At 39.7% G+C, this 57,671-nt stretch carries 58 protein-coding genes and 1 pseudogene; 41 read left to right on the top strand and 18 right to left on the bottom strand.

Annotated features, from left to right (window positions below; translation table 11 throughout):
• Positions 1–31 precede the first annotated feature (31 nt).
• The 6 genes from Q0A08_RS05535 to Q0A08_RS05510 all read right to left on the bottom strand — a co-directional run bounded on the left by Q0A08_RS05535 (position 32) and on the right by Q0A08_RS05510 (position 7,359).
• Positions 32–976: a hydroxymethylglutaryl-CoA lyase gene (locus Q0A08_RS05535; protein WP_438465483.1), complete on the bottom strand. Its 945-nt coding sequence runs from the start codon at positions 974–976 to the stop codon at positions 32–34.
• Positions 973–2,976 carry an acetyl/propionyl/methylcrotonyl-CoA carboxylase subunit alpha gene (locus tag Q0A08_RS05530; RefSeq protein ID WP_438465482.1) on the bottom strand — a complete coding sequence of 668 codons (2,004 nt, stop codon included), beginning with the start codon at positions 2,974–2,976 and terminating at the stop codon, positions 973–975. Before Q0A08_RS05530 ends, Q0A08_RS05535 begins: the two co-directional genes overlap by 4 nt.
• Positions 2,969–3,865 (bottom strand): enoyl-CoA hydratase-related protein, encoded by an 897-nt coding sequence (locus Q0A08_RS05525; RefSeq protein WP_438465481.1) that lies wholly within the window; start codon positions 3,863–3,865, stop codon positions 2,969–2,971. Before Q0A08_RS05525 ends, Q0A08_RS05530 begins: the two co-directional genes overlap by 8 nt.
• A gap of 101 nt (positions 3,866–3,966) precedes the next feature.
• Positions 3,967–5,574 (bottom strand): carboxyl transferase domain-containing protein, encoded by a 1,608-nt coding sequence (locus Q0A08_RS05520; RefSeq protein WP_438465480.1) that lies wholly within the window; start codon positions 5,572–5,574, stop codon positions 3,967–3,969.
• Positions 5,575–5,686: 112 nt separating this feature from the next.
• Positions 5,687–6,853 (bottom strand): isovaleryl-CoA dehydrogenase, encoded by a 1,167-nt coding sequence (locus tag Q0A08_RS05515; protein ID WP_009835189.1) that lies wholly within the window; start codon positions 6,851–6,853, stop codon positions 5,687–5,689.
• A gap of 47 nt (positions 6,854–6,900) precedes the next feature.
• On the bottom strand, positions 6,901–7,359 hold the full coding sequence (locus Q0A08_RS05510; RefSeq protein WP_438465479.1) for a MerR family transcriptional regulator: 459 nt from the start codon (positions 7,357–7,359) through the stop codon (positions 6,901–6,903).
• Between the two features lie 272 nt (positions 7,360–7,631).
• On the opposite strand from Q0A08_RS05510, the gene Q0A08_RS05505 reads away from it, so the two are divergent.
• Positions 7,632–8,810 carry an acetyl-CoA C-acyltransferase gene (locus Q0A08_RS05505; protein ID WP_438465478.1) on the top strand — a complete coding sequence of 393 codons (1,179 nt, stop codon included), beginning with the start codon at positions 7,632–7,634 and terminating at the stop codon, positions 8,808–8,810.
• A gap of 164 nt (positions 8,811–8,974) precedes the next feature.
• A complete protein-coding gene (locus tag Q0A08_RS05500; protein WP_438465477.1) occupies positions 8,975–9,343 on the top strand; it encodes a hypothetical protein in 369 nt (122 codons plus the stop codon).
• Positions 9,344–9,376: 33 nt separating this feature from the next.
• On the opposite strand, the gene Q0A08_RS05495 is transcribed toward Q0A08_RS05500, so the two are convergent.
• Positions 9,377–11,080 carry a diguanylate cyclase domain-containing protein gene (locus tag Q0A08_RS05495; protein ID WP_438465476.1) on the bottom strand — a complete coding sequence of 568 codons (1,704 nt, stop codon included), beginning with the start codon at positions 11,078–11,080 and terminating at the stop codon, positions 9,377–9,379.
• Positions 11,081–11,426: 346 nt separating this feature from the next.
• On the opposite strand from Q0A08_RS05495, the gene Q0A08_RS05490 reads away from it, so the two are divergent.
• From Q0A08_RS05490 to rluF, 4 genes are all read left to right on the top strand, one after another.
• Positions 11,427–13,034 carry a methyl-accepting chemotaxis protein gene (locus tag Q0A08_RS05490; RefSeq protein ID WP_438465475.1) on the top strand — a complete coding sequence of 536 codons (1,608 nt, stop codon included), beginning with the start codon at positions 11,427–11,429 and terminating at the stop codon, positions 13,032–13,034.
• Positions 13,035–13,149: 115 nt separating this feature from the next.
• Positions 13,150–14,850 (top strand): sensor domain-containing diguanylate cyclase, encoded by a 1,701-nt coding sequence (locus Q0A08_RS05485; protein ID WP_438465474.1) that lies wholly within the window; start codon positions 13,150–13,152, stop codon positions 14,848–14,850.
• Between the two features lie 279 nt (positions 14,851–15,129).
• Complete coding sequence (locus Q0A08_RS05480; RefSeq protein WP_438465473.1) at positions 15,130–15,921, top strand: substrate-binding periplasmic protein; 792 nt, start codon at positions 15,130–15,132, stop codon at positions 15,919–15,921.
• Between the two features lie 158 nt (positions 15,922–16,079).
• Positions 16,080–17,195, top strand: a complete 1,116-nt coding sequence (gene rluF, locus Q0A08_RS05475; RefSeq protein ID WP_438465472.1) for a 23S rRNA pseudouridine(2604) synthase RluF — start codon at positions 16,080–16,082, stop codon at positions 17,193–17,195.
• Positions 17,196–17,241: 46 nt separating this feature from the next.
• Here rluF and Q0A08_RS05470 read toward each other — a convergent pair whose 3' ends face one another.
• Positions 17,242–19,005 carry a SulP family inorganic anion transporter gene (locus Q0A08_RS05470; protein WP_438465471.1) on the bottom strand — a complete coding sequence of 588 codons (1,764 nt, stop codon included), beginning with the start codon at positions 19,003–19,005 and terminating at the stop codon, positions 17,242–17,244.
• 123 nt (positions 19,006–19,128) lie between these two features.
• On the opposite strand from Q0A08_RS05470, the gene Q0A08_RS05465 reads away from it, so the two are divergent.
• From Q0A08_RS05465 to Q0A08_RS05420, 10 genes and pseudogenes are all read left to right on the top strand, one after another.
• The gene (locus Q0A08_RS05465; protein WP_438465470.1) at positions 19,129–19,977 is read left to right on the top strand and encodes a LysR family transcriptional regulator; all 849 of its coding nucleotides are present in this window, start codon (positions 19,129–19,131) and stop codon (positions 19,975–19,977) included.
• A 310-nt stretch (positions 19,978–20,287) separates the two neighbouring features.
• Positions 20,288–21,292 carry a DUF3800 domain-containing protein gene (locus Q0A08_RS05460; protein ID WP_438465469.1) on the top strand — a complete coding sequence of 335 codons (1,005 nt, stop codon included), beginning with the start codon at positions 20,288–20,290 and terminating at the stop codon, positions 21,290–21,292.
• 58 nt (positions 21,293–21,350) lie between these two features.
• Positions 21,351–21,665, top strand: a complete 315-nt coding sequence (locus Q0A08_RS05455) for a hypothetical protein (protein ID WP_438465468.1) — start codon at positions 21,351–21,353, stop codon at positions 21,663–21,665.
• Between the two features lie 53 nt (positions 21,666–21,718).
• The gene (locus tag Q0A08_RS05450) at positions 21,719–22,162 is read left to right on the top strand and encodes a hypothetical protein (RefSeq protein WP_438465467.1); all 444 of its coding nucleotides are present in this window, start codon (positions 21,719–21,721) and stop codon (positions 22,160–22,162) included.
• Between the two features lie 42 nt (positions 22,163–22,204).
• A complete protein-coding gene (locus Q0A08_RS05445) occupies positions 22,205–22,543 on the top strand; it encodes a hypothetical protein (protein ID WP_438465466.1) in 339 nt (112 codons plus the stop codon).
• Positions 22,544–22,621: 78 nt separating this feature from the next.
• Positions 22,622–23,630: pseudogene (locus Q0A08_RS05440) on the top strand (transposase).
• A 263-nt stretch (positions 23,631–23,893) separates the two neighbouring features.
• On the top strand, positions 23,894–24,382 hold the full coding sequence (locus Q0A08_RS05435; RefSeq protein WP_438465465.1) for a GNAT family N-acetyltransferase: 489 nt from the start codon (positions 23,894–23,896) through the stop codon (positions 24,380–24,382).
• Between the two features lie 370 nt (positions 24,383–24,752).
• The gene (locus tag Q0A08_RS05430) at positions 24,753–25,349 is read left to right on the top strand and encodes a DUF7000 family protein (RefSeq protein ID WP_438465464.1); all 597 of its coding nucleotides are present in this window, start codon (positions 24,753–24,755) and stop codon (positions 25,347–25,349) included.
• Positions 25,350–25,509: 160 nt separating this feature from the next.
• A complete protein-coding gene (locus Q0A08_RS05425) occupies positions 25,510–26,325 on the top strand; it encodes an AraC family transcriptional regulator (RefSeq protein ID WP_438465463.1) in 816 nt (271 codons plus the stop codon).
• 86 nt (positions 26,326–26,411) lie between these two features.
• Entirely contained in the window at positions 26,412–26,912 is a 501-nt protein-coding gene (locus Q0A08_RS05420; protein ID WP_438465462.1) for a VOC family protein, read from the top strand.
• 225 nt (positions 26,913–27,137) lie between these two features.
• Here the strand turns inward: Q0A08_RS05420 and rarD are convergent, their stop codons facing one another.
• Entirely contained in the window at positions 27,138–28,043 is a 906-nt protein-coding gene (gene rarD, locus Q0A08_RS05415; protein ID WP_438465461.1) for an EamA family transporter RarD, read from the bottom strand.
• Between the two features lie 301 nt (positions 28,044–28,344).
• On the opposite strand from rarD, the gene Q0A08_RS05410 reads away from it, so the two are divergent.
• From Q0A08_RS05410 to Q0A08_RS05400, 3 genes are all read left to right on the top strand, one after another.
• Positions 28,345–28,758 (top strand): GFA family protein, encoded by a 414-nt coding sequence (locus Q0A08_RS05410; RefSeq protein ID WP_438465460.1) that lies wholly within the window; start codon positions 28,345–28,347, stop codon positions 28,756–28,758.
• Positions 28,759–28,802: 44 nt separating this feature from the next.
• The gene (locus Q0A08_RS05405; protein ID WP_438465459.1) at positions 28,803–29,198 is read left to right on the top strand and encodes a helix-turn-helix transcriptional regulator; all 396 of its coding nucleotides are present in this window, start codon (positions 28,803–28,805) and stop codon (positions 29,196–29,198) included.
• A 62-nt stretch (positions 29,199–29,260) separates the two neighbouring features.
• Positions 29,261–29,650 carry a VOC family protein gene (locus tag Q0A08_RS05400; protein ID WP_438465458.1) on the top strand — a complete coding sequence of 130 codons (390 nt, stop codon included), beginning with the start codon at positions 29,261–29,263 and terminating at the stop codon, positions 29,648–29,650.
• 61 nt (positions 29,651–29,711) lie between these two features.
• Here the strand turns inward: Q0A08_RS05400 and Q0A08_RS05395 are convergent, their stop codons facing one another.
• On the bottom strand, positions 29,712–30,890 hold the full coding sequence (locus Q0A08_RS05395) for an alpha/beta hydrolase (protein WP_438465457.1): 1,179 nt from the start codon (positions 30,888–30,890) through the stop codon (positions 29,712–29,714).
• A gap of 211 nt (positions 30,891–31,101) precedes the next feature.
• Entirely contained in the window at positions 31,102–31,590 is a 489-nt protein-coding gene (locus Q0A08_RS05390) for a nucleoside deaminase (protein WP_438465456.1), read from the bottom strand.
• A 222-nt stretch (positions 31,591–31,812) separates the two neighbouring features.
• Between Q0A08_RS05390 and Q0A08_RS05385 the strand changes: the two genes are divergently transcribed.
• From Q0A08_RS05385 to Q0A08_RS05350, 8 genes are all read left to right on the top strand, one after another.
• A complete protein-coding gene (locus tag Q0A08_RS05385; RefSeq protein ID WP_438465455.1) occupies positions 31,813–32,703 on the top strand; it encodes a LysR family transcriptional regulator in 891 nt (296 codons plus the stop codon).
• Positions 32,704–32,842: 139 nt separating this feature from the next.
• Positions 32,843–34,099, top strand: coding sequence for a MalY/PatB family protein (locus Q0A08_RS05380; protein WP_438465454.1), 1,257 nt, complete (start codon positions 32,843–32,845; stop codon positions 34,097–34,099).
• 158 nt (positions 34,100–34,257) lie between these two features.
• Positions 34,258–34,689, top strand: coding sequence for an arsenic resistance N-acetyltransferase ArsN2 (arsN2, locus tag Q0A08_RS05375; protein WP_438465453.1), 432 nt, complete (start codon positions 34,258–34,260; stop codon positions 34,687–34,689).
• A gap of 46 nt (positions 34,690–34,735) precedes the next feature.
• Positions 34,736–35,089: a hypothetical protein gene (locus Q0A08_RS05370; RefSeq protein WP_438465452.1), complete on the top strand. Its 354-nt coding sequence runs from the start codon at positions 34,736–34,738 to the stop codon at positions 35,087–35,089.
• A gap of 144 nt (positions 35,090–35,233) precedes the next feature.
• On the top strand, positions 35,234–36,022 hold the full coding sequence (locus tag Q0A08_RS05365; RefSeq protein WP_438465451.1) for a GNAT family N-acetyltransferase: 789 nt from the start codon (positions 35,234–35,236) through the stop codon (positions 36,020–36,022).
• A 275-nt stretch (positions 36,023–36,297) separates the two neighbouring features.
• A complete protein-coding gene (locus Q0A08_RS05360; RefSeq protein ID WP_438465450.1) occupies positions 36,298–36,507 on the top strand; it encodes a hypothetical protein in 210 nt (69 codons plus the stop codon).
• A gap of 13 nt (positions 36,508–36,520) precedes the next feature.
• On the top strand, positions 36,521–36,997 hold the full coding sequence (locus Q0A08_RS05355) for a hypothetical protein (RefSeq protein ID WP_438465449.1): 477 nt from the start codon (positions 36,521–36,523) through the stop codon (positions 36,995–36,997).
• A 78-nt stretch (positions 36,998–37,075) separates the two neighbouring features.
• Positions 37,076–37,615 (top strand): GNAT family N-acetyltransferase, encoded by a 540-nt coding sequence (locus tag Q0A08_RS05350; protein ID WP_438465448.1) that lies wholly within the window; start codon positions 37,076–37,078, stop codon positions 37,613–37,615.
• A 14-nt stretch (positions 37,616–37,629) separates the two neighbouring features.
• On the opposite strand, the gene Q0A08_RS05345 is transcribed toward Q0A08_RS05350, so the two are convergent.
• Positions 37,630–38,430, bottom strand: a complete 801-nt coding sequence (locus tag Q0A08_RS05345; protein WP_438465447.1) for a substrate-binding periplasmic protein — start codon at positions 38,428–38,430, stop codon at positions 37,630–37,632.
• Positions 38,431–38,729: 299 nt separating this feature from the next.
• Here Q0A08_RS05345 and Q0A08_RS05340 point away from each other — a divergent pair, with 299 nt between their 5' ends.
• Positions 38,730–39,809 (top strand): SPASM domain-containing protein, encoded by a 1,080-nt coding sequence (locus Q0A08_RS05340; protein WP_438465446.1) that lies wholly within the window; start codon positions 38,730–38,732, stop codon positions 39,807–39,809.
• A 72-nt stretch (positions 39,810–39,881) separates the two neighbouring features.
• On the opposite strand, the gene Q0A08_RS05335 is transcribed toward Q0A08_RS05340, so the two are convergent.
• Positions 39,882–40,556 (bottom strand): pirin family protein, encoded by a 675-nt coding sequence (locus Q0A08_RS05335; protein ID WP_438465445.1) that lies wholly within the window; start codon positions 40,554–40,556, stop codon positions 39,882–39,884.
• Between the two features lie 153 nt (positions 40,557–40,709).
• On the opposite strand from Q0A08_RS05335, the gene Q0A08_RS05330 reads away from it, so the two are divergent.
• A complete protein-coding gene (locus Q0A08_RS05330) occupies positions 40,710–41,084 on the top strand; it encodes a tautomerase family protein (RefSeq protein ID WP_438465444.1) in 375 nt (124 codons plus the stop codon).
• A 601-nt stretch (positions 41,085–41,685) separates the two neighbouring features.
• The gene (locus Q0A08_RS05325; protein ID WP_438465443.1) at positions 41,686–42,015 is read left to right on the top strand and encodes a gamma-glutamylcyclotransferase family protein; all 330 of its coding nucleotides are present in this window, start codon (positions 41,686–41,688) and stop codon (positions 42,013–42,015) included.
• A gap of 62 nt (positions 42,016–42,077) precedes the next feature.
• Here the strand turns inward: Q0A08_RS05325 and Q0A08_RS05320 are convergent, their stop codons facing one another.
• The gene (locus Q0A08_RS05320; protein WP_438465442.1) at positions 42,078–42,713 is read right to left on the bottom strand and encodes a helix-turn-helix transcriptional regulator; all 636 of its coding nucleotides are present in this window, start codon (positions 42,711–42,713) and stop codon (positions 42,078–42,080) included.
• Between the two features lie 277 nt (positions 42,714–42,990).
• Between Q0A08_RS05320 and Q0A08_RS05315 the strand changes: the two genes are divergently transcribed.
• From Q0A08_RS05315 to Q0A08_RS05275, 9 genes are all read left to right on the top strand, one after another.
• On the top strand, positions 42,991–43,983 hold the full coding sequence (locus Q0A08_RS05315; protein ID WP_438465441.1) for an ornithine cyclodeaminase family protein: 993 nt from the start codon (positions 42,991–42,993) through the stop codon (positions 43,981–43,983).
• 60 nt (positions 43,984–44,043) lie between these two features.
• Positions 44,044–45,162, top strand: a complete 1,119-nt coding sequence (locus Q0A08_RS05310; RefSeq protein ID WP_438465440.1) for an aminotransferase — start codon at positions 44,044–44,046, stop codon at positions 45,160–45,162.
• A 135-nt stretch (positions 45,163–45,297) separates the two neighbouring features.
• Positions 45,298–46,056 carry a transporter substrate-binding domain-containing protein gene (locus Q0A08_RS05305; protein ID WP_438465439.1) on the top strand — a complete coding sequence of 253 codons (759 nt, stop codon included), beginning with the start codon at positions 45,298–45,300 and terminating at the stop codon, positions 46,054–46,056.
• Positions 46,057–46,123: 67 nt separating this feature from the next.
• Positions 46,124–46,636: a hypothetical protein gene (locus Q0A08_RS05300; RefSeq protein WP_438465438.1), complete on the top strand. Its 513-nt coding sequence runs from the start codon at positions 46,124–46,126 to the stop codon at positions 46,634–46,636.
• A 104-nt stretch (positions 46,637–46,740) separates the two neighbouring features.
• On the top strand, positions 46,741–47,193 hold the full coding sequence (locus Q0A08_RS05295; RefSeq protein WP_438465436.1) for a hypothetical protein: 453 nt from the start codon (positions 46,741–46,743) through the stop codon (positions 47,191–47,193).
• Between the two features lie 51 nt (positions 47,194–47,244).
• Positions 47,245–48,054, top strand: coding sequence for a PhzF family phenazine biosynthesis protein (locus tag Q0A08_RS05290; protein ID WP_438465434.1), 810 nt, complete (start codon positions 47,245–47,247; stop codon positions 48,052–48,054).
• A gap of 239 nt (positions 48,055–48,293) precedes the next feature.
• Positions 48,294–48,716 carry a hypothetical protein gene (locus Q0A08_RS05285; RefSeq protein WP_438465432.1) on the top strand — a complete coding sequence of 141 codons (423 nt, stop codon included), beginning with the start codon at positions 48,294–48,296 and terminating at the stop codon, positions 48,714–48,716.
• Positions 48,717–48,919: 203 nt separating this feature from the next.
• Positions 48,920–49,537, top strand: a complete 618-nt coding sequence (locus tag Q0A08_RS05280; RefSeq protein WP_438465430.1) for an RraA family protein — start codon at positions 48,920–48,922, stop codon at positions 49,535–49,537.
• A 95-nt stretch (positions 49,538–49,632) separates the two neighbouring features.
• Entirely contained in the window at positions 49,633–51,030 is a 1,398-nt protein-coding gene (locus Q0A08_RS05275; protein WP_438465428.1) for a YdgA family protein, read from the top strand.
• A gap of 105 nt (positions 51,031–51,135) precedes the next feature.
• On the opposite strand, the gene Q0A08_RS05270 is transcribed toward Q0A08_RS05275, so the two are convergent.
• Positions 51,136–51,330: a hypothetical protein gene (locus tag Q0A08_RS05270; protein ID WP_438465427.1), complete on the bottom strand. Its 195-nt coding sequence runs from the start codon at positions 51,328–51,330 to the stop codon at positions 51,136–51,138.
• Positions 51,331–51,429: 99 nt separating this feature from the next.
• Positions 51,430–51,867, bottom strand: coding sequence for a Spy/CpxP family protein refolding chaperone (locus Q0A08_RS05265; RefSeq protein WP_438465425.1), 438 nt, complete (start codon positions 51,865–51,867; stop codon positions 51,430–51,432).
• Positions 51,868–52,033: 166 nt separating this feature from the next.
• Here Q0A08_RS05265 and Q0A08_RS05260 point away from each other — a divergent pair, with 166 nt between their 5' ends.
• Positions 52,034–52,765: a response regulator transcription factor gene (locus tag Q0A08_RS05260; RefSeq protein WP_438465424.1), complete on the top strand. Its 732-nt coding sequence runs from the start codon at positions 52,034–52,036 to the stop codon at positions 52,763–52,765.
• Positions 52,762–54,093 (top strand): sensor histidine kinase, encoded by a 1,332-nt coding sequence (locus Q0A08_RS05255; protein ID WP_438465422.1) that lies wholly within the window; start codon positions 52,762–52,764, stop codon positions 54,091–54,093. The genes Q0A08_RS05260 and Q0A08_RS05255 overlap by 4 nt, the downstream gene beginning before the upstream one ends.
• Before the next feature lie 54 nt (positions 54,094–54,147).
• Here the strand turns inward: Q0A08_RS05255 and Q0A08_RS05250 are convergent, their stop codons facing one another.
• Together Q0A08_RS05250 and Q0A08_RS05245 are read right to left on the bottom strand one after the other, a co-directional pair.
• Positions 54,148–55,848 (bottom strand): diguanylate cyclase domain-containing protein, encoded by a 1,701-nt coding sequence (locus Q0A08_RS05250; RefSeq protein ID WP_438465421.1) that lies wholly within the window; start codon positions 55,846–55,848, stop codon positions 54,148–54,150.
• Complete coding sequence (locus Q0A08_RS05245) at positions 55,841–57,367, bottom strand: extracellular solute-binding protein (protein ID WP_438465420.1); 1,527 nt, start codon at positions 57,365–57,367, stop codon at positions 55,841–55,843. The genes Q0A08_RS05250 and Q0A08_RS05245 overlap by 8 nt, the downstream gene beginning before the upstream one ends.
• Positions 57,368–57,671 lie beyond the last annotated feature (304 nt).

The raw sequence follows: 57,671 nt of genomic DNA, 5'->3' as shown, positions 1-57,671 counted from the left end.
AGATTTTAGTGGGATACATGAGAAGTCAGGATTAGTCCTGGCTTCTTCCCTTTGCTAGCGCCACTTTAGAGCCATTATTGCGATTGATCTGTTCACAAATCCAGAAGCCAGTATCAACCATGGCTTGAAGGTTTATACCGGTTTCGATGCCAAGTCCTTCGAGCAAATAAAGCACATCTTCTGTAGCTACATTGCCAGAGGCACCTTTTGCATAAGGGCAACCGCCAAGGCCTGCCACCGAACTATCGATAATAGCGAGACCTTCTTCTAGCACGGCATTCAAATTACCGACAGCTTGTCCATAGGTGTCGTGAAAGTGCGCTGCCAGAAGGTGCATAGGAATGTCTTTGTTTACCGCTTCTAACATGCGTTTGGCTTTTAGTGGTGTGCCTGTACCGATAGTGTCACCTAAGGAGATTTCATAGCAGCCCATGTCATAAAGGGCTTTTGCCACTTTAGCGACTTTATTTGGTGCTATTTCGCCTTCATAAGGACAGCCCATCACAGTAGACACATAACCTCGAACAGGGATACCTTGGGATTTAGCGGCTTCAATTACTGGGATAAAACGTTCAAGGCTTTCTTCGATCGAGCAATTAATGTTCTTTTGAGTAAAGCTTTCTGAGGCTGCACTAAATACCGATACTTCTTGAGCATTGGCCGCAAGCGCACCTTCAAAACCTCGCATGTTAGGAGTGAGCACACTATAGGTAATGCCGTCTTTACGCTTAATGCCTGCCATAACTTCACTGGCATCTTTCATTTGCGGCACCCATTTAGGGGACACAAAACTGGCTGCTTCAATATGAATCAGACCAGTATCGCTTAAACGGTTAATCAGCTCTATCTTGGTTTGAGTCGAGACAAAACCGCCGGTTTCATTTTGCAATCCATCCCTTGGACTCATTTCTACCATACGTACTTTTTTAGGGTAAGAATGGGGGGACTGGATAAAAGTACGTTTATCTAGGGTCATGAGACACTTTCCTGCGGTGCTTCAATGGCACTCATAGCGAGGAGCTCGGCGCCATCGCTGACAAGTTCGCCTTCGTCAAAATAAATAGCGTCAATAATGCCGTCATGAGGTGCTTTAATAGCGTGTTCCATCTTCATGGCTTCCATAATTACTAGGGTTTGGCCTTCGCTAACCTTATCCCCTTGAGAAACCATAACGCTTACCATAGAGCCATTCATTGGCGCGGTTAAACTGTTATCAGAACCATGATCACCTTGTTCAAATTCAGCAGTGTACTGATGGCAGTTAAACTTCTCGCCTTGATAGAACAGATCTAACACACCTTCTTTTAATGCACCGTGAACGCTTAGGCAATGGCCATCAATAATGGCATCCAGCTTGTCATGACTAAGGTGTGATTGCAGTTGATAAGAGCGGCCGTCTACTCGTACTTCATCATATTCATCGAAATGTTGAATTTCTAACGTGTGTTTTGCGTCGTCTACCACGAGAACAAGCGGCTTTTGGTACTGCTTATTCATTCTCCAATTTTTAAATTGGCTAAATGGAGAGTGCTTATCTTGATTGCTCTTCTTGACCACTTTGGCTTGTTGTAGATAAAAACCAGCAGCAAGGACAAGGGCTTTATCTAGTTCAAGACCACTAGTATTAAATAAAAGGTTTTCGTGTTTTTCGATAAAGCCTGTATCAAGCTCTGCATCTCTAAAAGGTTTTGCATCGACTAGGGCATGCAAAAAGCGAATGTTACTAGTGACGCCGCTAATGCGGTATTGCTCTAGTGCTTGCACCATACGGTTGATGGCTTTGCTTCTGTCCTGATCCCAAACAATAAGTTTGGCTATCATAGGGTCGTAATGAATGCTGACTTCATCACCTTCGAGCACACCAGTATCCACTCTGACATGTGAGTTGGTGGCTGGTGTTTTTAGGTAATGCAGCTTGCCTGTTGCAGGTAAAAAGTCATTATCAGGATCCTCTGCATAAATACGGGCTTCAAGTGCATGACCTGTGATTTGGATTTGATCTTGGCTTAAAGGTAAGACTTCGCCATTGGCGATGCGTAATTGCCATTCGACTAAATCTTGTCCTGTGATCATTTCTGTCACTGGGTGCTCAACTTGCAAGCGGGTGTTCATCTCCATGAAGAAGAAGGAACCGTCCACATCGTAAAGAAACTCAACCGTACCTGCGCCCACATAATCAATAGCCTGAGCCGCTTTTACCGCCGCTTCACCCATAGCTTTGCGTGTGGCATCTGAAAGACCGGGAGCAGGGGCTTCTTCAATCACTTTTTGGTGACGTCTTTGTACCGAGCAGTCTCGCTCAGCTAAATAAACACCATTGCCATGAGAGTCACAAAAAACTTGGATTTCCACGTGACGAGGTTGCGTTAAGTAGCGTTCTATTAGCATGTCTGGGTTGCCAAACGCATTGCTAGACTCACGTTGTGCAGCGGCGAGAGCTTCATCAAACTCAGCCAGTTCGTTTACCACTCGCATGCCTTTACCGCCGCCACCTGCGATTGCTTTAAGCAAAACAGGGAAGCCGCAACGTATCGCTTCTTCTTTTAATAGTTCAGGGTTTTGATCGTCACCGTGATAGCCAGGTACTAGTGGCACCTGTGCTTTTTCCATAATGGCTTTAGCGGCAGATTTAGATCCCATAGCCGCAATGGCGCTGGCTGGTGGCCCAATAAAGACAAGGCCATTTTCTGCACAAGCTTCAGCAAACTCTGTGTTTTCAGATAAGAAGCCATAGCCTGGGTGAATAGCTTGAGCACCACTTGCTAAGGCGATCTCTATAATTTTTTCGTGACGTAAATAGCTTTGGTTACTTGGTGCTGGCCCTAGTAAAAAGGCTTCATCTGCCATAGCAACATGACGAGCATTCACATCTGCTTCTGAATAAACAGCAACGCAGCGAACGCCCATTTTGTGGGCAGTTTCGATAACACGACAGGCAATTTCACCACGGTTAGCTATTAGGATTTTATTAAACATCGTTTTGCTCCTTGTCTTTGCCTGCTGTAGGTTGAATCCAACTAGCTTGACGCTTATTTAAAAAGGCATTGAGACCTTCTTGGCCTTCCTCACTGACACGTATGTCTGAAATGCACTGGCTGGTATAGCTAATTACCTCTGTGTCGATCGGCTTGTGACTTACTGCGAAAATAAGCTTTTTCGCTACCGTCATAGCTTGAGGGCTGTTTTGACTTAACTGCAGGATGAATTGTTCAGCCGCTTGATCTAGCTGGTTCTGATCATCAACTAAGTCGTGAACCAAGCCAAAACTTTGTGCTTGTTCTGCACTGATAATTTCTGCACTTAAAAAGTAGCGTCTTGCTTGGCGTTCACCAATTGCACGAATCACATAAGGGCTAATGACAGCGGGCACTAAACCTATTTTGACTTCGCTTAAACAGAATCTTGCTGTACGAGTGGCAACGACTATGTCACAACAAGCGGCAAGACCAACGGCACCACCATAAGCTGCGCCTTGAACAAGCGCGAGAGTCGGCTTGCTAAAATCGTTTAGACATTGCATTAATTTAGCGAGCTGGTTGGCATCATCTAAGTTTTCTTGATGGCTGTTGTTTGTCATACGCTTCATCCAATTTAAATCTGCACCGGATGAGAAGTGTTTACCTGTAGAGCGCAAGATAAGGAGTTTTAAATCTGCCTGCGCTTCTGCTTGCGCTAATTTCTCTATCATTAAAGAGATGATGTGATCATCAAATGCATTGTATTTATCTGCATTATTTAAGATTAACTCAGCAATACCAGGGTTAGGGTAATGCAAAATTACTTTGGCATTAAAATCACTGTTGGCAGAAGATGGATTCTCTTCAGTGTTATCAAAAAGCGTGCTTTGCGTGGGTATATTGTTCATGACATTGCTCTCTCATGATCACTTAATAGGGATGGCTTTACCCAAATATGTGGGTAAAGCCTAGATTGGGCCAAAGGGGTTAAATTTGGTTGCCCAAATCCTTACATTCTAAAGACACCGAATTTGGTCTCTTCTTTTGGTCGATTCAAGGTTGCTGATAAGCTTAGGGCAATCACATCACGTGTTTGCGCCGGATCTATCACGCCATCATCCCAGAGACGAGCACTAGCATAGTAGGGGTGTCCTTGATGCTCGTAAGTGTCAATAATTGGCTGTTTGAATTCTGCTTCTTCTTCCTCGCTCCAGTTCATGCCAGAACGAGCAAGCTTATCTTTCGTTACCGTTGCCATCACACCTGCCGCTTGTTCGCCGCCCATGACAGAAATTCTGGCGTTAGGCCACATCCATAAAAAATCTGGGTTATAAGCACGTCCGCACATGCCATAGTTACCCGCACCAAAACTACCACCGATTAATATGGTGATTTTAGGGACATTGGCACAAGCAACAGCCATTACCATTTTTGCGCCATGTTTAGCGATACCCTCGGCTTCGTATTTCTGGCCCACCATGAAACCTGTGATATTTTGCAAAAACACCAAAGGAATATTGCGCTGACAGCAAAGCTCAATGAAGTGAGCGCCTTTTTGAGCAGAGTCTGAAAAGAGAATGCCATTGTTTGCGATTATGCCGACAGGATAACCATGAATATGAGCAAAACCTGTTACTAACGTTGTGCCATAAAGCTGTTTAAACTCATCGAATTCAGAGTTATCGACAGTACGCGCTATCACATCTCTCACATCAAATGGCTTACGCAGATCAGTACCAACAATGCCGTAGATTTCTTTGGTATCGTATTTAGGCGCTTGTGGTTCGCGCACATCTAAGTGAGGTTGTTTTTTATGATTAAGGTGAGAGATACAACGACGTGCAATCTGCAGAGCATGCTCGTCATTTTCGGCATAATGATCTGCCACACCAGAAGTACGACAATGCACATCTGCACCACCTAAATCTTCTGCACTGACTTCTTCACCTGTTGCGGCTTTCACCAAAGGCGGGCCAGCTAAAAAGATAGTACCTTGGTTGCGAACAATAATGGATTCGTCTGCCATAGCGGGGACATAAGCACCGCCTGCAGTGCAAAGACCCATTACCACAGCAATTTGTGCAATACCTTTGGCAGACATGCGGGCTTGGTTGTAGAAGATACGACCAAAGTGGTCACGGTCGGGGAAAACCTCGTCTTGTTGAGGAAGGTTAGCACCACCTGAGTCCACTAAGTAAATACAAGGTAGGTGGTTCTGCTCAGCAATCTCTTGTGCTCTTAAGTGTTTTTTTACCGTAAGCGGGAAGTAGGTGCCGCCTTTTACAGTGGCATCATTGGCGATGATCATGCATTCGATGCCTGATACTTGGCCAACACCTGCAACAACACCTGCTGCTGGAATATCGTCTTGATAAACCCCATAAGCGGCTAATTGGCCTAACTCTAGAAAGGCGCTGTCTTCATCGATAAGCGTATCGATACGTTGACGTACTAGTAACTTGCCTCTTGCAAGATGGCGTTCTTGATAAGACTTACCACCACCTTGATAAATGTTCTCGATTTTAGATTTTAAATCTAATACCGCTGTTTCCATTGCATCGGCTTTTGCTAAAAACTCTTCAGAACGAGGATTAACTTTAGACTGCAATATCGGCATGTAGCGCTCCTTAATCTTTTTGTCCTATCCACTTTCTTTTAAATAAGCAGGCCCTTATATAAAGAGCCTGAACGAATGAGAGTGATTAATAGGAATGGATGATTGGTCTAAGTTATTTGTTCATGAAAAGTTCGCGGCCAATTAGCATACGGCGTATTTCAGAGGTACCTGCACCAATTTCATAAAGCTTGGCATCACGCAATAAACGGCCAGTAGGGTATTCGTTGATATAGCCATTACCGCCAAGCAGTTGAATCGCGTCTAATGCTATTTGTGTGGCCATTTCTGCTGCATAAAGAATAACGCCAGCGGCATCTTTACGGGTTGTTTCACCTCTGTCTGCTGACATGGCAACCATGTATACATAAGATTTAGCAGCATTCATGCGAGTGTACATGTCAGCAATTTTGCCCTGTACTAACTCGAATTCGCCAATGGCTTTACCAAATTGCTGACGATCACGGATATAAGGTACAGCCACATCCATTGCCGCTTGCATGATGCCCAGTGGTCCACCTGCTAATACAAGACGTTCGTAATCAAGGCCACCCATTAGCACCTTAACACCACCATTTAGCTCACCTAAGATATTCTCTTTTGGCACTTTGCAATCTTGGAAAACCAATTCACAGGTGTTTGAACCACGCATACCTAGCTTGTCGAGCTTTTGAGCTTGAGTGAAACCTTCGCTATCTCGTTCAACAATGAAAGCGGTAATCCCTTTAGAGCCCGCGTGTAAGTCAGTTTTAGCGTAAATGACATAAACATTGGCATCAGGACCGTTAGTGATCCACATCTTGTTGCCATTAAGAACATAATGGTCGCCTTCATCGCGGGCGTGCAATTTTAATGAAACAACATCAGAGCCTGCGTTTGGTTCAGACATGGCTAGCGCGCCTATGTGCTCACCAGAAACCAATTTAGGAAGGTAAGTTTCTTTTTGCTTTTGGGTACCATTACGATAAATCTGGTTAACACATAAATTTGAATGAGCACCGTAAGATAAACCAACAGAAGCAGATGCGCGGCTAATTTCTTCCATCGCAATCACATGGGCAAGGTAGCCCATTTCTGCTCCCCCAAATTCTTCACTGACTGTGATACCTAACAGACCCATTTCACCAAACTTTTTCCAAAGATCATTGGGGAAGAGGTTATCTTGATCAATTTGCTCAGCACGAGGTGCAATTTGTGCTGCCGCAAATGCATTCACTTGTTGGCGTAGCATATCTAGGGTTTCGCCAAGTCCAAAATTCAGTTCAGAGTATTGAGAGATCATGTCAGTTTACCTTTATAGGGTGATTCTTGTTTTTAGGCCTAATTTGTTTAAATCTCTTTTGAAGACGTCAACATGTCAGCGGTATTGTGTGCTGATCCTTGCCCAGTTTCTTTACCTTGCATTAGCTCCTTGAGTGCGGAGCGGCAGCGCATTTCAGCATTGTCCAATTCTTGTTTGGCCATCTGTATGTCTGTCATTTGTTGCTCAAGTTGAGCCTGTTTAGCACTTAATGTTTCTAACATCTTATTTAACTGTCTTTCACTACCGCTTGGGGTTTCATCCCATAAATCGAACAGTTCACGGGATTCTGCCAGGGAAAAACCAAGACGTTTGCCGCGCAAAATAAGTTTTAGTCTTACCTTGTCATGGCTGTAATAAATGCGAGTTTGTCCTTTACGCTCAGGCTTCATGAGACCTTGATCTTCATAAAAACGAATGCTGCGGGTGGTTACACCAAACTCAGCGGCAAGTTCGCTAATTGAGAAGCTCTTTTTTTGTGTGGTCATAATGTTTGCTCATAATGGATTTCTCTAATATATCTAAAGACTAAATGAAGTTGACGTTAACGTAAAGTAAATATTTTGATCACTTATAAAGCGAGCAAAAATCAGCAGATAGACAAGGAAAGTTTTGATCTAAATAAACGGATAACTGATATCACAAGGAAAAAATGAAACATGCTTTACGTTAACGTTAAGTCATGCTATTTATCTAATAATAGAAAGCAGAATTATTAATACTTAATAGCGGTTTATAGGCCGATTAATGGAGAATAAAGATGACTGATCATGTTGTGCTAGTTGGTGCTGCTAGAACCCCAATGGGTGGCTTACAGGGAGAGTTAAGCAGTGTTAAAGCGCCTGAACTAGGTGGGATTGCAATCAAAGCTGCACTAGAGCGTTCTGGTCTAAAGCCAGAGCAGATTGATGAAGTGTTAATGGGGTGTGTATTGCCCGCAGGCCTTGGTCAAGCGCCTGCACGACAGGCCTCTTTAAATGCAGGTCTACCATTAGCAACAGGCTGTACCACGGTGAACAAAATGTGTGGTTCAGGAATGAAAGCCGTGATGTTTGCACATGATCAAATCTTAGCAGGTAGTGCTAATATCATGGTTGCTGGTGGCATGGAAAACATGAGTCAGTCACCTTATATTCTGCCTAAAGTACGTGAAGGTTTACGTATGGGTCATGGCAAGGTGCTAGATCATATGTTTGTTGACGGCCTTGAAGATGCTTATGAAGGTGGTTTGATGGGTAATTTTGCTCAGAAAACAGCGGATAAGTACGAACTTACCCGTGAAGCCATGGATGACTTTGCATTAGCATCTTTAGAAAAAGCGAATGCAGCGATTAACAATGGCACTTTTGCTGATGAGATTACACCCGTCACCGTAAAAGGTCGTCATGGTGATACTTTAATTGAAGTAGATGAACAGCCTGGTAATGCTCGCCCAGAAAAAATTCGTAAGCTAAGGCCTGCTTTTGCCAAAGAGGGCACAGTGACAGCGGCTAACTCTAGCTCAATTTCTGATGGCGCGTCTGCCATCGTCTTAATGAAAGAGAGTGAAGCGATAGCAAAAGGTCTTAAGCCTCTAGCGCGAATTGTGGCACATTCAACTCATGCACAAATGCCTGCAGAATTTACAATCGCACCGATTGCAGCAGTTCAAAAAGTGTTAGATAGAGCGCAATGGTCCAAAGATGATGTGGATTTATACGAAATTAACGAAGCCTTTGCAGTGGTCACTATGCTTGCTCAGGAAAAGCTAGAACTTGATCCTGCCAAGGTTAATATTAAAGGTGGTGCCTGTGCGCTTGGCCACCCTGTTGGTTCGAGTGGCTCACGTATTTTGGTGACCTTGATGTACTCGTTACAACAAGAAAATAAAAAACGCGGCGTTGCTTCTTTGTGTATTGGGGGTGGTGAAGCAGCAGCGGTTGCGATTGAGCTAATCTAACTCAGATAGCCACTAACCTTGTTTAGTAGTTGACCATTTAGTCCGTATTGAAAAAGCCTTATAAATTGTTTTATAAGGCTTTTTTTGTGAAAGTTCGAGCTTTTTATCAGATAGCGATTAGACTTAGATGAAACTTGTTGAGGCAGCTTTGCAAAGGGACTTATATGGCATTTTCATTAGCAAGAGAAGAAAGTAATATCATTAAAGTAATCTTTAAAGATGCGGTAGACTTTCAACAAAGGGTGGCTGCGGTTGATCAGGTATGCCAGCTGGTGCAGGAAGAAGAGCAGGTTAAGTTGCTTGTCGATTTCACTAACTTTGAGAATTTAATGACCTTAGATGAACAGGAGAAGTTTGGCCTTTATCTAGCGAGTCAGGATGCGCTCGTGAGTGCAAAGGTGGCATCTGTAACCACTAATACCTGTTCAGAAAATGTGATTGTAGAAGCGGTTGCATTCACTAATGGTTACCAAGTTGTCAATTTTCATAGCCTTAGTGATGCTCAGTCATGGCTACTAGGTAAATTTAACTAGCTAAGCCATAATTTATAGGTTAGATAGGCCAAGCTATAAACTAAACAACACGTGTTTACCTTTACCCTGTTTTTTAGCTTGGTACATGGCAATGTCTGCATCCTTCAATAAAGCTTTACGTTTGTCTGAATCTAAACTCGCTTTATCTTCTGTAATTGCATTTTGCTGAGACGTTTGATCATTATCAAACTCGATTTCAGTGTTGATTTTTACGTTTTGATTCTCGCGAGTTTTAGATAAGGACACACCAATACTCGCGCTGACAGAGATATTGACTTGGTTTGACGCTAATAAAATAGGCTGATTTATCTCATCTATAATACGCGTAATAATCTCTTCTATTGGCTCAATTAAATGAAGCCCGGTGAGAATAAATACAAACTCATCACCGCCCACACGTGCTGCAACATCACTGTCTCTTAAGTTATCTAACAATCTGGCTGCAACGTCTTTTAATACTTGGTCGCCAGCATCGTGTCCATAAACATCATTAATCTCTTTGAAGCCATCCAAGTCCATTACGCAAATGGCAGAAAAACTCTTATCCCTTTCTTCTAAGCTTAAAATGCGCTTGAGGTGCTCATTTAACAAAGAGCGGTTTGGTAAATGGGTTAATTGATCATAATAGGCAAGATCATCTAGCTCTTTTTGCCTTTCCAAAAGCGCAAGGTTAGCTAGCTTTAATTTCTCTGACTGTCTAAATGCATTAAAAATAAACGAAGCAAAAACCAAGGTAAGTAACAGCATAATTATTAGTAGTGCTAGAGGTAAGAATGAACCTTGCACCATAACTTTATCTGTATCTGAGTAGAACTCTAGCGTCCATTGTCTACCAGGAACTTGCCAAGAATGCTGAATGATTTTTGGATCGGCTAAATTGCTAATTGCCAAGTCTTCAGGGCTGTCAGCTCTTGGATAAATTTTTAGCTGTATTTCATTGGTTGTGTCTATTAGGCGGACTTGAATGTCTTTTTTACTAAATTCTGCTTGGTATTCTTTTAATAAAAGCCCTGGCCTTAACATCAAAATGATATAGCCTTTCAATGCACTCCAGCGTTGTTCTGGTGTTTCTTGCGCTTTGGTTTGATTGTAGATTGGGTGGTACAGCGCCACAGAAAGCGGTCCATTAGGATCTTGCACGATCGGGAAGGGTGGTGTGGTATCTTGAACGCCATTTCGTGCCGCTTCACGAATAGTAACCGTGTTGAACGGTCTTGCTAGAGGGTCTAGGCCGACAGCCTTACGATTTATTTGTAATGGCTCAGCATAAATGACGGGGAAGTATTCTTCTCGTTTCGGCGCTCTTTCTAATTCATCTGCGTCTGGATTGACATCAAAAATTCCAAGTGGTGCTAAATCAAGTGCTGCAAGTTGTGCTTCAACCGCTTTTCTATCTTTATGTTTAATACGGGGCGTCCAATGAACAGCAAAAATTTCTGGGTGTTCTTGTAATATCACCTCTGAAAACAGGCGATATTCATCTCTTGTGACATGATCCTGACTGTTGAGTAAACCAAAATAAGATTGCAGCACCATATTAGATTGCTGAATTTTAGCTTGAATTCTTAAGCTCTGGGCATGTATGTACTGTTCATAATGCTGTTCTAGTTGATCTTTTTCACTGTTTTGGCTGTAAAAGTAAAAACTGAACGATAGGGTAAAGCCAAAAATAATAATAAATAGAGAGGATAAGATGCTGATGTAATTGGTTACTTTCTTAATGTCAGAATTTGCCATAAAAATTGATGTACATAAAAGTGAATAATATCAAGTTTATATCTCAGTAAGCTATTGAAATTGTTTGGCAAATTTTTAATTTGAAAAAAACAACATTAACTTAAGAGATGTTTGAATTTAGCAAAAGATAAATAATAGTTGGTAAAGCAGCTTGCTAGACTTGATGGATGGAAATATCAATTACACTAGATTACGAATTTAACTTCTGACAATCAATTTATATTCGGTGTTTAAGTGTATTTTTTCGTTATTTCTCAAAAAATAAGTGAGCCTTTATTAATCGAGATCAAACTAATAAATTATTTTTATAGTTAGTATTGAGAATCGGTTTTTGGAGAAAAATGAAATGCGTTCACTCTCGATTCAACATAAAATTTATCTGCTTCTCGCGATGACAGGTATTCTTGTTTTAATTGCCAGTATTATTAATGGTTCCAATCAGCAGCAACAACTTGCAGAGCAAACGATTGAGACAAATATTAAACTATTGGCGGATAATTATTTTGATTCGATCAATACCCTGATGATTACTGGCACCATGTCGAATCGTGAAATTTTGACAGATAAAATGCGTAGTCAGAAAAACATTGAAGCGGCACAAATCTTTCGTGGAGAGCAAGTTAGTAAACTCTATGGCCCTGGGAATGTGAATGAAAAGGCCAGTACACCTGCAGAGCTTGCTGCAATGAAAGGTAAGCAAAGTCTCTTTATTGAAACCAAAGACAATAAACGTGTCCTCACTTATATCAACCCCATTGTTGCAAGTGATAATTATAAAGGTACAAATTGCCTAGGATGTCACCAAGCTAAAACAGGAGATATCTTAGGTGCTGTTAAAGTTAGTTACTCGTTGGATGAAGTCGATCAAGCCATTAATCAAAACTCAATTTTCAGTGTGGTGATGCTGAGTTCTATCTTCTTTGTAGCTTTTGTTGGCCTAGGCTTACTTTTCAAACGTTTATTTATCAAACGTCTGAAGGTGTTAGGTAAAACCATGCGTTTGGTGGCACAGAATAATGATTTGAGTCTGTCGATTCGTGATAATACTAATGACGAGTTAGGTCGTTTGGCGAACAACTTCAATATCATGATGTCGAGCTTCAAAAACAACATCACCAATGTATCAGAAACTTCACATATCCTTATTCAATCAGCAGAACAAATACATACCGCATCTGACACCACAGAAAAGTCTATTCTGCTACAAAAGAAAAGTACTGAATCAGTGGCAGATGCTGTGAGTAAATTTGAGAGCTCTTCTTCAGCGGTTAAACATACATCTCATGAAGCTTCAGAAAAATCTGATGCCAGTAATCAAATGGCAGAAGCCAGTATGGCCATTGCCGCGCAAACAGAGTTAAGTATTAACCAATTGGCAAATGATGTGCGTAGTGCCGCGAATCAAGTGGAAGAGCTGCAAAATCAAACGCTTGAAGTTGGGAATGTATTAGAGGTAATTAGTAGTATTGCTGAACAAACAAATTTACTTGCATTAAATGCCGCGATAGAAGCGGCACGAGCAGGTGAAACGGGTCGTGGTTTTGCCGTAGTTGCTGATGAAGTGAGAACCTTGGCGACACGTACTCATGATTCTACCGATGAGATAAAGCGCACTATCGATAAGCTCCAACAAGAGGCGAGAGATACTGTGGTTGCTATGAGTGCATCTTGTGAAGAAGCAGATCAAAGAGCGCTTCAAGTGCAAGAAGTTGCGATGTCATTGAAAGATATTTCTGCTCAGATGAAAGAGATAAACAATCTTAATGTGCAAATTGCAGAATCAACCGAGCAGCAAAACATTACAGCAGAAGAGATTAATCTCAGTGTCGAAAATATTCGTGATAATGCAGATCGCTCGTTAGTTGATGCTCATAGTAGTAAAGAGACCAGCGAGAAGTTGCTAAGTTTAGCGCGTAATCTAGATGAAAGGGTTAGTTCATTCAAATTAGATTAAAGTAATGTAAGCTTTAATTTGTGAGTTATATTCACTTTTTCGCTATGTTTCACTAACCTAATAAAGAGTCGGTCTAAAAATCGGCTCTTTTTTTAGTTTATAGAGTGAAGTGAATGTGATTAAGAATTCAAAATTCTCCTCTTTAATATTGCCCCTCGTTTTTATTATTTTGATTAGCTTCGCTATCTTTATGGCGGTTGTTTATGTCGAAAAACAAGCTAAGCAAACTATTCATCAGTCACTCTTTACCGTGCTAGAAATTACTGAAGAGGCGCTACAACGGTGGGCTGAAAATCATCTACAGAATTTGGTGGATATATCGAATGACACCCGTGTCACACAATTAAGTAAACAACTTCTTTCTGATTCAAGCTCTCAAAATATTGCTAAAGCAAACCACGAGCTGCAAAGGTTAATGCAAGCAAAAATGCAACATTATTCTGATCAAACCTTCTTAATTGTCGACTTTAAAGGTATTACGAGAGCGAGTAAATATGAGTCTAACATAGGGCTTAAGAGCACTATTTTTGATTCAAGAATGGTAAGTCTTAAAAGGCTATTTAAGGGAGAAGACGTATTTATTTCACCTATCGAATATCCTGTTTCATCAATCAAACATGAAAGTGGTAAATCGATGGTGACAGCCCCAACGGTATTTGTTGGCGCACCTATTTTTGATGATAAAGGTTTTGTGGTGGCCGCTTTAATTTTTGGATTTAACCCTATGGTTCATTTTACCCGTATTACTGAACTTGGTCGTATTGGTAGTACTGGTGAAACCTACGCTTTTGATAAATCAGGTTTGCTTATTACCAAAAGCCGTTTTACCCAGAACTTAAAGTTGTTAGGTTTATTGGGTGAGAAAAATATGGCCATGTTAGCAATTCGCATTACCGACCCAGGAGTGAACTTAGTAGAAGGGGAAGACCCTATAATAGGGAAGAACGAAAGGCCTTATACACTCATGGCGAAAAGGGCGTTAGATGGTAATCGCGCACCTTATTACGAATCCTATCGAGACTATAGAGGTGTCCCCGTTTTTGGTGCTTGGCTATGGAATGAAAAACTAGGCATAGGGCTAACAACAGAAATAGATGAAGAAGAAGCGTTAAAAACTTATCGAGTAACAAGGTTGATTTTCATACTTGTGCTTGGGGTTATTATTTTACTGACAACAGGGCTGGCATTCTTACCCCTTTGGTTTAGAGAAAAAGAAAGAGAAGTATTAAAGCGTCATAAGAAAAGCTTGGAAAAAACAGTGAGGAGTAGAACCGAGCAGTTAGAACAAGCCAACCATAAGCTTAAAATTTTGAGCGAACTTGATTCTCTTACCAAAATTGCGAATAGACGGTTATATAGCCGGACACTAATTCGAGAAATTTCTATGGCGAGCCGTACTTCGGAGCCGCTCTCTCTCCTCATGATAGATATTGACTGTTTTAAACTTTATAACGACAACTATGGACATGATTTTGGCGATACCGTGCTACAAGAAGTTGCTCAAGTTATTACTAAATCTCTTACGCGTACGACTGATTTTGTTGCCAGATACGGCGGTGAAGAGTTTGTTGCTATCATGCCTGCAACAGGTGCGGATGGCGCTTTGATGATGGCAGAAAAGGTGAGAGCAAATGTTGAAGCCTTAGAAATAGAGCACTTATATTCTAGCGTGATACCAAGAGTAACAGTCAGTATAGGCGTATCAACACTAAGAGGGACACAACTTGATAAGGTCGCCTTGTTTAAACAGGCTGACCATGCACTTTATATCGCCAAAGAGAAGGGAAGAAATCAGGTGACAGCCTTTACTATTTAGGTGTGAAAACCAAGGCGCTTAAGAATCAGCCCACACGTTTCAATGTGTAGATAAAGTAGCCAAATTTACGGAGAAGGACATTACTTAAACTTGGTTTCTTTAATATATATGCTTTAATTTTCATATTTAGAGCTTGTCTCTTGATAAATGTAGAGAATATCAGTAGCCTTTAATTATTCGGCTTGATTATTTGTTTTTGTTGTTTTATTCGGACGTATTTAAGAACGTGATAGTGCTACAGGTCAGAAGTTAAACCTACGCAAAACTAGGAGCCTGACAATGCGCTTTGTGTGTTTTACCCTTTTTATATTTTTTACATCATCCCTACATGCTCTTACTTTAACTTTTGCCTTCGAAGATAAACAGCAGCCGCCTTATTACCTGGGTGAAGGTAGCAAGGTGCTTGAAAACCAACCTGGTATTGCGGTGGAAATGCTTCAGATTCTCGATAAAAGAATGCCTGAGTTCGAGATTAAATTTATCCGTATGCCATGGAAACGTGCCTTATACTCGTTAAAATCTAATCGTGTAGATGGCATTTTTAATGCCTCTTATAAAACAGAAAGGTTAGATTTTGGCTGGTACCCAACGAAAGATTTTCAACTCTCAGGCCCGATAGATACAGACCGTCGAATTACCAGTATTTCGTATTCACTCTATCACTTAAAGTCGTCGCCTATTAATTGGAGCGGAGATTGGCAAGATCTCAAAACAGAATTAGTCGGTGCGCCATTAGGCTACTCTATCGTGGGAGACTTGCAGAAGAAGGGGATCAAAGTCGAACAATCTAGTAGTACGAAAAGTAATTTACTGATGCTAAGCACAAAGCGAATGAAAGTGGTTGCCTTGCAAACAGTTACTGCCGACAGCTTTTTATCGAGTCAATCCAAGAATACAAACTATAACGCCATCGAAAAACTCAGCCCGCCATTAGTTTCTAAACCTTATTATTTAATGCTATCTAAATCTTTTGTGGCAGAACACCCAACACTTTCGCAAAAAATCTGGAATGAAATTAAGCTGATTAGAGAAGAGCATTCAAGCGCTTTGTATACTGCCTATCAAGAATAATTAAGATATTTTGCTATAAGCAGGATTACTGGCTGGCAACCTTACCGTCATTCTTATAAAGTGTGCGCCATTAGATTAGGCATCTCATTCATGGGTTACTTACCATGATGACAGCCTAATATTAATTATCGACTCTCCAACACTTTGATAGGACCAACATGGATTTCAAAACCTCAACTCGTTTAAATAAATACATCAGTGAAAGTGGTATGTGCTCGCGCCGTGAGGCAGACCGTTTTATTGAACAAGGTAATGTGTTTATCAATAAAAAACGAGCTGAAGTGGGCGACCAAGTCAATCCGGGTGATGTGGTTCGTGTTAATGGCGCTAAAATTGAGCCGCCAGAAGCAGAAGATCTTGTCTTCATCGCGTTAAATAAGCCTGTTGGTATCGTCTCGACAACCGAGATGGAAGAACCAGACAACATGGTGAACTTTGTTAATCATTCGTCTCGTATTTTTCCCATTGGCCGATTAGATAAAGACTCACAAGGGCTTATCTTTTTGACCAGTAATGGTGATCTGGTAAATAAGATATTACGCGCCGGTAATAATCACGAGAAAGAATACGTGGTGACTGTTGATAAGCCCTTAACAGAAGACGCAATCAATACCATGGCAAGTGGTGTACCTATGTTAGGGTCGAAAACTAAAAAGTGTAAGGTGGTACAAGAAGCACCGAATGTGTTCCGTATTTTCTTGGTACAAGGTTTAAACCGCCAAATCCGCCGTATGTGTGAATTCTGTGGTTATCAGGTGACCAAGTTAGAGCGTGTTCGCATTATGAACATCAGCTTAAAAGGCCTGCCTGTTGGCGATTGGCGTGATCTAACTGAAAAAGAAATGACTGAACTCTCAAAAATGATTGAGCATTCGTCTTCTGAAGACACCAGCAAGCAAAAACAAGCGCCAGCTAAGGCAAAGAGTAAAGGCCGATCTAACTCAAAAAGCTTTAGTAAAAGCAAAGCCCAAGCTGCTGAAAGCCGCAAAGAAAAGTCTCAATCGGGTAAACCTGTATCTAAAGGTAAGAGTGATGGCCGTTCTCGTCCAGGAGAAGGTAAAAATGAAGGTGGCAGAGGTAAGAATGAAGGTGGCCGAAGTAAAGCCCCTTTAAATCGCTCCCGTTCTGGGGATGGCGGTAAAGGTGGTTCGCAAAAAGGCAACGGCGCTAATAAAGGCCGTCCAGCACCCGCAGGTCGCAAGCCGAGCGGTGGCAAACCAGGCGGCCAAGGTAAAGGCGGTGCAGGTAAAGCCCCTAAAAATAGAGGCCGCTAATCTGTGCCGTTAGGCTTTCAGTCCTCCTTTAATAAAGGCTTTCATACTATTTAGGGCACACCGAAAAGATGCGATTCGTACACGTCTCGCATCTTTTATGATTAAGCTCTGCCATAAGGCTGGTAATAGCTTGGCTCGTATCCGAATAGATATTCTCTCTCGTCATTAAATCCAAATACCCAGACCCGTTAAGATCATCCATCAAGGTGTTTTTAAAATCGCAAAAGACTAATCTTCCTCCCAAACTTTCAATACGTTCTATCTCTTTTACTAACATCTCCTTGCCAGCGAAATCGATAAAATTCACCCCAGAACAGACTAAAACAAAATGCGTATGACCCCCTTTATCAGGTTTTAAGGCACTAATTGTGTCTTGTATATGGTCGACAGAAGCAAAGTAGATAGAGCCATCTAATCGTATGGTCTTGATTTGAGGACAGGTCTTAAGGCTAAAGCGCTCAACATTACGAAAGTTATGATTATCTTCAATCGAAAGAGGCGCAAGCTCTATGATTCTAGGTTTACTGGTACGGCGTAAATACAAAATCAAAGAGAGAATGACACCAAAATAAATGGCGAACTCTAAAGCGATAGTTAAGGTAGAAATAAAGGTCACCATTAAAATGGCGCTTTCTTCTTTATCAGAGAGAATATGGCGAATACTACTGACATCCACCAAGTTAAAAGCGATCAATAAAATGGCTGCGGCCATCACAGGTAAAGGCAAATATTCAGTAATTTGAGGGATGGTTAACAAAATAAGTATGAGCAGAAGCGCTGCAAAAATCGCTGCCATGGGGGTTTTTGCCCCTGAGTCGTAATTAACACCAGAGCGAGTAAAGGAGCCAGAGCCTGCATAACAAGCAAAGAAGCTACCGACAATATTTGATAAACCTTGGCCCATAAACTCTTTATCGCCTTCAATGCGTTGGCCTGAGCGAACACCAATAGCACGGGCAATGGCCAAAGCTTCGACCAAACCCAATATGGCAACTGCCATAGCCCCTGGTAGGAGACTTGTCATCAAATCAAAAGACAAGGACGGCAGACTCATTTGAGGGATCATATTGGGTAATTCGCCCACCAAAGGCACCCCATGCTCTTTGCCATTAATCAACCAAGTAAACAAACTACCGACTATCATGCCCAATAACATAGCAGGTAGTTTAGGGTTAAAGCGTTTAATTAGTTGGATGCTAACGAGTGTGACGAGGGCAATGCTTAAGGTATAAAAACTGGTCTCGGGAAGACGCTGGATGAGCTGCCACCAAGAGGCAAAAAAGTGATTGTCTGATGCAAGCTCAACCCCTAATACATATTTAAATTGGCTGGTGGCAATCAGTAATGCGGCGCCTGTCGTAAAGCCCACTATCACAGTGTGAGAGATAAAGTTCACTAAACTGCCCAAACGCATCAAACCGAAAAGGTACTGAATGATGCCAGTGAGCAGAGTGAGAGTGAGGACAATGCCAATAAACTCACTGGATTCAATTGCCGTATTATTGGCGATATTGTTCGCCACACTAAAGACCACGATAGATATCGCCGCCGTAGGGCCAGAAATAAGGTGAAAAGAGGAACCAAAAAGGGCGGCGATAATAGGCGTAATAATCGCCGTGTAAAGGCCATACTCTGGCGGTAAACCTGCAATTAAGGCGTAAGCTATCCCTTGAGGAAGTACAACAACTGCACCTGTTAGACCTGCCATGAAGTCAGCCATTAAAGACTGCTTATTTAGGCTTTTTCCCCAAATCAAAAAAGGTAAATAGCGATTAATAAAGGCGTGATGTTTTTGGTTTTTTTGACGCATGCTAATGGTTCGCCTTTAAGGGGATTGAGGGCAAAATTTAAAGTGGAAGCATGATAAAAGCTTTTGAAGGTTTGATAAAACGATATATATTGGCCTTAAGCTCTAAAAAAACAGGATCTACTTTTGGACACCATATTATTAGACACCTTTATCGAAGTGACCCACACGCGTAACTTTGCTAAAGCGTCAGACAAGCTCTGTATTTCCACTTCGACCACAAGCGCTAGAATCAAACAGCTTGAAAGCCTGTTAGGTGTTGCCTTGTTTGAGCGTAAACACCATGAAGTCTGCTTAACACCGGCAGGCGAGCGCATGGAGCGTCACGCACGATTTATTCTCAATGCTTGGGAGCAAGCCTACGAAGATACTGCCCTTGGCGAAACAGAGAAAAAGCGCCTTGTGATTGCGGGTGTACCCGGGCTTTGGGATAGCTTCTTACAAGACAAGGTAAATCGACTTTATCAAACCCAGCCTGACCTTATCTTAAGGCTAGAGGAGAGTACACCGCTTCGAGTCGTCGAAAAGCTGGACCAAGGTTTGGTAGATATCGGCTTTGTCTACGAACAACCCAATATTAAAGGCCTTATCGTTAAAGAAGTCGCCAGCATTCCCATGAGTTTAGTCACAAGCCAACCTAAACAAACATTAGAAGAGGCGCTCGGTTTTGCCTATGTGAGAGTCGAGTGGGGCGCGCCTTTTAATACTCATCATGAGCTTGCTTTCCCTCAAAGACAGCTTGCTAATGTACGCGCCAACAGCGGCCGTATCGCCCTAAAACTCATACTCGCTAACGGCGGTGCAGCCTACTTGCCCGATACCTTAGTACAAGAGCATCTAGATGCAGGGCTATTATTTAAAGTCGACAAGGCTCCTATTATTCACATGAAAGCCTATGCGGCTTATCGAATGCATAATGAGTTGAAGGGGTTGTTGGGAGAGTTTGTAAGCGAGGGCGATTTGGTGTTGAGATAAGTTAACTGTTGAGTCGTGAAAAATAGAGAGTAAGTCTTTGAGTTTTAGTATTGGTAATGAATTGTCATTGTTTTGATTTTAAAAATACGTAGAATCAATTAGTTATGAGTTGATCTTTAAAGCTATGGCCGACAAGTGAATTTAGGAATCTAGATAACGCAAATATGCGTTTAGCCAGGAAGGTGTTCAGTGAATAAGTAGCCTTCCCTATTAAAATCTTATCTAAAAAAGAGTGATGTGACGCTTTGAGAGCGGTGGGTAAGTCGAGCGTTCATTATTAAGATGTTGGTATTACACGGAGTTTGGTACTTTGATTAGCTACATAGATGAAGCAGGAACTTTTGTATCTAAAGGTGCTGCTGAAAACTCTTGGTGTACAGTTGCATGCTATACACACCCAGAGTTTGAAAAAAGAAAACTAACAGCAGTATTACGGCAATTAAAACTTCAAGAGGGCTTTTCTCAAAATACGGAAATCAAACTTAAGAACATCTCTGAAAATGGTTATATAAATTTTCTCAAGGAACTTGGTCATTTAAATGGTTCTCTATTTTGTGTAGCTACTGATTCTAGTTTTAATTCAATTGATAAAATTAATTCACACAAGAATGCTCATATTGAGTCTATTCTTCGTGGTCAAAATGAAATGAAATATGATGGCGGAAAAGAAGCTATGAGAATCCTGCACAAGCAATTAAGCGGGCTACCTGAACAGCTTTATGTGCAATTTCATTGTCAAGCAGTCCTTCTTTCTTTATTTATCCAGAGAGGAATTGCATTTTATGTACAGAGATATCCTAATTCATTAAAGAGCTTTCGTTGGAGATACGATGCTAAAGAGTTGTTAAAAATTACAGATTTTGAGGATTCGTTTCAAAAGTTTGTACCTACCCTATTGCAGGCATATTCAATTGATAACCCAACAGCAGTATTAGATTGGTGTGATTATTCACCAATGAAAAAATACATAGGGACTATACCCGATTACTTAGCTGAGAAAGTTCCTGAACTTGAAGGAAAAGAAGCCTTTGATATTCAAAAAATAATTAGAGACGATATTCAGTTCATTGATTCTAAATCATGTTCAGGAGTCCAGGTAGCTGATTTACTTGCATCGGGGTTAAGGCGGCTTTTAAGACTCGAGTTTAATAATAACTCGCTTGTGGCTAAAAATTTTGGAAAGCTATTATTGCAAGAGAAAGATAATAAACCTCCAATTGCTTTGGTGGCATTTGACGGTGAATCTAAAATAGACAAAGACTTAGCTGCAATCATTAAAACCATGATAAATAACTCTCAGCGTTTTTTAAAGTAATGCCAATTTAAAACAGACACCCACTCTAATTTGTTAATCGTTAGCTATACGGGAAAATATGGTTAATCCATCGAATTTCAGAGACAAAATCATTACTGAAATCTCAATTAAATATGCTTGGGATGGTTTATTACATTCAGCAATGATCACAGTTATTGATCAAAATGGTCTCGGACAAACTTATAAGTTAGATGGTTTAACTGAGTTCAATATATATGATGACTTTGGTAGTAAGCATATTTCTCATGTGAAAATGGTGAATATTGGTGAACAAACTTATCTTTCACTAGATCCGTTTGATGAGTTAAATAAAATTGCTGATTTTGATAAAGACAATATCTGGTTCCAATTTACAAGTATTGAAATTTGTTAATATTTTAAAATGGCTGTCTCGATTTAAATTCTTAGCTAGGCGTTAGGATTTTTATGCACCCAGTAGCGAAAAAATACTTTGATTTAACTCTTGATGATCAAAAGCTTGTCCAAGTTGAACTGTGCATAAAGGTATACAGGTTGTGGTTAGATTACGTGAGTGAAAATGGAATTTGTGAATATCAAGAATCTGTAGCAGGCACAATTCAGACTATTGATTACTCTCTACCTAAAGATGCAATTGAGGCTGTTAAAAACGGCATAGATACCTTAAATGTTGCGGAGCGCTATCAAGAGCCAGCCGCAGCACTACAAGATAATGATTTAGCATTTACTGATGATATGGAAATGGCTTATTACTCTATTTATAACCTCTATCAATATCATATTGCACATAAACTTGATGATAGCTGGGTAATCGTCAATCAAACCTTATCGGCTTATGGGAAGAAAGATACTGTTGCTATCTTTGGGCAGGCAATTGAAAGTGTAGCCTAACAGGTTAAGGTAGTCGGACGGCCTCAAGGAGAATTACAAAATATGTCATTGGAAAAGCTCATTGAGAAACTATTAGAAGAATTAAAAGTTTCAAATCAACCAATTGCGTATGATGAATTAACAAAGTTAAACAACACTTATATAGATGGTAGCTTGTCTTTAAAAATAATTTCACTAGAGGCATTGAGTGATTGGTGTCACCCGAAGGCCTTAGGTGATTTAAAAGTATCAAACTATACCGTTGGTGAGTGGGAAAGTTTACTAACGTTGATAAAGGTTAAATGTAAAAAAGCTAGTAACAAACTAAAGAAATCAAAAAGTTCTATTGAGACATATATGGACGCTCCCGAATTTAATAAAGACACCTACTCCAATTTTTGAAAAGTAATTTAAAAAATACACCCACTCCAATTAGATCTTCATTTAGTCATGATCTAGCTTTATTGGATTCACTCAAGGATGAGGAATCTAATATGCTTTCTTTTAGTTAACTGTAAGTCCCTAATAAGTCTTCAAGATACTTCTTATTATCATTGCGTCTCCCGTTGTGTCTGACGCGCCTTTCTTTGTGGTAGCGATAAGCTCACAGGCCAAAGTTGCGAACACAGACGAGGCTGGATTGAAGATAAGATATTGTCTCTAGCTGCTATCTTTGCGATAGATGAATGCGCCTATGCCGTGATGCTATTTTTTAGGAAAGCACACTCACTTAGTCCTTCATGTTAATACTGAAAAAGCCAATAATTGGTCTATTATAGAAGTGTTAGAGCGTTGGCATAATCTGCATAAAGGTACCCAGTTCACAGAAAAGTATTTAGAAAACAAAACAATGGCTGAGTTTGAGTTAGCCACAGTGTATGAAAGTTGTGAGAAGTACCGTGAGCGTCTTTGTGACATCAGCTGGTTTATGCGAGAGCTAAATGAACCCATCGCTAGAATGGCAAATAATGAAGATAAATGTACAGGGCGGTTCTGGGAAGGGCGGTTTAAGTCTCAGGCTTTGCTAGACGAGGCTGCTTTGGTTTCATGCATGGCTTACGTCGACTTGAATCCTATTCGTGCCCAAATGGAATCAACACCAGAGTCGTCCAAACACACCAGCATCAATACATGAATAGAAGTGGCAAAAGCAAATCAAACTCAGCCTAAAAACTTATTTCCCTTTATTGGCTATGAAAGGGAAGATCAGCCAGAAGGGATACCCTTCAAACTCATTGATTATCTAGAATTGATTGATCTAACGGGTAGGGTGATTAGGTCAGATAAAAAAGGCGCACTAGATATCTCGCTTGCTCCTATACTCCAGCGAATTAACCTTACCTCAGAGCAATGGATAGAAGTAACAACCGGCTTTGAGAAACACTTTAAAGCAGCAGTTGGTTCCGAAGCTTACTTAGCTGAGTATTGTGAACATACGCAGTTGCAACGGCGGTCTGGATTAGGTGCTTGTAGGCGGCTTCTTTCTTAAGATTTAGTCTATTCATTCTCAGGCGTTCGACTCTATAAAACCTATCATATCGTTATCGCGAGGACTTCTGTTATCTCAAATATGAGAATCTTCATAGAACACCTTAAAGTGAGCTATTTATTTTCAGAAAGCTTACCGTTTAGCAATCATATGACTCTAAAATGTATGAAGTGAGTGACGTTCAGATGATGTTGTGTTTAATTTCTTTTAAAGTGGCTGTCTTAATTAAAAACGGTCTCAATTAAATACGTTGGAATCAAGTAATGTCTATAGTTGAAATAACAGAAAGGTCATGGCAAGGAATCCTTAAGGTGCAAGAGGAAGCATATACAGGAGTTCCACCAGAGGAAGTCGGTGTACTTAAAAGCAAATGGGAAGCATCGCCTGAGACCTGCTTTGTGTTTCTGTCCAGCAGCAATGAGGTTTTAGGGTACTTGCTCGCTCACCCTTGGAATTCCGATGAGCCACCTAAATTATTTGAGGAGCTTCCTCGCAAGTCTGCTGGTGATACTTTATACCTTCACGATTTGGCGGTAAGTAGTAATGCAAGGGAGTTAGGTGTAGGTAAGCAACTGTCAAGTAAGCTTATAGAACTAGCTAAATTGAGGAAATTCAATCGTGTACTTCTTGTCGCTGTTCAAGGGTCAGGGGGGTATTGGTTCAAGTTAGGCTTTCGAGAGGTTCACAATGCAACTATTTGTTCAAGCTACGGCACAAATGCCAATCTAATGTCGCTAAATGTTCAGGCATAATAAGCGCAAGCACACGGATGTCAAAAGTAGTGTTGTTGCGTTGGGTTCTCAAGGAAGTTATGAGTATTTACTAAGTAAAAATGATTTTTTAGTTGAGTGCTTCCATGAGCTTGACGCTCTAATACCGAACCACGGTGGTGTCAAACAATTCGTGACTTAGGTAGCGAGAAACGCAATGGGAGAAGATCACGATATCCCTGAAATACAGTTTGGCTGCCAATTGGATCACTATCTTGACTATGATGAAATTGATCCAATTGTATATTTTTAAAGAAATGTTCATGAATATATGGAGTCGAGTAAATCAGCTGTAAACTCATTTTTGAGGCAGACAAATGCTTAATAATACCGTCAATAGGACATTTTTGATTTGCTTCGTTTTGCGGTGGCTTCGCTACTTTTCCGTAAAATCCAGTACACAAAAAATGCCTATTACAGTGGCGTTATGCGACAGATAGCAACGGAGGAAGCTGTAGTGCCAAGTAAAAGTTTAAATGCTCGCATTCCTGCTTATAAAAAGGTATTCGCTAGTGGAGAAATTCAGAAAACGTATCAAAGCTTTGTTGGGGTAGTTCAAGATCTAAGAACTGAGTTCAAAAAAGCCTATAAAGGTAAGTACTCAGTTGCAAATGTACTACATGGATACATCGACTTTACGTATTTTTATCTGCAAAACGATTACCTTAAAAAGCACAGACTCAAGCTGGCTATTGTTTTTAATCATCAAGAGGTATGTTTTGAGCTTTGGCTACTTGGGCAAACAAAGGATGTACAAGTTAATTTTTGGGAAATGCTGAAGGGTGAGAAATGGGTAAACGAAGACTCAATGCCTGAATGGTCAATCTTTGAAACTGTGATGATCGCCAGTCCGGATTTTGACGATATCGAGCAGCTTTCAGAATCTATTCACAGTACATTTACTAGGTTCCCAAATGAGATTTTTGAGGTGCTAGAGGCATATGAGTAATGATCATACTGTTCTTATTCGGGCATCCAATCTAAATTCTCTAAGTTAGGTAATAGTAGACCTAACTTGAATGACTAGGTAATGTAATCAGTATAAAAACCTTATATATTAGTTTCAAAGTTAAACCAAAAATGTATCTCTTAGGAACAACAACCAAACTATGGATTATCAGACTTTTCAGCCCCACCCGGATTTAGCATCGCTAATCAGTTGTTATTGGACTTTGGAAGTTCCTAAAACGGAAGAGACGCAACGACAGCGAATCATTCCTGATGGCACAATTGAAATGGCGTTTATACTTGGTGATGATATAAAGCGCTATACATCGGAAGATGATTTCATTATTCAGCCTCGCGCTATGGTGTTGGGCCAAACGATTGATCCTTTTTATGTAGAACCTACAGGTTACGTTAATACCTTTGCCATTCGTTTTTACCCTTATGGTTTTGCTAACTTTGTGACTGCGCCTATCAGGACATTGGCAAATAAAGAGACGCCAATAAATACCTTATTTGAAGAAGGTATCGCAGATCAACTTGAACAAGACATCATTCAAGCCACTGGTACAAAGCAACGGATCGAGATAATTGAATCATTTTTTCTGAAGAAGCTCAGTGATCAGGTGAGGGTTAACAGTATCGTTAAAACAACGGTAGAAACGCTTTTAGCAACCAAGGGGTGTACTTCTATTAGTGAGATCCTTAAAGAAGATTTATCTAAAAGAAGACAGCTTGAGAGAATGTTCGTAAAGCAAATTGGTGCTAGCCCGAAGCAATTAGGCAAATTGATTCGCTTACAAAGTACTTTAAAGATGCTGCTTAACGAAGAAGGGGAGAGTCTTACTCATATTGCATATCAACATGACTACTACGACCAAGCGCATTTCATCAAAGACTTTAAGGCCTTCACAGGTGTCGCGCCAAAAGACTTTTTAGGGAATGAAAACATGGCTCTCTCTTCCGCTTTTTATAAGTAATTTAAATCTGTCGCATTTTTACAATTCTGTTTCCCGCCATAAGTTTAGTTTTGTTTATACATTTTAATTAGCCCATGTGAGGCTCTATGAGAAATGTAATCACTAGACTTAGCCTGACCTTAGCAATGTGTATATTTAGCTATTTTGCTTTTAGTGCAGATAATGCTGAAATGGAAAGGCAAAAGAGCGGAACAAACATTAATAAAAGTGAAGCAGATATGAATACTTATATTTCAATTTTCGAAATTCCAGCAACAGATATTTCACGAGCAATTGAATTCTATCAAGCCATTTTAGATATGAATATTGAGAAAGTGGAAATGCCAGGAATGGAAATGGGCATACTCCCCTATGAAGAGCAAGCGGTTACTGGCGTCATCTTGAAGGAAGAAGGTTTACGACCTTCGGCAGATGGTGTGACAATATATCTCAATGGAGGGGAAAACCTTCAAATCATTCTTGATAGAGTTGAAAAGAATAGCGGTAAAATTCTCATTCCCAAAACATCCCATGCGGATGATATGGGGTATTTCGCCATTTTCCTTGATTCAGAGGGTAATAAAATGGGCTTACACTCACCAAATTAAGTGTAGAAAAAGCGAATAACTAATGAAAAGACCTGTTGGTTACACCAGACAGGGTTAGGTTTGTTAATTTTCATAGTAGCTCTTATAGGACAGCCATTTAAATGTTAAATACTTCAATATGGCTGTCTTTTATTTCTCTTTTTCATTTCTTACTATGTAGCAATCTATAACAGTTTGCGAATCATCACCCATAACACTCATCTAGCCGCTCCCTCATCAAGTTAATTAACGATTTCGTTTATCTCTATCGATAGCAATTAATAACAAGGCGAGCATAATCGCCCCGTAGATTGGCCATTGGATTAGCTCGATACGCTCACCTAGTATTAGACCAAGACAAAAAACCAATGTGGGTTCTATATAAGTCAGTAATCCGAACAGGCTGAGCGGGAGTTTTTGTGAGGCGAATAAAAATAAAAGCATAGGTAAAGTGCCTATTAGCCCTAACCCTAGGAAATAGGCCCAAGACCAAAGCTCAATGTGTGGCCATTCATTAAAAGGGTGTAAATAGACCATGGCAAGCAGTGCGATTGGCAATATAAAGAGGTTGTCTAAGGTAAATACTATGTCGCTAGCGATTGAGAAACGTCGGCGATTCATAAAGTACAGCGGATAGCCTAAAGCAATGACTAAGACAATCCACGAGATCCCGTCAGCAATGACATAGGCATAAATTACACCACAAGCCGCAATCATGCACGCTAGCCATTGTGCTCGGGTTAATTGCTCGCCATACACAAAATAGCCAACGGCAACCAAGGTCAGAGGGAGTGCAAAATAGCCTAACGCCACAGAAAGTATTTCACCTTGTAATGGCGCCCAGACAAAAATCCAAAATTGTGGTGCAATCAAACAGGCAGAAAGGAAAAAGTTCGGCCATAACCGCCACTGTTTTAATTGTTCCCATAATTTAGAGATTCGCCCAACCAGGGCTAATCCCAATAACATAATCACAGAGCTCCACAAAACTCTTTGGCCTGTTAACCAATGGCCCGCTTCAGAAGCTGTACCTGTTAGGCTAGGTTGAAACTGTACATACAGGGGCAGCATGGCGAATAAACAAGACGCGATTATCGATGCCAATACGCCTTTCTTGCGTGCAGAAAAATGTACGGTTTTATTCTTAAGCATGGAGAAGGTCATAAGTTATCAAATTAAACTGATTAGATAATGAGTGTTCGAGCGTGGATGATATCATGACATTAGCGCATGCTAGGTAAAGATCGTGAATAACACGATAAAAACTAAGGTGTATTTTGTTCAGCCAGAGTGTCTGTGAACCAGTGAGGTTGTTGCTATTAAATTAAGTAGCAGAATTGAATAGTGGTTTGAGACTAATATAGAAAATGGAAATGCCATTTGGATTGAAGTGTTTATCAGATTCTCTCCTACAGCTAGTATTTAATCTGCATACCCATACAAGGAGTTAAGCATGACAATCAGTTTAAAAAGTGTTGATGGAGTTGTAGTTCAAGAGAAGCATAAAGGCTCGTGTCATTGTGGTTCTGTCGAGTTTGAACTTGATTTGCCCGACGGCCTTCTTGATATAAGGCGTTGTGATTGTTCTTTGTGTCGAAAGCGAGGGGCTATTGCGGCATCAATTCCTTTATCTGGTATTCACATCATTAAAGGGCAAGAGCATTTAACCTTATATCAATTTAATACTAAGACGGCTAAGCACTTTTTTTGTGCCAACTGTGGTATTTATACTCACCATCAGCGCCGATCAAACCCAACTCAATATGGCTTCAATGTCGCCTGTCTGGAAGGTATAAATCCATTAAAAATTGATGATATCCCAACCTATGACGGGGTTAATCATCCCGCTGATAGAAAACCAAACTAAATCAATATAAATATCTACTTCATATTTTTAGGTACATTGTTAGAATGCCAAAAACATTTTTCGAGCATGAGTTAGAGCGAATTTATGGGGAGATTTTATTTCGTCCAGAGCAATATGCTCAGGTAAGAAAATCAAAAGATTTTATGGAAAACTTCTACTCGGGCAAGGTAGAGCTGGATGATCTCGCTAAAGCTGCGTTTATGTCTCGATTTCATTATGTCAGAATTTTTAAGTCTATGTATGGCCTAACTCCGAGGGCTTACTTAAGAGACCTAAGAACCTCTAAAGTGAAAGTTCTTATCAAGCAAGGTCTATCTATTACACAAGTTTGTTTTGAGGTTGGCTATGAAAGTGCGACAACTTTCTCCTCGGTATTTAAAAAATGCACAAGCTATTCACCAAGAGATTATCAAGGTCTCCATAATAGCAATCTAGAATAAGTACTGAATTCAAATGCTAGCTATGATTAATAGCGTCTTAATTTAAATAGGGTATTCAAGCTATGATCAAAATATATGTCACAAGTGTTCCAGTGGATGATCAAGATAAAGCACTCGCTTTTTACACAGAGGTTTTAGGCTTTATCAAGAAAAAAGAAGTGCCTTTAGGTGAGCATAAGTGGCTTACACTTGTATCGCCTGAAGAACAATCTGGTGTAGAACTTTTGTTAGAGCCAATGGCTTTTGAGCCTGCTAAGGTATATCAGGCATCACTTAAAGAAGCAGGCATTCCATGCACTTCCTTTGCGGTTGATGATATTGATAAAGAGTGCGAAAGGCTTTCCAACTTGGGTGTTAAGTTTTCAATGCCTCCAACCGAAGCCGGAACGGTTAAAATTGCTGTACTTGATGATACCTGCGGCAACTTTATTCAGCTGATGCAGGAATTATAGAGAAAGCCTAACTCCAAAAACTTATCTAGACTTCCACTTTACATTCTTACTATTTAGACCCTTACTTTTCTGTGCTTTCACTTTCCATCACTTGATCCAACAAGGTCATGGATTCGGTGAAGTAAGGGTTATAAGTCAGGCGGGCGTGGTTTTTATTTTCTTCTCTGTGCCCCCATGCTGAAAACCACACATCACCCCCGTTCATACAAACAACTTCTTGCTCTTCTGTTTGACCATTACTGCAAATACGGCTTTGTCCTTGAACGCCATAATTTGGGTTGTTAGGGGCAAAAAGTAAGCCCATGTGCGAGCCGTTTGATATACGTTGCTCAGGCAGTCTCATAGATAAGGTTGTAGCCCTTGGTTCTGTGACTGCTTGTTCTCCCTGCCAGATTAAGTGGCTATTGGGGTGACTAAATTGTTGCGTGAAAACATCGATAGCAAATTGAGTATCTATGACTTTATCGCCTTCGCTCATTAGCATGAAAACAGGCTTATCATATTGAGTGTCTTCTAGCTGATCTCTCACTTCGACAGAGGTTTCGTAATAAACAGCGGCTGCACTCATAGGCAGTGAATTATACCTAAGAGGGTTATCTTCTGGATCTTGATCGGCCCAGGTAACAAAGTAGCTAGCAAGCCCTGCATATTTTACCGAAGACGAGTTAGGTTGAAATGCAGGGGAGAAAAGCAGCGCCCCATTGATTGACTCATCTTGGATGGCGAGATCAGTGACTAGGTTTGCCCCCGTGGAATAGCCGCCAACCCAGATTGAATCAACATCAGTTTTTAGTAGTTTTGCGTGATGATCAACAATACCTTGCCAATCTTCCAACGAAGGAAGTTGTAAGTCCCCAACTTTACTGGCATGGCCAGAGAGCAAAACAGTACGTACGAGGTAGCCTTTATCTGCTAAATGCTCAGCAACGTTAATAAAAGAGTAGGGTGTGTCTCCTAGACCGTGCACTAGTAATACACCTTGGCCATTAGGGTTCTGCGGCTCATATTCTCTTGGTAAAACGTCGAGTAATTCAGACTCTTTATCTTGAGTCATAAACACCCGGTTCGTTTCTAACCATTGCTTAGTATCTGCTACATAGTCAGAAAAACTTGTTTGATCATACTTAGGTAGCGTTTTAGCCGCTTGAAATGCGGGGTCTTGAGACTGAGTAGAACAGGCAATTAAAGCGGTTGAGGCAAGTGCGATAGCACCGAAGGTTAAAGTGTTTGTTCTACTCATAATGTGTACTTCAATTTAAGGTTTTAACTTAAGAAACCAGGTTTTAAGATGAATTCATTATCCTCAATTAACGGGTAGGCGATCAAGCCTGACAAGCCTGACAAGCCTGCATTTGGTGTAACTATTAAGCAAATGTGTAACAGTCTTGATACCTTTGTAACGTGCCTTTAAGTCGTTAGCCTTTCAGCGCTTAGTCTTTGGCGTGTTTAACCTAAAAACATGACCAATCTTCAATCCAATATTTTTTATGTTGTTCACAAGCTTGCTTAATGAGTAATTGCGATTGAGTAGACCTGACACTTGGTGGATTTACCGCGCCTGAAAACACGTCTTCGCTATGGCAAATTAAGCTTTTACCAGCGATGTTGTTTAATTCACTTCCGCTACAAGCATAGACAACTTGCTTGATGCCAGACCAATAAATGGCACCAGCACACATGGCACAGGGCTCTGTTGAAGTATAGAGTACAGCCTCTTTACGCTGGCTCTCGCTTAAGTTTTGACACGCTTGACTAACAAGGTTCATCTCAGCATGGCGAGTCGCATCGTGACAGGTATTAACTGTGTTCTCAGCTCTTAATACTTGTTTATCATCTATTACCAATAAGGCACCAAAAGGGTGGTTGCCTGCATCGACCGCAGCTTGAGATAGGTTTAGCGTTTGCTTAAGCCAATGGTTATCTTGCTCTGCTTGACTCATATTTTTACCTTTTTCAATGTGTGTCTGTTTAGCTTCTATTTAGCCATTCTTTTCTTTCTCTTCTTGGAGTCTCGTTTTTTAAGGAGGAATGGTCTGAGAGATGGCGATATTCTATTTTATGGAAAGCTTATTAAGAACTATAATGATTGGTAAAATGCGTTCTAAAAATTAGCACGCTTAAGCTTTGATAAGGAGTTAATTATTACAGCATTTTCAAAAGAGTTGATTTCTTTTATCGAAATAGCGAACGAAGGGTCTGTGCGAAAAGCTGCCAATAAGTTGAATATTTCTGCGTCTGCTTTAAGCCGACAAATGCGTATTTTAGAGGAAGACTATGGCTCTAAATTAATCATTCGTTTACCTCGGGGTATCGAGGTAACTGAGTCTGGTCGCGAGTTGCTGAATAAAGCTGAGTTTTGGCGCAAGCAAGATAAACACTTACGACTTGAAATGCAGCGCATTAATAAAGAAAACCTAGTGGTGTTAAAACTCGGAATTATGGAATGTTTAAGCCAAACCTTACCTCAACAAATTGAGCAAGGGTTGGATCACATTCTTGGACAATATAGATTGGATATTAAAGTCGGAAACACTCATGCCTTATTAACGCAATTGGAGTCGGGTGAGCTAGATGTCATTATTGCTTTTAATGTACAAGATAATCGCCAAGTTCGCCTTTTTAGCCATGTTGATTGCCCAATTGGCCTTATTTATCCACTAAGTTTAAATCTCGCAGAGTCAAATCTAGTTTCAAATACCCCTGTGCCTTTGGCTGATTGCCTACAATGGCCGCTTTGTTTAGCGGATGATGAATTATCTTTTCAACCCAGAATTTACGCCGAAATCATGCGACAGAAAAAGGCCCATACTTTATGTGCCACAAGTAACTCGGTCAATGTTTTAAAGCAGTGGGTGATAGCAGGTCGTGGGGTGACTTTTTTGACTCAGTTTGATGTGGCAAAAGAGCTTACGAATAACGAATTATGCTTTCATCCATTAAAAGAAAAACGCTTAAGCGAAAAGCTCTGTTTGTGTCTCTCAACAAATACGCCAATGAACCAACAGATGAGGGCGATACTGGTACAGCTTGATAAGATCATTCAAGGGTATTGAGTTTTTACAGAGGGCAAATTTACATAGTGTTATTAACGCCATTGAGCACTAATTTCATCTAAATAACCATTAACGTCGTCTTTTTTTCTTCGGCTCCGTCTTATTAGGTATTCAACCTTTAATAATAAACGGAGACCCTATGAGTCAGTTCGATAACACTTTAAGCCGTGGCGATAATACCTTTATCAAAACTAAGCCTGAGATGCTTAATAACTTTTATGGCACGACGGATATTTTCCCTTATTGGGTTGCTGATATGGATTTTCAGGTGGCTCAACCCATCACACAAGAACTTGACCGATTAGTTAAGCGTGGCGTATTTGCTTATGAGTTTAACGAAGAGGGGATCTTTAGTGCTATTAGTCAGTGGTATTCAACACGTCATCAAGTTGAATTATCAGAGAAAAACTTTGTACAAGTACCAGGGGTACTTTCTGGTATTGCGCTCTTGCTCCGACAGTTCACTCAAGCCGGTGATGCTGTCTTAATCCATACACCTGCCTACCATCAGTTTGCTAATTTAATTAATAAAGCAGATCGTAAGTTGGTTAAAAGCGAGCTTATTATTGATGATGTAAATGAACTGAGTGATGTCGATGGTAACGGCTACCAGATTGATTTCGAGCAGTTCGAGCGTCAAATTCAAGCTGAAAATGTTAAAGCCATAATTTTTTGCAATCCTCATAACCCAACAGGGCGAGTCTGGTCTCAGGCTGAACTTGAGCAGGTAGTAGAAATTGCAGCAAGGCATCAGGTTTTGATTATCAGTGATGAAATACATTCAGATATTATCTTTTCTTATAGCAAATTCACCAGTCTGGCTAGCTTTGATTATGAGAATATTATTACTCTGATTGGCTCACCCGCTAAAACTTTCGGCATGCACAGTATTTCAAATGGCTATATTTATACGAATAACCAATCACTCCTTAGCACAATTAAGCATGAAGTCAGTGGCATGTATCTCGATCACGGTAATGCCTTTACAAGTTTTGCCACGATAGCAGCCTATGAAAAGGGTGCTGCTTGGTTAGATGAAATGTTGGTCTATCTAGAAGAAACGCAGGTTTGGATACAATACTTTATAACGGATAATATTCCGCAAATACGGGTTTTTAAACCTGAGGGGACTTATCAAGTTTGGTTTGATTTCTCAGGGCTTGGTCTTGATGAGGAAGCACTGAAGCATCTGGTCTTCAAACAAGCCAAAATGGGCTTAACCCCAGGAACTTGGTTTGGTGCTAAGAGTCCGCAATATATGCGTATGAACATAGCAACCTCTCGCTTTAACATAGTTAAATCGTTTGAACTTCTTAAATCGGCTGTCGCCGCAATTGGTACATTTGAGCCGGTTAAAAAAGAAGCGAAAGAAGATAATATTTCTGGCTGTTGTTAACTAGTGGATTATTTATTGGCAACTTAAAGGTTCTCGTTACTAAAGAGGTTGCTTTTAAGTTGCCGTTTTTATCTTGCTACTTCCTTACAGAATGCCTATTAACGTCTATTATCTGGTGAACGAGTGACGCTAATAAAGCAGATTATAAGGATGAAAAAATGGCATTTAGCAAAGCAGAAATTAAAGACTTAAATGAGATTGAAAGGTTACTGAAAGAGTCTGATTTACCCTATGAAGATTGTCAAAAACATCTTTCAAACTTCATTGTTTGTCGGGAAAATAGCAAAATTATTGCAATGGGTGGTACTGAGGTTTATGGGCGTGTGGCATTAATTCGCTCGATAGTGGTACAGCAAGAATATCGGGGAAAGGATCTAGCGAAAGCGATTTTTCTTCATCTTCAAGCTAGTGCTCAGCAGCAAGGTGTTTCCAGCTTATATTTACTTACTAATAACGCAGAAGACTACTTTAAAGTTTTAGGTTTCTCGCCAGTAATAAGAAGTGAAGTGCCTTTGGCTATTCAAAATACCGATCAGTTTTCTTCACTTTGTCCTGGCACAGCGACCGTTATGGCGCTGAACTTAAGTTGACGTTAAAATCGCGAAATATTTATCGTAAAAACGAATTAGGCATAAAATGAATTTGATATTTGCAATGACATTGCTAATCAATACGGATGTAGGTAGCTGTGGTGTTTCTTCAACAGATGGTTCTATTGAATATGGACGCTTCTTCGATCTCTCTTTTCGTGAGACGGGAATGAGAGATAATGGGCTCTCAACAGCAGAGTCCATTAGTTTAACCAAAGATGAAAAAACAGAAGCGTGGGCTTGTTTGCTTGAATCTTCTAGAAAGAAGTATTGTGGCGCAGTCGCCTTACTGAGCGGATGCTATAAGCATGGCTTTCAGCAAGGTGCTTTACAATGCTCGAAAGATATAGGGAAGTACAAAGAGTATATGGCTTTAAGAAAGGAAGTCTGTCCAAACTAAAGGCTTTCTCTCCAATACTGATGCTTTGTTTGAGCTTCTTTCATGCTTCTTGTATAAAATGCTTTTATCTAACAAACAGTTGTAAAAAAGCACTTATAAGACGTGCTTGTTCTCAGTAATTAGATCATTTTCAAGGAAACCTCATTGAGTACTAACAAACTTCTAAAGGCGTATAACCATCATGAGAGAATTAAGCTTACCTTAGCGGGTTGTCAAAAGCTGGAAACCCCTGATCTCGTGAAGTTTGTTTCAGCTTATGATTTAGGAAGCTACATCTCTTACTCTGATATTCAGGTCGAAGCATTAGAAGAGAGAATAAAAGCTGAAATCAAGTTTTATCAGCAACTTAATGTATCCTTTAAATGGCACACTCTCAGTACGGACGCACCTAGCTCATTGGGTGAAAACCTTATTCGACAAGGTTTTGTAGCGGAAGAGAGCACCGCTTTGATGGTGCTGGACCTTGATGATGTAGCGCTCAATGATACGAGTGAACTTATGGAAAAGCCTGAAGATATTTGTGTTGAGGTTTATGATAAAGAAGGCATTAAAGATGCTATTTCGGTTCAAAAGAAGGTTTGGGGTGGCGACTGTATTACCCAAGAGTCCCACTTGTTGCGACTTAAAGAAGAATCGCCAGAACAAATACGTATTTATGTCATTTATCAAGATGATCAGCCCGTTTCATCTGCCTGGTTAATGTGCCATCTAGACAGTCCTTTTGGCAGTATTTGGGCTGGTAATACTTTGGTAAAGTATCGAGGTAGAGGTTTCTACTCAGCTTTACTCTCTAAACGTATTCAAGATGCTAAAACCCAAGGGCTTAAGTATTTGAGTATTCATGCCTCTAAAATGAGCCAGCCAATTGTCGCTAAATATGGGTTTGAGTGTATCGCTCGCTCTATTAGCTATGCTTATTCCCATCAAGCTTAGGCTTTATTCATAGAATCAATTCAAGAGTGTCATTTTTGGCGCTTCATAGTGCTTTCATAAGGTAAATTATTCTTCTGAATGACGTGATGAATCATTAATTTTTTATAATCTGACATTGACTAACTTTCTTTTGTAAAAAGAGTCTAATTCACTTAAAACCAAGTGAGTCTAATCGTTAAATAAACTGATACTACATGCTTATATAATGCGCTCTGTTCAGGCGTATATTAAAATAACTGTTTGATTTAAATAGCTTTAATAATATAGGATCTATTATGCTCAAAAAGCTTTCTGTTTTTATTTTGCTAGCTTACAGCCAAGCTTCAATGGCTGATAATCAGGTAACCATTGAAACCTTTGCAGACCAGCGTTGCGTTACAACCAACAGTTTGCCAGACCATCCAGCAGGCCCTTTTAGAAATGGTACTCAAGTAAAAGCACTAACGCTGAAACTTTGCATATCAGATCGAACCCTTTTTGGATAGGTTTACCGAATTTGTGACATCAAGTTTCGCAGGTAAACGCCAAAAAATAGGTTCAGTAAAACAAGAGGTAGAGCTGGAAACTGAAAGGCCCATTGCTTTTAAAGTCTTGATAAAAGCGTGTTTAGAACAGCCTAGCTTTTTTGGCCATAACCTGATCACACTGGCTTGGATCATGCGATCTAAAGCTGAGTTTAATGAGGCTCAGCTGGTGGGATTGGCCAAAAACCTTTATCAGCAAGCAACTAACCCGTTAGATGACCCAGAAGATGAATTGGATAAGGGGCTCTTTGCTATGAGCAAAAGTAGCGAAAGCCAAGAAGTCTTTGAACTAAGCCTTAAGCATCTGGTTTTTAAGCAATGTCATAATTTGCATCAGGTGACCCTTGCCGATGCATTGGCTTTTTTATATCTCAATTTTCATCAAGAAAGAGCGGGTATTAGCCGTATTGCTGACTACTATGTGCGAGTGTTCGCATCTATAGAAAACTAAGTATCAATGGTATATGAATACCTATATAGTTAACTAATTGAATAGAATAATGAACTTTCACTGGTTAAATAGGCATTTATGACAACGAATATTCTTACCACAGAGCGTCTTATTTTAAGATCTGTCACAGAGTCAGATTTTGAACCTCTCTTTCAAATGGCTTTTTCTGACCCAGATGTAATGCAACATGCTTTTGAAGCTAAGGTACTTTCTCGTGAAGAAGCCATAGCTTTCTTCTTAAAAGATTTTGATTTAGAAGCATCAGGTAAAAAAGCAGGAGTCATAATCGAAAAAAGTACAGGTGCCACAATTGGTTTTGGTGGATTGATTGCAAGTTCTGTCTTTGGCGCAGAGGATTACGAAATAGGGTTTGTATTTGCTAAAGATTCTTGGGGTAAGGGCTATGCAACTGAGATAGGCAAGGCGCAAATTGCTTATGGACTAGACACGCTTAGCCATGACCGAATGTTAGCCTTTGTTGCACCTAAAAATTTAGCCTCTGTGGCAGTGCTAAAAAAGATAGGCATGTCTCATTTCAAAACGATCGAGACACAGACGCGTGGCCCTCGAGAAGTTTATGCGGCTTTTGCGACAAACTTGCTCCGGGTAGATGCCTAGGTATGCTTATTAAATCAGTTTTGTATCAGATCAGCTGTTGAGTTTGCTTTAGTCCGGACTTTCAAAAAATAACTATCGACAATTTCTTGATAGCGGCCATTGTCTTTAAATTGTTTTAAAACTCTATCAAACTCTTTAATTAATAGTGTGTGATCTTTCTTTTTTGAAAAGGCAATATAACTGGGTGTTACTTGAATGGGAGGAGAGAGTAGACTGAGTGACTCGTTAAAGCCTAATTTTGCGATATCATTTTTTGCGCCAAACTCATTACTTACCCAGATATGAATACGTTTAGCCTCTAGCATTTTGGCGCAAGATCCTGAACTCATTGTTCTCTGAACCTGTTTAAACTCACGGTTCTCAATGGCTTCATCTATGAGAGGGCCATAACTCACCTTGTTTACAATACATAGCCGATAAGCTGAATAATCTGGCGATGTTTGAGCCACTTTACTTAATGAATTGGCATAATCACTATGAACAACAAGTCTTATTTTTTGGTCAAATAATACTCCTTGGTTGTAGTCTAAAAAAACTTCTCTCTCCTTGGTCTTAAACGCCGTAAAAATGGCATCTGCTCTTCCTTTTTTAACATAAGCTATCGCTCTCGCCCAAGGTAAAACCTCTATGCTAATAGGCTGATTTATGGATTGAAATACCTCTTTTATGAGAGTTACTGCAATGCCTGTGACTTGATTATCAACTACCTCGATATAGGGAGGGTACTCTAAAGAAACAAGCTTTAATGTGGTGGAAGCAAAGTTGGGTAAGCTGGTTGTACCTAAAAGAAAAATAAATAAGAGATGTTTTATCATGAGTTTTTCGTCATATGTATGTTCATGATTAAGTGTAGACTAGCGCCGCTTTTTTATTCCAAAATTACAATGAGCGCTGCTTTAACTAGCTTCATTGCTAAGCTTTTCTGCTTTATCAGTTAGACACTTTTATGTTTAAAAGACCTTGAACTCCAATTCAATATTCTTCTTCTATACTGAAGACGCACTCAATTGTTATTAGGTGTAAGCGATTTATGTTGTGCTTAGTACGCCTTTTAAGCTCGGCATAAATACGTCTTTAAACGGAAGATTAATTGAATTTTTTCAAGGATGTCATTATGAGCCCGCTTGCAGATACTCCAGTAAAAACACTAAAACCACAAACACCTTCAAAGCCTTTGAAACTCAAAGAAAGGCAAATCAAGCTGAATCCCATTTCTTACCACTCTCAAGTAGAAAGTGTTCTTAACGATGTCGATTGTATAGAGATTGGCACAACCAATGTCTGTAACCGTAAGTGTGTTTCTTGCCCTGTAGGAACGAGTGACATTGCAGATAAGCTAACGGCAAGTAGTGTGACTGATAGCCACTTTTCTCGCATACTGTCTAATCTTTCCGTCTTTAAGCATAAAGCCTTTTCATTGAGCCTACATGAATACAATGAGCCTTTAAAAGATAGGAGCATACTGGATAAATATCGCCTTGCAGGAAGGGCTTTTCCTAAGGCGAAACTCACCTTATTTACTAATGGGGATATGATTCATAATAAGAAAAAAGGCTTTTATTCTCTTGAGCAGTTCTACGGGGTAGGGATTAGGCATATTCGTATTTCTATTTATGATGCAAACCCAGATAAATCAAAGGTGTTTGATCGTTTAGGCATAGATAAAAATGCTTTTAATAGCTATCAGAATAGAATTAAAAATCGATTAGAATTCTCCCATTACACTGAGTATCAAGGGGAAGAAGTACTAGTGCGAGTGCTCTTTTTATCAACTCAAAAATTGAGCAATAGAGGGGGGATTATCGCCTCAGATAAACAAGTAAGCAGACAAGGAATTTGTTCCTTACCAAGACGCACCTTATCCATAGATTATAAGGGTAATTTGAAGATGTGTTGCAATGTACATCATATGGAAGAAGGGGCAGGCACCTGGATGCACGGTTCCCTTTTAGATACGCCAATCAGTGATATTTTAATGAGTGATAGTTACGCTAATATGCGAAACAACACTGCCATTGGTGATTACGCTCAGTTAGAGAAATGTCAGGTATGTGATTTTTACCAAAAGAGTTCTGATCGCCTAGTGGGTGCGCTTTCTAATAAGTTTGGCAAAGTGCAGATTGAAGAGGAGCAAGCAGATACTCAGCTGATAGAAAGAGAAACTTATCTGGCTTCTCGTTTCTTAGAGGTTTAGTGTGCCACTGGTTTATTAAGCTTAACTTCATTTTAAGGTTATTCAGTTAAAAGCCTTATTCATTTACCCAGCTTAGGCTGGGTAAATGATGATTACCTGCGAATCTGCATTAGCGACAAAGTGAATACTAGCATCACGAACAAGTGTTCTTGCTTGAATGGTTTGGCCATTGATTACGCCGCCTCCTTTACTAAGAAATACCATGGCATCTCCCGTTTGCTCCAAGCTTTGACCCGTTTCAAGGTTGGCAACATCGATAGCCGTTCGGCTATAAAAGCGCTCTTTTTGTGATTTATCGCCACCATATATTTGCACTCTTTTACCTATTGCTGGTTCAAACACTTGATAGCCTGCTGGTTCACCTGCTTCATCAGGTAGAACCCAGAGTTGAATCATGTGGTTAGGAGTCGTGTCAGGGTTTATCTCATCATGACGAAAACCTTCGGCTCCCGCTCTTTGTACCTGCGACATGCCTGCACTTAAACTCTGACCATGTTCTAGTGAACCCGCGTGACTAATGTTGCCATCGACCATAACAGAAATAACGTCTACTTCTTTATGGCCATGCATGCCTGTTGTGCCATTAGGTTGAAAGTTAGCATCAGCAAGGTAAACAAAGTTTTCCAAACCATTAAACGCGGCTGGGTGCTTACGGGCCCCAAATACTTTTTGATCGGTAACGAATTGGCGCTCTAATAAGCCTGCAAAGCCACCTTGGGGTAAATCATCGTACTTTAGAATTTGCATATTGATCTTCCCATACGGTTAAATGTTTAATTCGATAAGCAAACTATAGTTGTTGTTTAATGCTGGATATATATCGTTAATTAGAACTTATTGTTGCTTTATTGATAACTAATATATTGAGAGAAGATAGCGCAACTAAGAGAGGGAGAAGCTATGCCAAGCGTGGTGATTGAGGTAAGAAAAAATCATGGTCAAGCTTTAGAGAGTGAGATTATAAAAGCGGTTTATCAGGCTATAGAATCAGCTTTTAATATCTCGCCTTCTGATAGCACCATACGTTTAATTGTGCACGAACCTCATAGATATCAGCCTGACCCTGATTTAGACCAAGGTGAGCTACATACGCATATCAGCATAGATACCTTTGTTGGCCGCAGTATTGAAATGAAGCGGGAGCTTTATCAAAACATAGTGACTAATTTAGAAGTGCTCGGTATTCCCAAAAATCATGTCGAAATACTGCTACGTGAAGTACAGTATGAAAATTGGGGCATAAGAGGCGGGCAGGCAGCCTGTGATCTTATTTAATCATCAAGCTCACTAGTTAATACTTAATAAAACTGTTTGTTTGATGTTACTACTTCGCAAAAACCACTCTAAATCATTTATTTAGCGTGGCTTTTTTACTCTATTAATTCAGTTTTGAAGCAAGCTAATTGATCTTTTTCGTTTCAAAATATGTCATATTTTTTATTTTTATGGATGCTTTTATGATTAATCGCATTGAGTTGTCAGGTTTACTGTTTTGAGTTTCTAAAAATCTAAAAAAGATATGAACTTTGATGCAGAATCTCATTCAGTTTTGACGTGACAGAAAAGCTTGCTGCATACGTTGTATTGGAATCTTGCTTTAGGGAAGAGTAACAAAATAAATATATTTACCTATAAGCAACCAAATCACTTAGTGACTGTCATAAAAGAAAGCGAAAATATGGCAAATTGATACTTAACTTTGACTTTATAGGCGCTAGCCTGACAAACCTTAAAGAAAACTGAACTTTTTATTCCATTAAGATTTTATGTGAGTAAAAAAAGTGTATTTTCTGTGGATTTGGACTCGGCTGCCTAATTTGTTATGTATCTTTATGTTAAAATATTTTCATATAATCCAAAATAAATTAGGTGAGTCATGGAAAAAATATTTTCATATGGCACGTTACAAAAGGATTCAGTACAAGTTGCCACCTTTGGTAGAGAGTTAATCGGAACTAAAGATAAGTTGGTTGGTTATTTGCTAACAAATTCTACCGAAGCTAGATTACAGCAGGCAAGTTTGACCTATACAGGTGATGAAACAGATGTTGTTGAAGGCATGTTGTTTGAAGTTTCTTCTTCAGAACTATGTAAGGCAGACGACTACTCGGTTGTCGATGATTGTATTCGCGTAAGAGAAGACGTGATTTCGGGTCAAAGAGCTTGGGTCTATGTTTGGGCTGATGCAGATGTGTTTCTAGTGTAGCTATTTTGGTTTAAGTTCTACCCCTGATCAATGTTATCAGGGGGAATATGACTCACTGCAAATTACTTGTTCTGTTTAATTTCTCTTAAGTATTTAAACACAGTCGCACGCCCCATATTGAGCACACTGGCAACATAGTTTTGCGTACTTTTCCCTTCGAATGCACCTTCATCATACAGGGCTTCTACTAAGGCTCGCTTATGTTTATGGCTTAGACTATTCATATTTAATCTATTCTCGTTCAACCAGTGATGGATAAAGGAATTGATTCTCTCTTGCCAATCATCGTGGAAAAGCTTATCTGGTTGAGGCACTAGCTGAGCGCCAGATAAAAATGTATCTAATAAGGCTTTAGCAGCTTCAAAGCTGGCAATATTCATATTGATACAGAGCATGCCGATTTGCTGATTATCATCATCTCTCAGCACTATGCTGGTGGAACGAATGTTTAACCCATCCCAATTGAGCTTTTCATAAGGCCCAATGACATTTTCATTTTCGTCAAACTCAACTTCGTCTAACGCTGCATCATCACCAAGGTTTCGCTTAGAAATATTATTAGCGATATAAACAACCGTTTGAGTACGTAAATCATGAATAACGACTTCTACATAACCAGAAAAGAGAAGGACTATACCATCTGCTAGGTTGCCGTATCGTTGAATCAGAATGTTGTCACTGTCTTGATTTTTAATCATAAAAACTCTTCTTTTAATTACCTCACAATCATACCGATTGTCGCTTTCTAGTGTAAAGCCTTCTCATCTTAAGCAATTGTTATTGCTTTGTTTATGGCATGTCCTTTCAAGTTTCTCTCTTTAAGAAAATGTTCTAATTTTGCTCGAACTTAAACCAGCTCACTCTTATTAATCTTGAGATAGTTAGAGAAACAGGATTGACGATTAATACTTAAAAGTCTACAGTGGACTTTATTGTATATCAAATAGCTTTTACATATAAGTTAAGAGGTCTTTTATGTCAGCAAGTCTTTCTACGTTTAATCATGATGTTGCTCCGGTTTTTTTAACGGAAACAGAACTAAAACCTTATTTGAATAGGCTTGATGTTGCGGCATGTTTGCGTGATTTATTTATAGCGCTCGCACAAAATAAGGCGGTACAGCCTGCGCAAACCTTAACGCTTTTACCAGAAGATAAAGGGGATTTCATTACCTATCTGGGCGCTATTACAGGTGCTGATGTATTTGGGGCCAAGTTATCACCATATCTTGTCACCTCAGATAAACCAGTCATTACAGCTTGGACAACGCTTATGTCATCTCGCACTGGCAAGCCTTTGTTATGTTGTGATTCAGGCTTACTGACACAAGAACGAACGGCTGGCACAACAGCCTTGGCTGTCGATCAACTCGCTAAAACAGAATCAAAACACTTAGCCATAATTGGCAGCGGCAGTGTTGCTCAAGCTCATTTGAAGCATGTCCTAAACTTAAGGGAATGGCAGAGCATTTCGATTTACTCACCAAGCTTAAATGAAGATGCGAGCCTTCAAGACAGACTGATGACGATAGACAAAAGAGTCCAGGTTAGTCCAACAAGTAGGGCTTGTGTGCAAGATGCTGATGTCATCATGCTATGCACCTCATCAGGAACGCCTGTCATAGAGTTGAAAGACCTGACAAAACAAGATGTGCTGATTACCTCTATTAGCACCAATGTGGCTAATGCCCATGAGATTGCGCCAAGTGCATTGAGCCAAATGGATGTTTACTGTGATTATAAGGCCACGACACCAGCAAGTGCGGGTGAAATGACGTTAGCGAGTGAGCAAGGTGATTGGACAAGTGCAGAGGTAAAAGGGGATCTCGCTGACTTGGTCAACCAAGACATTGAAAAGCCAAACTATCAAAAGCCTGTGTTCTTTAGATCAATTGGTCTTGGGCTTGAAGACATCGCCATGGCGTATGGAATTTGGACCGAAAGACAGACTCAGACTGCAACGGCTTAAGCTAGAGCGATTTTACCAATAAGCATTTAAGTAAAAGAATATAAAAACAGAGGATAATCCATGAAAATCAGAGAGTTTGGCGTCGAAATCTGGATGAACGAGTACGAAAACAATTGTGACTACAACTTAGCAGAAACCTGTGTTGAGTCTCTAACCTTAGATCAGCTTGTGACTATTGCAGGTAAAAAAGACAGTTTTGCCGATGACATGTTAGCCATGAAACTTACTTACGGCGCTATCGAAGGTTCAGATCGTCTTAGAGATAACATTGCCTCTTTGTATACCAAGCAGTCTCGTCAAAACACCATAGTGACTCACGGTGCTATCGGTGCGAACGCCCTGATTCACGAAACCCTTGTTAGCCCAGGTGACAGAGTTATTTCTGTGTTACCCACTTATCAGCAGCATTACTCTATTCCTGAAAGTTATGGGGCTGATGTTCAAATATTAAAACTGCGTGAAGAAAACGCGTTTTTGCCAGACCTAGAAGAGCTTAAAAGTCTGGTGAATGAAAATACTAAGTTAATTGTGCTGAATAATCCTAATAACCCAACTGGCTCCTTGATGGGTGTGGACTTTTTAACGCAAATTGCTGAAATTGCCCGTTCATGTGGTGCTTATATTTTGTGTGATGAGGTATACCGCGGGATAGATCAAGAAGGCGAGGGCACAACAGCGTCTATAGCCGATCTTTATGAAAAAGGTATCAGCACTAGCAGTATGTCTAAGGCTTTCTCTCTCGCTGGATTACGCTTGGGTTGGATAGTAGCACCAGAAGAAGTGATACATCAGGTGGCAATTCACCGTGATTACAACACCATCAGTGTTGGCATGATTAACGACTATCTTGCTTGCATGGCGCTTGAGAATCGCGACGCCATTCTTAACAGAAGTAAGCAAATGACTCGCGAGAACCTAGCCCTTCTAGATGCTTGGGTACAAGAGAAAGATAAGGTGAGTTACATCAAGCCTAAGTCTGGTACGACTACCTTGCTTAAGTTTGATACAGATATGAACTCTAGAGATTTTTGTGTCTCCCTACTAAAAGCCAAAGGCGTCATGTTTACCCCAGGCAGTGCTATGGATATGGAAGGTTATGTGCGGATTGGTTTTGCTAATAACCCTGACGTGATGAAAGTAGGCTTAAAACTGGTTAGTGATTTTTTGAAAGGCATCTAACAAAGTCATTAATCACGTCTATTTATCACAGCTATTTATTTCAATTAATAATTTCTAATAAAAAAAGACTGAGCCTAATTTGCTGTGGGGCGAGTTTCGTTCGGTCAAAATCAACCAAAACGATAGGATAAAACCATGAAAATAACTAAAACACTCATGCTTGCTTTGTCTGTTTCTATCGCCTCTCTTGGCAGTGTGGCACAGGCGGCGGATAAAATTACCATAGCAACTGAAGGAGCGTGGGCGCCATTTAACTTTATTGATGCCAATGGTGAACCACAGGGGTTCGATGTGGATATTGCCAAAGCCCTATGTGTCAAAATGAACAAAGAGTGCGGCATAGTCACATTAGATTTTGATGGTCTGATTCCTGGCTTAAAAGTGAAAAAGTACGATGCTATTTCAGCCAGCATTTCGATCACTGAAGAGCGTATGAAGCAAGTGGACTTCACTTATCCTATTTACTCAGGCGGCCTGCGTTTTATGGCGGCAAAAAACAAAGACTTTGATACCGCAAGAAGTGCCCTTAAAGGCAAAACCATTGGTGCACAAAGGTCGACCATCGCCGCTAAATACTTGGAAGATTATTTGTCTGATGTGGTTGATATCAAGCTTTACGGCAATAACGATAATGTTTATTTAGACTTACAAGCAGGGCGTTTAGATGGTGCTTTGTCTGATGAGTTACCGACCTATGACTGGTTAAAATCAGAAGGTGGGCAAGATTTTGAGTTCAAAGGTGAAGCCTTTGCCAAAGATGACAAGATCGCTATCGTTGTTCGTAAAGGTAATGATGAGCTTCGAGAAGGTTTCAACAAAGCTATCGAGCAAATTGTTGAAGATGGTACTTACGCCAAGATCAACGCCAAGTACTTTCCATTTTCAATTTACTAGGCTGAAGCTTTAAGCTGAATCCATAACTTGGTGCTGTCAGTTTAAAGAGTAAGGTTTTTTAAGTTTAATGATTTTATCCCAGCCTAGGCTGGGATTTTTTTGCTCAAGTTTTGCGAAGACCTTAATGATTTTTCATTGTGTTAGATTTAAAAAGATCTTATCTTGTCTGAATTTAAGCAAGGCAGTTTTATTGCTTTTTTGTATTAGATATTCAGGTGGTAAGGTTATTAACAAGAAGAGAGTCGAAGTTAATCGCAAAAATATTTATCTAATGTGGCTAATCGTAAGTCTTGTTAGCTCGACTTCTTTTTCATTAGCTTCAATTGTGTACTGGGAGTTTACGCATATACCTCAAGCAAATGAAAGTTGGAGACCTATTAATGATGCTTTGTCTATGCTCATGATGATGCCTTTTGGCTGGCTGATGTCAGTATTGACTCCAGCAGGCTGGCTCAATATTTTAGGTATATTTTTAGCATTTAACCGCTCAAGCTTTAAACCTTTAGTTTTATCTGCCCTTGGGTTTGCCGTATTTGGTTTATTCTGGCCAAAATACTTTGTTGGTATGATGGGTATATGAAAGTGTTTATCAACGTAACATCTTTTAAAAGATATCATGCTTGTGAAAAACTATTTAAATTAAGCCTTTAACATACTGATAGGATTAGATTTAAGTTGAAACTCATGAAGCCTACATTCTGGGCGTCAGTCGTATTTACGATTCCACCATTATTATTTCTTGGTCTTGGTTGGCTAGAAATGAATTTGCCAGAATGGGATGCAAATGACTCTGGTGCTGTACAGGGTTATACGATATTTGTATTTTCAACATTGACTGCGTTGCTATGTGCTTCGATGGTTTTTCCAGGAATTGCAAAGTTACTAGGTAGCCGATTCACTTCTCGAAAGTGGGTGTTTCTGAATATAGCTGTGATCATTTTATTGGCATTTTTTGTATCGATTATTTTTGGTTATTTCCTAGTAGGCGACACTAGTTTTACTGGTTTATTTGTTAATGCTTTAGTTCTTAGCCTGCCTTTGGCTATTACTTGCTTTATTTTACTGGCACCAGCCATGTATGTTTGGTTACGTCTTGCCACGTATACAAATAGTAAGGCAAGCAATTCTGCTTTGTAGTTTTAATAGAACACCCTTAACCATTCAATTTAAATGATTAGAGCGAACTCAATGGAATTAGACATCTATCAAGTAGATTCATTTACAAATGAAGCATTTAAAGGAAATCCGGCTGGAGTTTGTATAACGCAAGAGGGGTTAAGTGAACGCTTAATGCTTTTAATAGCAAGTGAAATGGCAGTTTCTGAAACTGCTTTTTTATCCCTTAATGATATGAGGTTAAGATGGTTTACACCCAAAGTCGAAGTTAATTTATGTGGACATTGCACACTTGCTGTCGCACATATTTTAAAAGAAAGAGGGCAGTTGAAAGCTGGTGATAGAGTAAGTTTTGAAACCATATCTGGTCAGCTAACCGCCAATATTAATGAATCGACAATTGAGCTTGATTTTCCTTCACCTAGCGTTGAGTTTAATACGGAACGAATAACAGTATTACTTGAATATTTAGGTATAAATGAGCAAGAGGTTGTAGCATACGGCAACTTTGGTGAAAAAGTTTTTATCGAGGTTGATAGTGAAAGCACCTTATTAAAACTTCAGCCTAATTTTGATGCATTAAAGCAAATAAAAGGTCGTGGGGTTTTGGTTACGACAGCTTCAGCCAGCGAAGATTTAGATTTTATATCTCGGTACTTTGCTCCTTGGGTTGGGGTAAATGAAGACCCTGTTACGGGTTCTGCTCATTGTGCTTTGACGGTTTATTGGTCAAATAAATTAGATAAGCTAAAACTAAGGGCATACCAAGCTTCTGTTCGTGGTGGTTATGTTAATACTGAATTGTTAGCAAATGGCCGTACAAAACTGATAGGTTCGGCTGTTACCGTTATTAAGGGTTTAATACAGGTTCCTAGTGAATAAAGTCAGATAGTTATCTCCGAAAAAAACTTACTTGTTCCCATGGCTTTTCAAAGGGATACATACTAGTCAGTTTTGCTGATCTTGAATCTAAATTATCCTAAGTAGTTATAGTTAGAGCTGAAGATTTATAATTGAGATACGAAGTGAGTGATATTCAGGTGATGTTATTTTTTAGCTCTTTTAGAATGCTTAGGCTGATAAAAAGTTAGCAGTATTTAAACTAAATATAAGGATATATTGTGAAAAAACTATTTTGGGTTTTATGTTCATTAGGGTTGGCATTTTGTTCTGCTGGATCTTATGCAGGTAGTGGAAAAGCTTTTGTACCTACTTGGGTAGTTACAGGTGGGCAAACAAGTACATATATTAGTATATCAAATATTACTGATAATCCTATTGAGCTTAATTTAACATTTTATGGAAAAGAAGGTGCATTGATTTATCCAAGTGAAATTACTGGTATAGATAATATGACTCTTGCACCTAAATCGACCGGATATGTTCGGATTTACTTTGATCAATACGATCAAGGTTTTGGTATTATTGAATGGAAGAACATAATAGGTTCAGGCGATGATGCTGTTGCTATTTTGTCGCATGCAGAGCGAATTACAATTACAGGTCGCTATAGCATTCCAATAAATAAAGGTATGCCATTTTAAGAGTCTAATTTTCGTTCCCATTTTTAATGTTAGAGCAGTTTAAAAAAACGGGTCTATCAAAGCACCAAGTTTCAAATAAAATCCCAGCCTTGTCTGGGATTTTTACCTTATGAAGCCGCTTGTTTGGCTTTCATTTCTTATATGTTTTATTCTACGTCCTCTTAATTTATCAAATAAAAGCTAATAAATTCAAAGGGGTATATATGGAAATTAACTTTAATCAATTAGCCGTGACTGACTATGGCAGTGTGTTGAGGCGTGAGCATTTTATGGATTATAAAATCAAGCCACTTTGGCCAAATATGCCGGCGATTCATGGGCCTGCTTATACGGTGCAGTTAGCTTCTGGCGATAATTTGATGTTACATGCTGCGATATATGAGGCACCGAAGGGCTGCATTATAGTGGTGGATGGTGTTGATGATCTTGCTGCAGTGGCGGGTGGTAATGTGTGTGCGGTAGCCAAGGAACGTGGCATTAAAGGGTTTATTATTGATGGTGTAATTCGTGATCTGGGTGAGATTATGCAGATGCAGTTTCCGGTTTATGCCAGAGGCGTATTTCCTGTGCCGGGTGCTAAAGCTGTTTATTCTGAACCTGCTCAGTCGATTGTATGTGGTGGTGTGAAGGTTAAAACAGGGGATATGATAGTGGCCGATATAGAAGGCATTGCTGTATTGCCAGAGGATAATTTGAGCGCTATCTATGACAAGGCGTTTGAAAAAGCAGATAAAGAAGCGCAAATGGGGCTGGCCAAATGGCGTGAAAACCATGAGGCAAAAATAGAAGAGGCTTTAAGAATGGCTAAACAAGCGGGATAAACCTTGTTTGGTTTTAGCTTATTTATTTGCAAGTTACTGATAATTATTATTGTTTGAAGTAAAGTAAAGCAATTACTAATATATGGATTTATGACATGAATAAAGCGATTCCCATTTCTGCCTCTGTGGTTATTCTTGGCGCCTTGATTACACCTAAAATTGTGAGTACTCAGGTTGAGGCTAAGTTAAACGAATCTATTGTTGCGATTAACGAAATGCCAGGTTATAGCTTGGAGCTTATCGAACAAGATATGGGCTGGTTTAGTTCTCAAAGTAAACTAACGATTTCTTATGATATTTCTGCTACAAGCCCTGATTACCAAGGTGAGTTGTTAATAACAGACTTAAACTTTACCACTTCTCATGGTCCTATTTTGACGGATAATGGTTTTGCATTAGGTCTATTAAACTGGCAAATGAGTGTATTAGCTGATGAGTTAAGAAATGGCATTACATGGCCAGAAGATAAACCTTTTTATCAGATAAAGGGGAGTAATGACTTCTCATTAAATGGCGAGTACCAAGATCAAATCGTCGAGTTTACCTCTCCTGATGCGTCACCGACTAAGTTCAGTTTCTCTGGTTACCAAGGCCAAGGTAGTTACAAAGACGAGCAGTTTAACTACCAAGGCAATGCTGAGAGTTTTAATGCATCCAATGATACCGGTGTGTTTGATGCGAATGACTTATCGGTCGATATGGAAATGGAAGGGACATTTGAAGATGTCTTTAATTCAGGCTTTTATAACTCAGAATTCAAGATGGCATTGGCGAAAACAGTTTTCCATCATAACGATAAGAATGAGGTGTTAGATATTGATAATGCCTACATCACAAGTAAAACTCTGATTGATGAAACATCTAGAAACATGGATGTAGAAATGCTTTATGGGCTAGATAGCATTAAGGCGGATGAGTTTGAAGGCTCTGATATGGAGCTTGCTTTAGAGCTGAAACATTTAAGTGAAGATTTTTTCCTTAAGTACCAGGATATGGTGAAACAAACCGCAAGCTTTAATGCGGATACAACACCAGTTGAATTGATTTCAATATTAAATGATAGCTTGTTGCCATTATTGATTGCTGAGCCTGAGTTTAATATTACTCATTTGAAAGGTACGATTCCCGAAGGTTCTTTTAATTCTCACTTGAACGCGAGCCTAAAAGGCATTACAGCCTTACCAAATGATTTGAATAACCCTCAATTTTGGTTATCTCATTCACTTATTGATGGCGAGATTTATGGTGATAAAGCTGTGGTTGAACTAGCCGCTAAGATGTTTATGTTGTCTCAGTTGGCATCAAATCCACAAACTCAAGGCATGAGCCCAGATCAGCTTGATCAAATAGCAACATCTCAAGTGCCTATGTTATTACAAACAATCAATATGCAGGGTTTAATTGTGCTTGATGACCAAGGTTATAGTGCAAGCTTGAGTTTGAAAGACAATGTTTTTAAGGTGAATAACAATCAGCTTCCTTTACCTTTCTAGTTTTTGTTATCCATGATTCTTTGAATCTATTTAAAAAAGGCCAAGACAGGTGATTCTGTATTGGCCTTTTCTATTTTATATAGAAGAGAGGTTTATAAAAGCGGTTTATGCATGTTGCTCGATAAACTGTTTTATTTGTCTTCTTTCTTGTTCCGATAAGCAGGCATTAAACTGCAAGTACTTGGAAACAACTTGTTCTCGTAATTTAGTTTGATGATACAAATGTTGTTGCTTTTGTTGACTAATTATTCCCTCTAATCCAAGTTTGATTTGATCATTAATTTGTCTAACGCTTTTCATATCATCTTCCTACAAAGGTGAGTTGAACCCTATATTCTATCGGGCAATTTTTTCCACTTTGTTACGATTTAGCCTGCTATCACTCACGCTTATTTCGTTTTAGTCGCGGTCTTTTTTATGCTTGTTGATGAAGTCGATCACTTGTTGTTTTTGCTCATCATTTAAACTTGCGTGAAAGGCAACAAAACTAGGTACTACTGATTTGATACTTGCGTGAAGTAGTTCGATATTAGTATCTGCAAATTGATTCATCTGATCTTGATCAATACTGTTAAGGCTGATTAAGTCTTCAAAATCTGAATGCATCGTTTGCTTGTTAGCTTTTAGAGCTAAACTGGCTTCTAAGGCACTATTTTTAAGGTCAATTAAAAGTGCTTCTTGAGCTTGGTTTAATTCAAGTTTGTCGCTCACTCTGTCTGCAAACTTATCGGCTCTTTCTTCTGGTGATTTGTTACAGCCAGTTAGGCCAAGAAATAAAGAAAAAGCTAATGAGCCAATGAGTAATTTTTTTAAGTGCTTTTTGTTAAAAAGTTTCATGTTTGTGTCCTCGGGTTTGTATGATTGGTTACCATATTAGCGACTAATTTTTTTGAGACTTTTCATTGAGGTATCCAGTTGTATCAATCTGTAACATTCGTGCAAATTGGCGTATCACTTAGGTTTCTAATCCTATAATCTGAGCGAATTCCCTGTATTAAGGTGGTTGACTGTGAAGATCCTTTTAATCGATGACGATGATTCGTTGGCCGATTTACTTGAGCAATACCTTGCTCGTTATGACATGCAGCTTATTAGTGCTGATTGCCCCTCTAAAGGTTATGTTGCGCTTGAGAGTGAAGTACCAGATGCCATCATTTTGGATGTGATGCTGCCTGAGCAAGATGGCTTTGAGGTGTGTAAGCAAATACGTAAACAGAGCGACATTCCTATTATTATGCTGACGGCCCGTGGTGATGTAATGGATAGGGTAGTTGGTTTGGAAATAGGTGCGGATGATTACCTCGCTAAGCCGTTTGAGCCAAGAGAATTAGTGGCAAGGTTACAAACGATACTTCGTCGTGCGGTTAAACAAACTGACTCGCATTCAAGCAAAGCGAATAAAAATGTAGAGGGACTAATTGAATTTAAAGGTCTGAGTATTAATCTTGAGCGTCAGAAAGTGTGTCTATTTGGTAAGGCCTTGGAGTTAACGACAACTGAATATCGCTTATTGTTATTAATGGCAAAATCGCCACAGACAGTATTTTCTCGTGATGATATTTTGAATCACTTAAAAGGAGTCGAGATCGAACTCTTTTCACGTTCTGTTGATATCGCCATTAGCCGTTTAAGACAGAAATTTAAGCAAGCTTCCTCTTCGACTAACGAGACGAGTACTGAGTTTATTAAAACCGTATGGGGCGCGGGTTATTGTTTTGTGGGAGAGGAGATATGATCGTTTTAAATTGGCTCAATCGTATGCCATTAATGTTGCGCCTTTTGATTATCTTCGTGACCACCTGCTTTATCCTTTTATCTTTGATGATAACGGGTGTGCATCTTATCGCGGATAAGAATAGTGATAACTGGGAAGGCTTTGAAAATATTTTTGCAGACTATGGCCAATTGTTAGCAAGCAGAATTGGAACCCCTTCTGATTATAATGTTGCCCAAGATCTTGCGACTAATCTGATGTTTAATATAAGTATCGTTGGTCCAAATGAAACTTGGCATAGTCAGCCTAAAAGCCGCAAGCATGATATGGAAAGGCTGATAGAGCTTAAATACGATGAAAGTAGTACTCAAAATGCCAGTGTTGCAAGAACTCGTGGTAATTATTATGTGCGTATTTTAGCGGGAGAAGGTGAAAATAAACGCTTTATCTATATCAGTAAAAGACGAGAGTTTGTTGATTTTAATATGCCTATCAGTGCCATTCTCGTGTTTTTACTCATTCCTGTCGTTTTGTATTTGAGTTATCGCCTCACCAAAAGTTTGTTTGCACCTATTAAGACATTGCAAGCGGCAAGTTTGGAATATGCTAAAGGCAATTTGACCCATCAAGTGGAAATAAAGCGAGATGATGAGCTAGGTAATTTGACTCAAGTGATGAATAGCATGGCGCAGCAAATCGATAAAATGCTGCAAGCTAAACGGCAAATGTTGCTAGCCATTAGCCATGAATTAAGAACCCCATTAACCAGAATGAAGTTGGCTACCGAGCTGCTTGAGCATGACCCACAACAGGTAAGTCTTCGTCGTGACATTCAAGAAATGGAAAACCTGATTAATGAGATCTTAGAGTCAGAACGCTTAAATACAAACCATAAGGTGTTAAATCTAGAGAAAATTCAGTTGGATGAGCTACTAAATGAACTTACCTTAGAACTGAATTTAAACTTCGATGACAGAATTATCTTCGAGTCACACGATATAAAAGGTATGTCTTTGGACCCAGCAAGAATGAGGCTGCTGTTTAGGAATTTAATTATGAATGCCTTACAGCATTCTAAGTCGCTTGTTACCGTGAGTCTGAGTAAACATGATGGTGAGATTCAGGTGAGTGTGCAAGATAAAGGAGTCGGTATTGAGTCTGAGCATATCCCACACCTCATTCAAGCGTTTTATCGTGTTGATGATGCAAGACAGCGTAAAACAGGTGGCTATGGCCTAGGGCTTTATCTGTGTTATTTGATTGTGCAGGCACATTCTGGTCAGTTTAATATTGAAAGTGAGCTAGGGCAGGGGACAAAAGTACTAATACATCTTGATTACACTGAATAGTAGGTTATACGCGTATTGGTGAGCTTTTCATCAATACGCAGGTTTCATCATTGATTAATTGCCATTTTCTTCATTAATTAAAACGCAGTTCCTTCCGTTGTTTTTCGCCTGATAGAGGGCTTTATCCGCGATCGAAATAAGATGGTTTACATCTTTTATTTCATCAATCTGTAGGGTTGCCACGCCAACACTCACGGTTACTACATCGGCGCACTTTGATTGTTTGTGAGGGATCAAAGCCTTACTTGTTTCATTACAAATTAACTGTGCTAATGATTCAGCATAATGGCTTGGCTTATTAAGAATAATGATGGCAAATTCTTCACCGCCATAACGACAAGCATGATCTGAAGCGCTATCACTTAATCTCTCTAGTATCTGAGCAAAAAACTTAAGACAATCATCCCCTTGCTGGTGGCCATAATAGTCGTTGTAAGGCTTAAAGTGGTCTAAGTCACACATGAGCAGACTGATGCTGGAGTTGGCTTGCTTGTCGTTTATCGTTTGGTTGAGGATTTTGTCAAAGTGACGACGGTTAAAAATGTTGGTTAGGCTGTCTTTTTCAGCAAGATCGTTTACTTTAGCAACATATCGTTGCAATACCTTTAAGGATCTGAGCATCTTTTGCACTTCCTTTTCTTTACTTTTAGGTATCGCTATTTGAGTTTCACCTTTTGCTAATAGCTGCATAGAGCGGCTGGTTTCAATGAAAGGGCGTATAATGTGACGGCCAACAAATAACCAAACAATTAAAAATACACTGATCAAACATACAATCGCGAGGGCAATTAATAGTTTACTGGCTAGGGCGATATCTTTCGTAATTTGTGAGGCATTGGTGACAACTTCACTCTTTAGAAACTTAACACTGTCGTACGTTAGTTTATCGAGTTTGTTAATTTTAAGTATGTGTTGATCAATGTGGCTGTCTAAAATTCGTTTTAGTCTGATTTGCCTTTTTCTTTGCTGAAATACTGAGTCCTCACTTGCAACATTGGGTCTTGCTTGTATAAGCCAAGCATTCGTTGAGGCTTTGATATCGTGATCAAGTAGGTTAGTGAGTTGCTCTATCTCTTTTAATACAATGAGTGATCTATGTGCGAGCTTAGAGAGTTCCTGATTGTGTTTGCTAGATAAACCTTCTAGTAACAAACTTGTTAGCTTGTTAATTCGTCTTTCAATGTCAGTCAGTAGATTTAGCTTTAAACTATTTTTTGCTTCCATCAATTGGGCTAATTGCAGACGACTAGATTGAATTTCAAGCCTAAAGACGGTGAGTATTTTCTCTTGACGTTTTAGCACATCGTAATGGATTTTCTCGTTCTGTTCTTGGGTGTAATAAAGCTCACCAATGATACGAGACATGATGGGAATCGCAGTTAATAGCTGCTGAATCGATTCAGGGTTATAGATGTAGATTTTGGATAAATCCTGATTGAGGGACTTTGTATATTCCAAATCGGTTAGTAAACTTGACCACTGGGTCTCTATCTCTTCTAGGGCCAGAATACGTTGAGACAAACCTTCGGCACTTTTAATTCGCTCAAGCTGTAAACTTAAGGTTCTCAGCTTCTCAATATTGTCAGCACTTTTTATCAGCGGTTCTCCTTGGCTTTGTGACACACTAAGCAGCTTAGCTTGATAGGCTTCGAATAAATAAACGGCTGCGCCTGAAGAGATGATTGAAAAACTGGCAATCAGTCCAAAAGCTAAAATGAGTTTGGCTCTAAGGGTTAAGTGTTTAACGCTAGTCATCCCCTGTCCTTACTTGATTAAAAGCGGCGATTTCACCATGCAAATTTTGTAATTCATAAATTTTAGCTTGTAACTGATTTAATGCATTTTTAGGTGTTAATTGTTTGCTTCTAATTAAATAGGCTGTTGTCATAAGTTCTGGGTAAATTTTACCCATTGCGGTGCTGGTGAAATGGCCAAGATTGAGAACTTGATCACTCCATGCGAGATTGTCTCTATGATTTTGGCGAAAGGCACCGCTAACAGGGAACATCTCAGTTGAGTTAAATTCTTCAAGTAGTGCGACATCTAACCTGCATGGATTACCGCCACCTTTAGCGTAGGCTAGTTGCCCCTCAAAAGAGGTGATGTATTTTAATAACCAGTATGCCGCTTCTGGGTTGTCACTGTCATAGGCAACAGCTAAGGCATAGGCGCCTGTATAAGGCTTACCTAAAGGTGAGGAGCTAATGCCTATTTGGGCGCCAGGAATGTTACGTTCTACTTGAGCAGAAACAGACCATAAGTTGTTATATGCAAAGGGCCACATGGCGACTTTATCATTCGCTAACGCTTGGGCTGATTCCAAATAAGCGGAGTTTTCATCACTAGGGGCTGCAAAGTCCAATAAGTTTAAATAGGCTTTTGCAGCTTCGATTGCTTCAGGACTATTGGCCTTGACGGTGAAGTGATCGATTTGTCCCATGTTATTATAATTTGGTGTTAGCCAACTGCCACCTAGTCCCCATAAAAGAGAGGAAAACTCATCATTTATATGAGGCTTATTGCCTGACATTAGGGTTAAACCATAAAAATCATGCTGCAATATTCTACCTGCTAAAAATTCGCCTTTTGAACGGGTAAAAAAACGGGCCACATCAATTAAATTATTAAGACTCTTTGGTGGCGCTAAAGCGTAGCCATAGCTTTTTCTGAATTCTGCTTTTTCGCCTGGGTGTTCAAACAAATCTTTTCGGTAGTGGTTTCCCATAGTGTAATTATTATACGGGATGGAGTGAGATTGGCCTTTGTAGGAGAGTATTTGTAATAAATTAGGGTAGAAGGCCGAGAGATGTTCATCGATACCATGTAACCCTGAATTGTCATACTTAGCAGCGAGTCGATTTAAAGGTGTTGTTAGACCTCTTGTTGCCCATTCTTTAGACCAACCTGCTTCCATGGTAAGTAAGTCGTACTTACCTTTGCCATTGATTAGTGACTTAGTTTGCGTTTCATACATGTCACCAAGAGACATAGGGATGAGTTCGACGGTGACACCTGTGTGCTGGGTGAATTTAGGTAGCAGTTCATTTTTTAAATGATCAGTCCAGAAGCCATCTTCTGCGACTAGGGTGATAGATTTTTTATTGGTGACTGTGGGAATGTCGCTAAGTTTAAATGCGTGAGCACCATGGCCTTGAGCCTGAACAGTAGAAATAAATACAGCACAATATGCCAAACATATATTAAATAAATAACCTGCTGATAAAGTTTTATTAAATATTGTTCCCACTATGCTAACTAAAATCCTTGTAATCATAAAAGGTCGACATCTTATCAACTTATTAAAGTTGAGTTTAATTATTGTATGAATATTCAGTCTAGTTCATTAATCTATACTCGCATCAATGTTATTTTATGTAAGTGTTTGATGTCTACTAAATTTCTTGTTGATTAGTAACAATTTGGGTCTAAAAGGTTGAAGTGATGAGTTATTTCAGAAATAAACCTCTCATCTTTTTAAAAACAAACTTTTGCTCAAGCCTTTAAATTATATGCCAAAAGCAGCTTGAGTACTCTTACTTAGACCTAAGGTTAAGAAAGTTAAGCTAATTTAGGAAAGT

The sequence above is a fragment of the Marinomonas sp. PE14-40 genome (genome assembly GCF_051623805.1).
In the GTDB taxonomy this organism is placed as follows: Bacteria; Pseudomonadota; Gammaproteobacteria; order Pseudomonadales; family Marinomonadaceae; genus Marinomonas.
This window is presented reverse-complemented; position numbering and strand designations above follow the sequence as displayed.

Coding starts and splice junctions, on each gene's coding strand:
- Q0A08_RS05535 (WP_438465483.1), bottom strand. CDS start 976: ATGACCCTAGATAAACGTACTTTTATCCAGTCCCCCCATTCTTACCCT.
- Q0A08_RS05530 (WP_438465482.1), bottom strand. CDS start 2,976: ATGTTTAATAAAATCCTAATAGCTAACCGTGGTGAAATTGCCTGTCGT.
- Q0A08_RS05525 (WP_438465481.1), bottom strand. CDS start 3,865: ATGAACAATATACCCACGCAAAGCACGCTTTTTGATAACACTGAAGAG.
- Q0A08_RS05520 (WP_438465480.1), bottom strand. CDS start 5,574: ATGCCGATATTGCAGTCTAAAGTTAATCCTCGTTCTGAAGAGTTTTTA.
- Q0A08_RS05515 (WP_009835189.1), bottom strand. CDS start 6,853: ATGATCTCTCAATACTCTGAACTGAATTTTGGACTTGGCGAAACCCTA.
- Q0A08_RS05510 (WP_438465479.1), bottom strand. CDS start 7,359: ATGACCACACAAAAAAAGAGCTTCTCAATTAGCGAACTTGCCGCTGAG.
- Q0A08_RS05505 (WP_438465478.1), top strand. CDS start 7,632: ATGACTGATCATGTTGTGCTAGTTGGTGCTGCTAGAACCCCAATGGGT.
- Q0A08_RS05500 (WP_438465477.1), top strand. CDS start 8,975: ATGGCATTTTCATTAGCAAGAGAAGAAAGTAATATCATTAAAGTAATC.
- Q0A08_RS05495 (WP_438465476.1), bottom strand. CDS start 11,080: ATGGCAAATTCTGACATTAAGAAAGTAACCAATTACATCAGCATCTTA.
- Q0A08_RS05490 (WP_438465475.1), top strand. CDS start 11,427: ATGCGTTCACTCTCGATTCAACATAAAATTTATCTGCTTCTCGCGATG.
- Q0A08_RS05480 (WP_438465473.1), top strand. CDS start 15,130: ATGCGCTTTGTGTGTTTTACCCTTTTTATATTTTTTACATCATCCCTA.
- rluF (WP_438465472.1), top strand. CDS start 16,080: ATGGATTTCAAAACCTCAACTCGTTTAAATAAATACATCAGTGAAAGT.
- Q0A08_RS05470 (WP_438465471.1), bottom strand. CDS start 19,005: ATGCGTCAAAAAAACCAAAAACATCACGCCTTTATTAATCGCTATTTA.
- Q0A08_RS05455 (WP_438465468.1), top strand. CDS start 21,351: ATGGTTAATCCATCGAATTTCAGAGACAAAATCATTACTGAAATCTCA.
- Q0A08_RS05450 (WP_438465467.1), top strand. CDS start 21,719: ATGCACCCAGTAGCGAAAAAATACTTTGATTTAACTCTTGATGATCAA.
- Q0A08_RS05445 (WP_438465466.1), top strand. CDS start 22,205: ATGTCATTGGAAAAGCTCATTGAGAAACTATTAGAAGAATTAAAAGTT.
- Q0A08_RS05435 (WP_438465465.1), top strand. CDS start 23,894: ATGTCTATAGTTGAAATAACAGAAAGGTCATGGCAAGGAATCCTTAAG.
- Q0A08_RS05425 (WP_438465463.1), top strand. CDS start 25,510: ATGGATTATCAGACTTTTCAGCCCCACCCGGATTTAGCATCGCTAATC.
- Q0A08_RS05420 (WP_438465462.1), top strand. CDS start 26,412: ATGAGAAATGTAATCACTAGACTTAGCCTGACCTTAGCAATGTGTATA.
- rarD (WP_438465461.1), bottom strand. CDS start 28,043: ATGCTTAAGAATAAAACCGTACATTTTTCTGCACGCAAGAAAGGCGTA.
- Q0A08_RS05410 (WP_438465460.1), top strand. CDS start 28,345: ATGACAATCAGTTTAAAAAGTGTTGATGGAGTTGTAGTTCAAGAGAAG.
- Q0A08_RS05405 (WP_438465459.1), top strand. CDS start 28,803: ATGCCAAAAACATTTTTCGAGCATGAGTTAGAGCGAATTTATGGGGAG.
- Q0A08_RS05400 (WP_438465458.1), top strand. CDS start 29,261: ATGATCAAAATATATGTCACAAGTGTTCCAGTGGATGATCAAGATAAA.
- Q0A08_RS05395 (WP_438465457.1), bottom strand. CDS start 30,890: ATGAGTAGAACAAACACTTTAACCTTCGGTGCTATCGCACTTGCCTCA.
- Q0A08_RS05390 (WP_438465456.1), bottom strand. CDS start 31,590: ATGAGTCAAGCAGAGCAAGATAACCATTGGCTTAAGCAAACGCTAAAC.
- Q0A08_RS05380 (WP_438465454.1), top strand. CDS start 32,843: ATGAGTCAGTTCGATAACACTTTAAGCCGTGGCGATAATACCTTTATC.
- arsN2 (WP_438465453.1), top strand. CDS start 34,258: ATGGCATTTAGCAAAGCAGAAATTAAAGACTTAAATGAGATTGAAAGG.
- Q0A08_RS05370 (WP_438465452.1), top strand. CDS start 34,736: ATGAATTTGATATTTGCAATGACATTGCTAATCAATACGGATGTAGGT.
- Q0A08_RS05360 (WP_438465450.1), top strand. CDS start 36,298: ATGCTCAAAAAGCTTTCTGTTTTTATTTTGCTAGCTTACAGCCAAGCT.
- Q0A08_RS05350 (WP_438465448.1), top strand. CDS start 37,076: ATGACAACGAATATTCTTACCACAGAGCGTCTTATTTTAAGATCTGTC.
- Q0A08_RS05345 (WP_438465447.1), bottom strand. CDS start 38,430: ATGATAAAACATCTCTTATTTATTTTTCTTTTAGGTACAACCAGCTTA.
- Q0A08_RS05340 (WP_438465446.1), top strand. CDS start 38,730: ATGAGCCCGCTTGCAGATACTCCAGTAAAAACACTAAAACCACAAACA.
- Q0A08_RS05335 (WP_438465445.1), bottom strand. CDS start 40,556: ATGCAAATTCTAAAGTACGATGATTTACCCCAAGGTGGCTTTGCAGGC.
- Q0A08_RS05330 (WP_438465444.1), top strand. CDS start 40,710: ATGCCAAGCGTGGTGATTGAGGTAAGAAAAAATCATGGTCAAGCTTTA.
- Q0A08_RS05325 (WP_438465443.1), top strand. CDS start 41,686: ATGGAAAAAATATTTTCATATGGCACGTTACAAAAGGATTCAGTACAA.
- Q0A08_RS05320 (WP_438465442.1), bottom strand. CDS start 42,713: ATGATTAAAAATCAAGACAGTGACAACATTCTGATTCAACGATACGGC.
- Q0A08_RS05315 (WP_438465441.1), top strand. CDS start 42,991: ATGTCAGCAAGTCTTTCTACGTTTAATCATGATGTTGCTCCGGTTTTT.
- Q0A08_RS05310 (WP_438465440.1), top strand. CDS start 44,044: ATGAAAATCAGAGAGTTTGGCGTCGAAATCTGGATGAACGAGTACGAA.
- Q0A08_RS05305 (WP_438465439.1), top strand. CDS start 45,298: ATGAAAATAACTAAAACACTCATGCTTGCTTTGTCTGTTTCTATCGCC.
- Q0A08_RS05300 (WP_438465438.1), top strand. CDS start 46,124: ATGATTTTATCCCAGCCTAGGCTGGGATTTTTTTGCTCAAGTTTTGCG.
- Q0A08_RS05295 (WP_438465436.1), top strand. CDS start 46,741: ATGAAGCCTACATTCTGGGCGTCAGTCGTATTTACGATTCCACCATTA.
- Q0A08_RS05290 (WP_438465434.1), top strand. CDS start 47,245: ATGGAATTAGACATCTATCAAGTAGATTCATTTACAAATGAAGCATTT.
- Q0A08_RS05280 (WP_438465430.1), top strand. CDS start 48,920: ATGGAAATTAACTTTAATCAATTAGCCGTGACTGACTATGGCAGTGTG.
- Q0A08_RS05275 (WP_438465428.1), top strand. CDS start 49,633: ATGAATAAAGCGATTCCCATTTCTGCCTCTGTGGTTATTCTTGGCGCC.
- Q0A08_RS05270 (WP_438465427.1), bottom strand. CDS start 51,330: ATGAAAAGCGTTAGACAAATTAATGATCAAATCAAACTTGGATTAGAG.
- Q0A08_RS05265 (WP_438465425.1), bottom strand. CDS start 51,867: ATGAAACTTTTTAACAAAAAGCACTTAAAAAAATTACTCATTGGCTCA.
- Q0A08_RS05255 (WP_438465422.1), top strand. CDS start 52,762: ATGATCGTTTTAAATTGGCTCAATCGTATGCCATTAATGTTGCGCCTT.
- Q0A08_RS05250 (WP_438465421.1), bottom strand. CDS start 55,848: ATGACTAGCGTTAAACACTTAACCCTTAGAGCCAAACTCATTTTAGCT.
- Q0A08_RS05245 (WP_438465420.1), bottom strand. CDS start 57,367: ATGATTACAAGGATTTTAGTTAGCATAGTGGGAACAATATTTAATAAA.